The 57,671-nt window shown below is 50.2% G+C and carries 49 protein-coding genes and 1 pseudogene (1 of these 50 running past the window's edge); 17 read left to right on the forward strand and 33 right to left on the reverse strand.

Annotated elements, in window-relative coordinates; all coding sequences use genetic code 11:
• Nucleotides 1–57: 57 nt before the first annotated feature.
• The 7 genes and pseudogenes from IFO68_RS19505 to IFO68_RS19535 form a co-directional block, all read right to left on the reverse strand.
• Nucleotides 58–1,365 (reverse strand): P-loop ATPase, Sll1717 family, encoded by a 1,308-nt coding sequence (locus IFO68_RS19505; protein ID WP_192017466.1) that lies wholly within the window; start codon nt 1,363–1,365, stop codon nt 58–60.
• 141 nt (nt 1,366–1,506) lie between these two features.
• Nucleotides 1,507–3,333 carry an AAA family ATPase gene (locus IFO68_RS19510; protein WP_192017467.1) on the reverse strand — a complete coding sequence of 609 codons (1,827 nt, stop codon included), beginning with the start codon at nt 3,331–3,333 and terminating at the stop codon, nt 1,507–1,509.
• Between the two features lie 163 nt (nt 3,334–3,496).
• Nucleotides 3,497–3,912, reverse strand: a pseudogene (locus IFO68_RS19515) (lysozyme inhibitor LprI family protein).
• A gap of 696 nt (nt 3,913–4,608) precedes the next feature.
• Nucleotides 4,609–5,157, reverse strand: a complete 549-nt coding sequence (gene copI / locus IFO68_RS19520; protein WP_192017468.1) for a copper-resistant cuproprotein CopI — start codon at nt 5,155–5,157, stop codon at nt 4,609–4,611.
• A gap of 87 nt (nt 5,158–5,244) precedes the next feature.
• The gene (locus tag IFO68_RS19525; RefSeq protein WP_192017469.1) at nt 5,245–8,373 is read right to left on the reverse strand and encodes an efflux RND transporter permease subunit; all 3,129 of its coding nucleotides are present in this window, start codon (nt 8,371–8,373) and stop codon (nt 5,245–5,247) included.
• Nucleotides 8,370–10,079 (reverse strand): efflux RND transporter periplasmic adaptor subunit, encoded by a 1,710-nt coding sequence (locus IFO68_RS19530; protein WP_192017470.1) that lies wholly within the window; start codon nt 10,077–10,079, stop codon nt 8,370–8,372. Before IFO68_RS19530 ends, IFO68_RS19525 begins: the two co-directional genes overlap by 4 nt.
• Nucleotides 10,080–10,081: 2 nt before the next feature.
• The gene (locus IFO68_RS19535) at nt 10,082–11,458 is read right to left on the reverse strand and encodes a TolC family protein (RefSeq protein WP_303454281.1); all 1,377 of its coding nucleotides are present in this window, start codon (nt 11,456–11,458) and stop codon (nt 10,082–10,084) included.
• Between the two features lie 691 nt (nt 11,459–12,149).
• Between IFO68_RS19535 and IFO68_RS19540 the strand changes: the two genes are divergently transcribed.
• Nucleotides 12,150–12,692: a hypothetical protein gene (locus IFO68_RS19540; RefSeq protein WP_192017472.1), complete on the forward strand. Its 543-nt coding sequence runs from the start codon at nt 12,150–12,152 to the stop codon at nt 12,690–12,692.
• Nucleotides 12,693–12,759: 67 nt separating this feature from the next.
• Here the strand turns inward: IFO68_RS19540 and IFO68_RS19545 are convergent, their stop codons facing one another.
• Genes IFO68_RS19545 through IFO68_RS19565 form a run of 5 tightly spaced genes read right to left on the reverse strand, consistent with a single transcriptional unit; the run spans nt 12,760 to nt 16,349 of the window.
• On the reverse strand, nt 12,760–13,278 hold the full coding sequence (locus IFO68_RS19545) for a protein disulfide oxidoreductase (RefSeq protein WP_192017473.1): 519 nt from the start codon (nt 13,276–13,278) through the stop codon (nt 12,760–12,762).
• Between the two features lie 4 nt (nt 13,279–13,282).
• Nucleotides 13,283–15,382 (reverse strand): protein-disulfide reductase DsbD family protein, encoded by a 2,100-nt coding sequence (locus IFO68_RS19550; protein ID WP_192017474.1) that lies wholly within the window; start codon nt 15,380–15,382, stop codon nt 13,283–13,285.
• 59 nt (nt 15,383–15,441) lie between these two features.
• A complete protein-coding gene (locus tag IFO68_RS19555) occupies nt 15,442–15,753 on the reverse strand; it encodes a hypothetical protein (RefSeq protein WP_192017475.1) in 312 nt (103 codons plus the stop codon).
• On the reverse strand, nt 15,698–15,946 hold the full coding sequence (locus tag IFO68_RS19560; protein ID WP_192017476.1) for a hypothetical protein: 249 nt from the start codon (nt 15,944–15,946) through the stop codon (nt 15,698–15,700). Before IFO68_RS19560 ends, IFO68_RS19555 begins: the two co-directional genes overlap by 56 nt.
• Nucleotides 15,947–15,959: 13 nt before the next feature.
• Nucleotides 15,960–16,349: a DUF805 domain-containing protein gene (locus IFO68_RS19565; protein ID WP_192017477.1), complete on the reverse strand. Its 390-nt coding sequence runs from the start codon at nt 16,347–16,349 to the stop codon at nt 15,960–15,962.
• Between the two features lie 282 nt (nt 16,350–16,631).
• Between IFO68_RS19565 and IFO68_RS19570 the strand changes: the two genes are divergently transcribed.
• Entirely contained in the window at nt 16,632–19,451 is a 2,820-nt protein-coding gene (locus IFO68_RS19570; RefSeq protein ID WP_192017478.1) for an FAD-binding and (Fe-S)-binding domain-containing protein, read from the forward strand.
• A gap of 257 nt (nt 19,452–19,708) precedes the next feature.
• On the opposite strand, the gene IFO68_RS19575 is transcribed toward IFO68_RS19570, so the two are convergent.
• Both IFO68_RS19575 and IFO68_RS19580 read right to left on the reverse strand, forming a co-directional pair.
• On the reverse strand, nt 19,709–21,373 hold the full coding sequence (locus IFO68_RS19575) for a methyl-accepting chemotaxis protein (protein ID WP_192017479.1): 1,665 nt from the start codon (nt 21,371–21,373) through the stop codon (nt 19,709–19,711).
• A 257-nt stretch (nt 21,374–21,630) separates the two neighbouring features.
• Nucleotides 21,631–22,431: a THxN family PEP-CTERM protein gene (locus IFO68_RS19580; RefSeq protein ID WP_192017480.1), complete on the reverse strand. Its 801-nt coding sequence runs from the start codon at nt 22,429–22,431 to the stop codon at nt 21,631–21,633.
• 542 nt (nt 22,432–22,973) lie between these two features.
• Here IFO68_RS19580 and IFO68_RS19585 point away from each other — a divergent pair.
• The 7 genes from IFO68_RS19585 to IFO68_RS19615 all read left to right on the forward strand — a co-directional run bounded on the left by IFO68_RS19585 (nt 22,974) and on the right by IFO68_RS19615 (nt 29,361).
• The gene (locus tag IFO68_RS19585; RefSeq protein WP_192017481.1) at nt 22,974–23,792 is read left to right on the forward strand and encodes a phosphate ABC transporter substrate-binding protein; all 819 of its coding nucleotides are present in this window, start codon (nt 22,974–22,976) and stop codon (nt 23,790–23,792) included.
• Between the two features lie 93 nt (nt 23,793–23,885).
• Nucleotides 23,886–24,800 (forward strand): phosphate ABC transporter permease subunit PstC, encoded by a 915-nt coding sequence (gene pstC / locus IFO68_RS19590; protein WP_192017482.1) that lies wholly within the window; start codon nt 23,886–23,888, stop codon nt 24,798–24,800.
• Nucleotides 24,801–24,805: 5 nt separating this feature from the next.
• Nucleotides 24,806–25,690 (forward strand): phosphate ABC transporter permease PstA, encoded by an 885-nt coding sequence (gene pstA / locus IFO68_RS19595; RefSeq protein ID WP_192017483.1) that lies wholly within the window; start codon nt 24,806–24,808, stop codon nt 25,688–25,690.
• A gap of 17 nt (nt 25,691–25,707) precedes the next feature.
• Nucleotides 25,708–26,457: a phosphate ABC transporter ATP-binding protein PstB gene (pstB, locus tag IFO68_RS19600; protein WP_161446686.1), complete on the forward strand. Its 750-nt coding sequence runs from the start codon at nt 25,708–25,710 to the stop codon at nt 26,455–26,457.
• A 240-nt stretch (nt 26,458–26,697) separates the two neighbouring features.
• On the forward strand, nt 26,698–27,075 hold the full coding sequence (locus IFO68_RS19605; RefSeq protein ID WP_192017484.1) for a hypothetical protein: 378 nt from the start codon (nt 26,698–26,700) through the stop codon (nt 27,073–27,075).
• A 112-nt stretch (nt 27,076–27,187) separates the two neighbouring features.
• Complete coding sequence (locus IFO68_RS19610; protein ID WP_192017485.1) at nt 27,188–28,825, forward strand: mechanosensitive ion channel family protein; 1,638 nt, start codon at nt 27,188–27,190, stop codon at nt 28,823–28,825.
• 101 nt (nt 28,826–28,926) lie between these two features.
• Nucleotides 28,927–29,361: an META domain-containing protein gene (locus IFO68_RS19615; RefSeq protein ID WP_192017486.1), complete on the forward strand. Its 435-nt coding sequence runs from the start codon at nt 28,927–28,929 to the stop codon at nt 29,359–29,361.
• 25 nt (nt 29,362–29,386) lie between these two features.
• Here IFO68_RS19615 and IFO68_RS19620 read toward each other — a convergent pair whose 3' ends face one another.
• On the reverse strand, nt 29,387–31,066 hold the full coding sequence (locus IFO68_RS19620) for a CHASE domain-containing protein (protein ID WP_192017487.1): 1,680 nt from the start codon (nt 31,064–31,066) through the stop codon (nt 29,387–29,389).
• A gap of 213 nt (nt 31,067–31,279) precedes the next feature.
• On the opposite strand from IFO68_RS19620, the gene metR reads away from it, so the two are divergent.
• Nucleotides 31,280–32,191, forward strand: coding sequence for an HTH-type transcriptional regulator MetR (gene metR, locus IFO68_RS19625; RefSeq protein ID WP_192017488.1), 912 nt, complete (start codon nt 31,280–31,282; stop codon nt 32,189–32,191).
• A gap of 56 nt (nt 32,192–32,247) precedes the next feature.
• On the opposite strand, the gene IFO68_RS19630 is transcribed toward metR, so the two are convergent.
• Together IFO68_RS19630 and IFO68_RS19635 are read right to left on the reverse strand one after the other, a co-directional pair.
• The gene (locus IFO68_RS19630; RefSeq protein ID WP_027253265.1) at nt 32,248–32,436 is read right to left on the reverse strand and encodes a DUF4250 domain-containing protein; all 189 of its coding nucleotides are present in this window, start codon (nt 32,434–32,436) and stop codon (nt 32,248–32,250) included.
• Nucleotides 32,437–32,551: 115 nt separating this feature from the next.
• On the reverse strand, nt 32,552–33,175 hold the full coding sequence (locus IFO68_RS19635) for a hypothetical protein (protein WP_225445351.1): 624 nt from the start codon (nt 33,173–33,175) through the stop codon (nt 32,552–32,554).
• A 280-nt stretch (nt 33,176–33,455) separates the two neighbouring features.
• On the opposite strand from IFO68_RS19635, the gene IFO68_RS19640 reads away from it, so the two are divergent.
• The gene (locus tag IFO68_RS19640; protein ID WP_192017490.1) at nt 33,456–34,664 is read left to right on the forward strand and encodes a GGDEF domain-containing protein; all 1,209 of its coding nucleotides are present in this window, start codon (nt 33,456–33,458) and stop codon (nt 34,662–34,664) included.
• A 22-nt stretch (nt 34,665–34,686) separates the two neighbouring features.
• Here the strand turns inward: IFO68_RS19640 and IFO68_RS19645 are convergent, their stop codons facing one another.
• Nucleotides 34,687–35,889, reverse strand: a complete 1,203-nt coding sequence (locus tag IFO68_RS19645) for an MFS transporter (RefSeq protein ID WP_192017491.1) — start codon at nt 35,887–35,889, stop codon at nt 34,687–34,689.
• 112 nt (nt 35,890–36,001) lie between these two features.
• On the opposite strand from IFO68_RS19645, the gene IFO68_RS19650 reads away from it, so the two are divergent.
• Together IFO68_RS19650 and IFO68_RS19655 are read left to right on the forward strand one after the other, a co-directional pair.
• The gene (locus IFO68_RS19650; RefSeq protein ID WP_192017492.1) at nt 36,002–36,895 is read left to right on the forward strand and encodes a LysR family transcriptional regulator; all 894 of its coding nucleotides are present in this window, start codon (nt 36,002–36,004) and stop codon (nt 36,893–36,895) included.
• A gap of 280 nt (nt 36,896–37,175) precedes the next feature.
• On the forward strand, nt 37,176–38,366 hold the full coding sequence (locus IFO68_RS19655; RefSeq protein ID WP_192017493.1) for an amino acid aminotransferase: 1,191 nt from the start codon (nt 37,176–37,178) through the stop codon (nt 38,364–38,366).
• A gap of 149 nt (nt 38,367–38,515) precedes the next feature.
• Here the strand turns inward: IFO68_RS19655 and IFO68_RS19660 are convergent, their stop codons facing one another.
• Nucleotides 38,516–38,821: a hypothetical protein gene (locus IFO68_RS19660; protein ID WP_027253270.1), complete on the reverse strand. Its 306-nt coding sequence runs from the start codon at nt 38,819–38,821 to the stop codon at nt 38,516–38,518.
• Between the two features lie 224 nt (nt 38,822–39,045).
• Nucleotides 39,046–39,438, reverse strand: a complete 393-nt coding sequence (locus tag IFO68_RS19665) for a MarR family transcriptional regulator (RefSeq protein WP_192017494.1) — start codon at nt 39,436–39,438, stop codon at nt 39,046–39,048.
• A gap of 355 nt (nt 39,439–39,793) precedes the next feature.
• Between IFO68_RS19665 and IFO68_RS19670 the strand changes: the two genes are divergently transcribed.
• Complete coding sequence (locus IFO68_RS19670; RefSeq protein ID WP_225445352.1) at nt 39,794–40,459, forward strand: DUF2982 domain-containing protein; 666 nt, start codon at nt 39,794–39,796, stop codon at nt 40,457–40,459.
• Between the two features lie 7 nt (nt 40,460–40,466).
• Here the strand turns inward: IFO68_RS19670 and IFO68_RS19675 are convergent, their stop codons facing one another.
• The 7 genes from IFO68_RS19675 to IFO68_RS19705 form a co-directional block, all read right to left on the reverse strand.
• A complete protein-coding gene (locus tag IFO68_RS19675; RefSeq protein WP_192017495.1) occupies nt 40,467–41,120 on the reverse strand; it encodes an MBL fold metallo-hydrolase in 654 nt (217 codons plus the stop codon).
• Nucleotides 41,121–41,186: 66 nt separating this feature from the next.
• Nucleotides 41,187–41,738, reverse strand: a complete 552-nt coding sequence (gene mepK / locus IFO68_RS19680) for a peptidoglycan L,D-endopeptidase MepK (RefSeq protein ID WP_027253274.1) — start codon at nt 41,736–41,738, stop codon at nt 41,187–41,189.
• A 155-nt stretch (nt 41,739–41,893) separates the two neighbouring features.
• On the reverse strand, nt 41,894–43,681 hold the full coding sequence (locus IFO68_RS19685; protein WP_192017496.1) for a L,D-transpeptidase family protein: 1,788 nt from the start codon (nt 43,679–43,681) through the stop codon (nt 41,894–41,896).
• Nucleotides 43,682–43,818: 137 nt separating this feature from the next.
• Nucleotides 43,819–44,961, reverse strand: a complete 1,143-nt coding sequence (locus IFO68_RS19690; RefSeq protein ID WP_192017497.1) for a DUF1513 domain-containing protein — start codon at nt 44,959–44,961, stop codon at nt 43,819–43,821.
• Nucleotides 44,942–45,952, reverse strand: a complete 1,011-nt coding sequence (locus tag IFO68_RS19695; RefSeq protein ID WP_192017498.1) for an imelysin family protein — start codon at nt 45,950–45,952, stop codon at nt 44,942–44,944. Before IFO68_RS19695 ends, IFO68_RS19690 begins: the two co-directional genes overlap by 20 nt.
• A 9-nt stretch (nt 45,953–45,961) precedes the next feature.
• Complete coding sequence (locus tag IFO68_RS19700; RefSeq protein WP_192017499.1) at nt 45,962–47,398, reverse strand: di-heme oxidoreductase family protein; 1,437 nt, start codon at nt 47,396–47,398, stop codon at nt 45,962–45,964.
• Between the two features lie 105 nt (nt 47,399–47,503).
• Nucleotides 47,504–48,757, reverse strand: a complete 1,254-nt coding sequence (locus IFO68_RS19705; RefSeq protein ID WP_192017500.1) for an imelysin family protein — start codon at nt 48,755–48,757, stop codon at nt 47,504–47,506.
• A 558-nt stretch (nt 48,758–49,315) separates the two neighbouring features.
• On the opposite strand from IFO68_RS19705, the gene IFO68_RS19710 reads away from it, so the two are divergent.
• Both IFO68_RS19710 and IFO68_RS19715 read left to right on the forward strand, forming a co-directional pair.
• The gene (locus IFO68_RS19710; RefSeq protein WP_192017501.1) at nt 49,316–49,816 is read left to right on the forward strand and encodes a MarR family winged helix-turn-helix transcriptional regulator; all 501 of its coding nucleotides are present in this window, start codon (nt 49,316–49,318) and stop codon (nt 49,814–49,816) included.
• A gap of 134 nt (nt 49,817–49,950) precedes the next feature.
• Complete coding sequence (locus IFO68_RS19715; RefSeq protein ID WP_192017502.1) at nt 49,951–50,811, forward strand: LysR family transcriptional regulator; 861 nt, start codon at nt 49,951–49,953, stop codon at nt 50,809–50,811.
• Here IFO68_RS19715 and IFO68_RS19720 read toward each other — a convergent pair.
• On the reverse strand, nt 50,756–51,526 hold the full coding sequence (locus IFO68_RS19720) for a TSUP family transporter (protein ID WP_192017503.1): 771 nt from the start codon (nt 51,524–51,526) through the stop codon (nt 50,756–50,758). The genes IFO68_RS19715 and IFO68_RS19720 overlap by 56 nt on opposite strands.
• Nucleotides 51,527–51,770: 244 nt before the next feature.
• Between IFO68_RS19720 and IFO68_RS19725 the strand changes: the two genes are divergently transcribed.
• Nucleotides 51,771–51,914, forward strand: coding sequence for a hypothetical protein (locus tag IFO68_RS19725; protein ID WP_192017504.1), 144 nt, complete (start codon nt 51,771–51,773; stop codon nt 51,912–51,914).
• A 49-nt stretch (nt 51,915–51,963) separates the two neighbouring features.
• On the opposite strand, the gene IFO68_RS19730 is transcribed toward IFO68_RS19725, so the two are convergent.
• The 5 genes from IFO68_RS19730 to mukB form a co-directional block, all read right to left on the reverse strand.
• The gene (locus IFO68_RS19730) at nt 51,964–52,809 is read right to left on the reverse strand and encodes a PEP-CTERM sorting domain-containing protein (RefSeq protein ID WP_218383192.1); all 846 of its coding nucleotides are present in this window, start codon (nt 52,807–52,809) and stop codon (nt 51,964–51,966) included.
• A gap of 134 nt (nt 52,810–52,943) precedes the next feature.
• Nucleotides 52,944–53,390 carry a globin domain-containing protein gene (locus IFO68_RS19735; protein WP_192017505.1) on the reverse strand — a complete coding sequence of 149 codons (447 nt, stop codon included), beginning with the start codon at nt 53,388–53,390 and terminating at the stop codon, nt 52,944–52,946.
• Nucleotides 53,391–53,566: 176 nt separating this feature from the next.
• Nucleotides 53,567–54,391, reverse strand: coding sequence for a tetratricopeptide repeat protein (locus IFO68_RS19740; protein WP_192017506.1), 825 nt, complete (start codon nt 54,389–54,391; stop codon nt 53,567–53,569).
• 315 nt (nt 54,392–54,706) lie between these two features.
• Nucleotides 54,707–55,747: a hypothetical protein gene (locus IFO68_RS19745; protein ID WP_192017507.1), complete on the reverse strand. Its 1,041-nt coding sequence runs from the start codon at nt 55,745–55,747 to the stop codon at nt 54,707–54,709.
• A gap of 360 nt (nt 55,748–56,107) precedes the next feature.
• Nucleotides 56,108–57,671 carry the final stretch of a chromosome partition protein MukB gene (gene mukB / locus IFO68_RS19750; RefSeq protein WP_192017508.1) on the reverse strand. The gene runs 2,897 nt beyond the window's last position, so the window shows 1,564 of its 4,461 coding nt (coding positions 2,898–4,461); the start codon falls outside the window, past its right edge; it ends in the stop codon at nt 56,108–56,110.

A 57,671-nucleotide genomic window follows, 5' to 3' on the forward strand; every position in this document is an offset into this window, starting at 1 on the left:
GAATTGAGAAAAAGCATCGATATTCATCAGGAACTCCCGTAAAAAAGGAGTATATGATCACAACCAGCCCAGATCGTCAAACTGATCTATTTTGTTCAAAAAACGTTCGTGATCTTGCCCTGGGATATCTGATACTTCACGCCCTTTTATAAACTTACTATCGAGTACCATTTCTAATTCAGAAAATGTGTATTCCTTTTGGCCTGCTCTGAATGTGTCAATCAAATTTTCCAATTCCGGAAATTGATGTTGATGCTCTTTAATCAAGTCATCACGGCGATTTTGTCCAAATTTAGTCAAAATTTCATTGAACTGCCTTAAAGAAACTTTACAACGACTTCTATGAGCTTGGTTTGCCGCCATCCTACACAACTGTCCCATTGAGCGAGGTCTATGATTTGAGAAAGCATTGATGGCGTCGAAAACAGGAGCCTCTTTCCCCGCCCAGTTTATTGGAGATATGAAAATGAGCTTGAATAATTTATTATAGTCACGATCAAATTTATACTTTGCTTCTGGAGAGTCAGAATGTTTTCTCTGGACATAAGACAGAATTTTTTTAGCAAGCATCTCCCTCATTTGTCGCTTAGTCCAAACGATATTAACAATGTACTGATCCCATTTATCCAAATCTTCAACATGTCTTAAGTTCGTCCATACATCGGAACGTACTGTTGCTCGTATATTTAAATTTTTCACATCAAAGCAAAGGCTACGAATAGCACTAAAAAATGAACTGATACGATGTTGGAAGTCTTCGCTATCTATATATTTCGCATCAATATCATCTACTAACAGCCATACTTTTTTATCATGGTTATCGTCTAAGTAATTATTAAGAAGCCTTTCTAAGTTTTCTGGCTTAAACCCTTGAGTTTCAGAACCAAGAACAGGGAGCTTTCCTTTTATTCTGGATATTAGCCCTCCGATCAAATTTTTGCTTTTCATTCCCTCTAGTTCAGAAATCTCTACCATTGACATATCATCACTAGTAAAAGCAAAGTTAATTGTTTTACCTATGTGGATGTTGATTTCTTTACAGATGATTTGTTTCCAGTAATTCTCCAGATATGCGGGATCTTTACCATTAAAGTCCCCTAACCCTAATAATGAATTTCCTGTAACACGAACAACGATTGGACGACCATATTCTTCTTTTGATGCTAAGTCATAATCTAGTTTAGATAGTAGCGTTGACTTACCCATACCTTTTCGTGCGTTTACAACGCATAATCGGTGCTCATCGTCATAAAAATCATCGAAGTCATCATTATCGATAAAATAGGAATTTAGGATTTCCTGAGCTTCGTCTTCACCTGCATCATTACCAAACAAAGACCTATCATTTAACTTGAGCTTTAACATCTATGTAGTACTTCCTAAGTTTTTAGATTGTCATATTCTATAATCAAATACTTCAGTTGCATATTGACCTATGATAGCTAACGCTTTGCTCACCGGTAAATTAGGAGCGCAGCGAGTAATTTATCCGCGTGCAGCAACTTGTTAGCCATTTGCCAGCTGTGAGACAGTTTGAATAATTTCTTCGATCTCATATCTATCTGCACCGTCGTCTCCACAATATTTTGATCTTTGTTTAATTTGTGCAGCTGTCATCCTTGGCCAGAATCTTTCCAATACATCATCTTTTCTAACGGTTAATGCTGTTGCGATTTTCTTTTTCGCATCACAGGTATCTGTGTACTCAATGTTGATATCATGAGAAGCCTGAAAAAGGGCAGGATCTAGATAGTTCTCAGGCTCTCTTTTCCTGGTAAGGAGAGCAATTTTTCCTTGCGCCTTCAGTTCAGAGATCTTCTCCACATTCCTTGGATTTTGAATTGGATCCCCTAGATCAGAATCCATCAATATTCCCCACTCCAAACCCAGTTGATCAATAAGCTTCTTGGACACCCAATGTTTTAGATTTCCACAGCCACCTATAGGAATGCAAGCTATCCCGAGTTCAGACAAGGTGTTTTCAATATCACCATTAATCTTTAATTGCTCAGCGGAATGGTTAACAAATGTCACATCGCTATGACCTTCTACTAGGAGAACGCCCCGTGATGATGCAATTTCACTTTCAGGGAGTACACCTAGACTGATTGCTACCTTTTCAAGGACTTCATCTGACCCGCTGGTTATATTAGGAGTGTTATTTTCGTCTTTCTCGATAAAGCGAATAGATTCTATAGGCAGAAGTCCAGCCAACGCTGGGACATGCGTTGTTAATAATATTTGGCAGTCAGGTCTGCATGACAAAGCGATTAGCGCCTCAATAAGCATGATTTGATAGCTTGGGTGTTGTGATGTTTCAGGCTCTTCAATAGCGTATATAACCTTAGGAGAGCTTTTTTCCACCCGAACCTTTTCCGCTTCAGCTCTAAAAAAGTTAAGCAAAATAAGTCTTCTAACACCGCTACCACGCTTATTTATCGGAACTCCTCCCTCACCATCTAACGTGAAATTGAAAGTCCACTTTGGCTTATCCTTGAACCTTGGGTGTAATTCCGAAGCCAGCGCCGGATCCATTTCCCGTAATTTTTCTTTCGTACGCTCTGCGACTTCCAAAACAGACTGTTCGATTTTTTCTTGCAGCTCATCTATTTCTTTCTGAAGTGATTTTTTAGCTTGATCTACCGCAACCTGAATTGGGTTTTTTGCCTCAGGATCAGAATCGTTACTCTCTCTATCAGCCTTGAACAAGGCAAAAGTAGGCATTTCCGCCTCAATTTTCTTATATATATTCTTTGATTCTTTTTCCAGCGCACTGACATCCAAATAGAAGTCCGTCAGTAGTAAGTTATCAAATTTCTTCCAGATAGCAGAGCGCCATAAACTTGAAACTCTCTTATCCTCTACCTCTCCGTCGACACCTAACTCTTTACCTCGAGCCTTTAATTCCGATAGTTTTAAGCTGTGTAGATCATTAGCGCTTTCGATAGAAGGGTGCATGCAGCGAATTAAAATGGAAGGTGCTGAGACTGTTTTTTGCACCTTGAATACCTTCGATATTTCGATATCACCATTGCTATTTAGTAGGTACTCATTTTTAAAGCTTGTAGGATAATTCTCATCGACAACAACTTCTTCAGATAATTCATCAAAAATACATGATATTTTTATTTCAGAATCATCAGACTCTACATTTTTATCATCACTATCTATTTTCACAGACTTGTTATTAAAGAAAATCTCGAGAGCCTCAAGAATCGTGGATTTTCCTGCGTCATTTCTTCCGGTGATACCCGTTAATCCATCCTCAAATGATACGGAGGTCTCCTCTTTATAGCCTCTAAAGTTTTTTATCTTTATTTCCTTGAGTCGCATGAAACCTCCTTAATATGATGGTGTGGCTAACGCCCTGTTAAGGGGTGAGCAACGCAATACCGAAGCCACCGCATACCACCTTAATCACTTAAACCAACGCACAGTAAAAATGCCACGCGTTGCGAATCCCTCTTGAACAGTTTGTTATGTGTGTGGTTGAAACCTATTCTACACTTGGCTCCGGTAAAACTGGAGGTGTGCTGTCCATATAAGTTAAAAAGTTTTCCCATAACTCGTGCGTTCTTTGCTTAGTTAACTTAGTTTTGCACGATATCGCCATAATTCCACGAATAGTTCCATCACGCCATTGCGTATAAACCGAATCACAGTGTGAGGACATATATGCTTGCCAATCCTGTTGAGCAAGCTTAATTGCTGCGATCAGTTCTGGGTCATGAGCGTTGTGCTCAAAGCTAGTGTTAGATATTTGTCTAATTTAATTTGTGCTGACTCTAATTGAATAGCGGCACATTGGTTTATCTCGATTGTGGTCATCGCATTATTACAGTCAATGGGCTCTTCTTCAGCAAGAGCACCAAATGAAAGACTAGCTAATATGATGATTAGACACTTATTCATCGTTTTCTCCGAAAGCACATAACATTTTATTCAACGACATCATGTCGTATAACTCTGTCGTATATTTCTTCACTTAAATTAACACGTAACCATTTGGTATAAAACAAAAAATCTAACTTTATCATATAGCCTCATCACTAAGATATACGACATGATGTCGTATATCTCGCTTTTGTATCAATTTCTATGTAACTGATTCACATATAATTTCATCATTCATGTTCGTTGCATCGTAAATCAGTGACAAGTGATTCGAAAAAATAAAGCGATTTTCTATAGTCTCAGGTCTGTTCTTCATCAAACACGCAGGGTGAGAGCATGAGTTAACAAGTTGTAAAATCACCATATAAAAAGCATGTTGGGATATACAAAAATAGTGATTTTTAACCGCCTGCCACAGGTGTGAAATGCATGAGGTGTCTAATAATTACTCAACCAGCCCGAGAGAACTTACGTGTGTTCAAAAAGTGAACATACGTGCTCTCACCCTGATCAAACACGCTACCGCCCTTCACATTGAAGTGAATCGCATGATGGAAATTTGACACTTTTACATAATATTCAGATATGGCCGCTGTTTCACGCTTTGGTGTGTTTTGAGTTGCATATCTGTGCATTAGGGCAAGTTCTGCGGCGAGAAAAAAGGAGGCAGTGCCTCCTTGAGTAGGTGAAGTGTAAGCTGTTGATGGGGCTGGATTACTGCACCATGATGCTCTTCACCATACCGGCTTCGGCGTGGCCGGGGATGTTGCAGGCGAGCTCGACCTCTGGTTCACCGTGGAAGTGCCAGAGCAGGGTTTTGGCTTTACCCGGTTTCACCGTCACAGTTGAGCCGCTGTCGTGGGCATGACCGGTTGTCATGTTGCGCATCATTTCCCTGTGTTTGAGTTGTTCTTCCATTGAGCCGATGGAGAACTCATGGTCGATCTTGCCTGTGTTCATTACGACAAACTGCACGACATCGTTGGCTTCGATCTGCACGTCTTTCTTGAAGCGGATCTTCATGTCATCGGAGAGAATAACGTGAACCACTTTGTCGGGTTTGGCGCCTTTGGCGGGCATACCGACAGCAGACATGCCTTCCATGTTCATGCCATCCATTTTCATCCCTGAATGATCCATTTTACTGTGGTCCATTTTCGAATGATCCATCGAGCCGTGGTCCATTGAACCGTGACCCATTTCATCCGCAAGGACAGGCGTCGAGGCCAGTGTGATGATCAGGGCGAGTACTGTTTTTTTCATCTGTATTTCCTTTGTGTTCAGCAAAATTATTCTGATGTGTTTACCTTTGTGCCCTTCTCCCGCCGGGCAGGAGAAAGGCAAAGATAGTTAACGGTTTGATGTCACTTCGCGCTGCTTCCACAGCTTGAAAATGGCGGGCAGCACCAGCAAGGTGAGAAGCAAGGCTGACGCCATGCCGCCAATCATAGGTGCGGCAATACGCTGCATGACTTCCGATCCTGTGCCTGAGCCGTACATAATGGGAATCAAGCCAATGATGACTGTTAGAACTGTCATCATCACAGGACGGACACGCAGCCCGGCCCCTTCCCGGATAGCGTCGGTCAGATCCTGTGGCTGCAGGTGATTCTGCTGCTCTTCTGCCTGTAATTTGCGCCAGTGCCAGGCCTGATTGAGGTACACCAGCATGATCACGCCAATCTCGACCGCCACGCCTGCCAATGCGATAAACCCGACGCCTACCGCAATAGAGAAGTTGTATTGCAGGTGATACATCAGCCAGACACCGCCTACCATCGCCAGCGGCAGGGTGGCCATAATGACCAGCACTTCACCGATGCGACGAAAGCTGAAATACAGCAGCAGCATAATGATCATCAGCGTAACAGGCGTAACCACACTGAGTTTTGCCTTAGCCCGTTCCATATATTCATACTGCCCGGACCAGGTCAGTGAATAACCGGCTGGCAGCGACAGTTCGCGGGCCACAATCTCTCTGGCTTCGGCAACGTAAGAGCCCAGATCACGATCTTCAATATCCACAAACACCCAGCCGTTGGGACGGGCATTTTCTGTTTTGATCATCGGCGGCCCGTCTTCGTAGCGAATATCGGCCACATCGGCGAGGGCAATCCGGGCGCCGTTAGGCGTGACCAGTGGCAGGTTCTGCAGTTTCACCACGGAATCCCGATAGTCCTGCGGGTAGCGGACATTGATCGGATAACGCTCCAGCCCTTCAATGGTTTCGCCGACGTTCACACCGCCAATTGCAGAGGCAATCACCTGCTGAACGTCCTGGATGTTCAATCCGTAACGCGCAGCCTGGCGGCGCTTGATATCAATGGTGACATAGCGCCCACCGGCAACCCGCTCGGCATAGACAGAAGCCGTGCCCGCTATCGCGTTGAGGATAGGCTCAATCTGCGCGCCGATGGTTTCTATTGTTTTCAGATCCGGCCCCGCAATTTTGATCCCTATCGGGGTTTTGATACCCGTTGCCAGCATATCGATGCGGGTTTTTATCGGCATCACCCAGGCATTGGTCAGGCCGGGAAACTGCACCAGATCGTCGAAAGTTTTACGCAGCGATTCTGTCGTCACGCCCTCGCGCCACTGATCGCGCGGTTTGAACTGAATCACGGTTTCTATCATGGTCAGCGGCGCGGGATCGGTTGCGGTTTCTGCCCGACCAATCTTGCCCCACACGGTTTCCACTTCCGGCACGGTTTTGATCAGCTTGTTGGTTTGCTGCAGCAGCTCACGCGCCTTGCCAACTGAAATACCAGGATAGGTGGTTGGCATGTACATCAGATCGCCCTCGTCCAGCGGCGGAATGAACTCACTGCCCATTCTGGCGGCCGGGTAGTAAGCCGAAGCCAGCAGCGCCAGTGCCACTACAATCACGGCTTTAGGATAAGCCAGACTGAGATTCAGCAACGGCCGGTACAGGGCCACCAGCCCGCGGTTGGCCGGGTTTTTGTGCTCAGGCAACACCTTACCGCGAATAAAGTAGCCCATAAGCACCGGAACCAGCGTGATCGCCAGTCCGGCGGCTGCGGCCATGGCATAGGTTTTGGTGTAAGCCAGCGGCGAGAACATCTTGCCTTCCTGACCTTCCAGCGCAAACACAGGCACGAAGCTCAGGGTGATGATCAGCAACGAGAAAAACAAAGGCGCACCGACTTCTTCTGCCGCTTTGCCGATCACCTGCCAGCGGTTCTGATCTGTTAGCGGTGTGCGTTCGATGTGCTTGTGCACATTTTCAATCATCACAATCGCGCCATCGACCATCGCCCCGATGGCAATCGCAATCCCGCCGAGCGACATGATATTGGCATTGATCCCCTGCCAGTGCATGACGACAAAGGCCGCTAAAATACCGACCGGCAAACTGATAGCTATCACCAGTGAGGAGCGGATGTGGAACAGGAAGATGGCGCAAACAATCGCCACCACGATGAACTCTTCCGCCAGTTTCTGCCACAGATTCTCAACCGCAGCGTTAATCAGGGTTGAACGGTCATAAGTGGGCACTATCTCGACACCGTCCGGCAAGCTGCGCTGCAGTGCTGCCAGTTTGGCTTTCACCGCCTCAATTACCTGACTGGCGTTCTCGCCATAGCGCATCACAATCACACCGCCTACCGCTTCACCTTCGCCGTTCAGCTCGGAAATGCCGCGTCGCATCTGCGGGCCAATGTTGATATCGGCGATATCTCCCAGCAGCAAGGGGGTGCCTTTGGCTGTGGTTTTCAGTGGCAACGCTTTCAGATCGTCAACGCCGGTCAGGTAGCCGGTTGTTCTGACCATGTGCTCGGCTTCGGCCACTTCGATAACCGACGCGCCAACTTCCTGATTACCACTCTGAATGGCGTTGTTAACCTGCTGAAGCGTCAACCCGTAAGCGCGCAGCTTGGCTGGATCTATCTGCACCTGATACTGCTTCACCATGCCACCGACTGTGGCCACTTCCGACACCCCATTAACGGTTTGCAGTTCATACTTCAGAAACCAGTCCTGCAGACTGCGCAGCTCAGCCAGATCGTGCTGGCCGGTTTTATCCTGCAGCACATAACTGTATACCCAGCCAACGCCGGTCGCATCCGGGCCCAGGGTCGGTTTCGCGTTCGCCGGCAGCTTGGGCGCAACCTGGCTGAGGTATTCCAGTACCCGGGAACGCGCCCAGTACATGTCGGTATCATCGTTGAAAATGATATACACGTACGAGTCGCCAAAGAAGGAATAGCCACGGACCGTATCGGCACCCGGCACTGCCAGCATGGCGGTGGTCAGCGGATACGTCACCTGATCTTCCACCACTTGTGGTGCCTGTCCCGGGTAGCTGGTTTTGATGATCACCTGTACATCGGATAAATCCGGCAGTGCATCGACTGGGGTATTTTTAACGCTGTACAGGCCCGCCAATGTCAGGAACAGGGCCGCTATCAGCACCAGAAAACGGTTGTGGAGTGACCAGCGAATAATGGCAGCTATCATTGCTCACCCCCGGCCGCAATCAGTTGTTTCAGGCTGTACTCACTGCCGTTGCGGACAATCAGAAAGCGGACGGTTTGCCCTTCTGTAAACGCAGACAGATCGATACTGTCATCGACGGTGAAATTCATTTCGCCCGGCTGCCATTGCCATTCAGGCACCGCTGAATGTGACAGAGTGATCATCCCGAAATCCGCCATCAGCATTGTAATATCACCTTTTACCCAGATTTCCCGGGCAGCAGGCTGCTCCTGCACCTTATAATCCACCACCTGATACTGGCCGGATTCTAGTTTGGTAATTTCGAAATCCAGTGTCTGTCCCGTTTTCAGTGGTACCATTTCCAGGCTTTCAGCCAGAGTGAAATTCATCACCATGCCCGGCCAGTCCCATTCCGGTACAGGCTGATGGTTTATCGTCAGCATCTTGTGATCGGCCATCACCTCGGTAATTTCACCGGTTGCCCAGACTGTGGCTTGTTCAGGTTCAACACCGTTGATGCGTGCCAGATCTGCCGACTGACTGGATTCTGAGTCCAGCAAGAAATGTGCAGAGGTCACAACACTGTCCTGCAGGCTTAATCCCTGCAGGACTTCAATCTGTTCTGCCGCCTGGCGGCCCACTTCTATCCGGGCAGAGCGATATTTCCCCTCACCTTCTGACAACACCACGCGCGTCATACCGCCGGAGCGAATCACCGCAGAGGCCGGAATCGTCATCACCGCTTTGTCTGTCTCGGGCTCCAGCACGATGTTGGCAAACATATTGGGTTTGAGTTCGCCCGCTGCATTGTTGAAATTCAGCCGCATCCGCAGAGTACGGGTGGCTGGGTCAAGAATGGGATAGACATAATCCACACGCCCCTGCCACGCTTTGCCCGGCAGGGCATCCAGCGTCATGGTGGCTTTACTGCCTGTTGTTATCCAATGCGCCTGGCGTTCAAACACCTCGGCATCGACCCAGACTGTATTCAAGGGCCCTGCGCTGATCACCGACTGCGCCGGTGACAGATACGCCCCTTCACGGACATTCAGGCTGGCGATCACCCCGTCTGCCGGGGCCTTCACTTTCACTGTCTGTACCGCTTTTCCGCTTCTGGCGATGGCCTGAATTTGTGCCTTATCAACTCCCAGCGACACCAAGCGCTCATAGGCGCCTTTAATCAGGCCATCACGTTTAGTGCGGTATGCATTCAATAGCTCTTCCTGGGCTTTGACCAGTTCCGGTGAATACAGGGTGAAGAGTACATCTCCTTGCTTCACCTGCTCACCAACCGCATTGATGTAAAGGTTCTCCACCCAGCCGCTGACACGCACGTTGGTTTGCCACAAGTGCCTTTCATCAAAAGCGACATACCCGACGGTTTCAATTCTGGGCGACAGTGGCTGGACAGACACCGCGGCCGTTTTCACGCCAAGGTTGTTTTCCACCGCCGGATCAATACGTACCGTGCCCGGTTTAGTCTTCGAACCGCCTTGGTCTTCTTCATAAACCGGGATCAAATCCATCCCCATCGGCGACTTTCCCGGCTGATCTCGCCGGTAGTTGGGGTCCATAGGTGCCACCCAGTACAGCGGGGCTTTGGGTGTATCCGCTGATGAGTCGCTGTTATTGGCTGACAGAGCCTGGCTGCTGAGGTATTGACTGCCCACATAGCCGATTGCGCTTCCAATGAGCAGCGCCAGCACAGTAATTGTTATTGTTTTCATTCTTATTTTCCTTGGTCTGTCAGTGATGGGGCGAGAGTTTGCAAGGCTTGACCACCCAGCAAAAATGCCAGCGTACTGCTGGTCTGGCTGAAATCGGCCGTCAAACGTGCCAACTCCAGTTCAAGTGCCAGTTCATCGCTGGCCGCATTGATCACATCACTGAACTGCGCGGTGTTATTCTGATAGCCGCGTTCCACGGCTTTGGTTCTTTCTTTCGCCTGCGGCAGCAAGCTGTTCTGATAACGTTCCAGCCGCTCTGCCTGGCTCTGTCTGTCAGCCAGCAAGGCATTCACCCTGGCGTTCAGCTGAGCCAGGAGCAGGTCTTTTTGTGATTTGGCTGCGCCAACCTGATAATGCGCAGCAGCGCGGTTTCTGTCCTGCCGGTTGTCCGTAAACAGCGGAAGATCCACCGTCAGATAAGCACTGAGCAGATCTGAAGCCGGTTCGCCTCGCATATTATTGGCCTGCCGGTAGCCGTACATGACTTCCACGGCAAACTGAGGCTTGTAAGCTTCGCCAGCGATATCTGCCTGAGTCTGACTGGCTGAAATCGCCGCTTCAGTCATTGCCACCATGGGGTGCTGAGCCAGCAAAGTGTAAAACTGACTCGTGCCATTGTGCGACTTCAGCACAGCGTCCAGCGCTGCCCTGTCAAGTTGATAACCGGCAGCCAGTGAAGCATTCGCCGACAACCAGTCTGCCCCCAGCCATTCAGACATCTGCGACATCAATTTACGCTGGCTCTGCCGGTTGGCCTGAAGTTTATCGTCCAGCCGACTCACCTGAAGCTGGGCCTGAAGCAGGTCCTGGCTTTCACTTTTGCCAATTGCGTAATTGGTCTGGATAAAACCGGCCATTTCCGACATCAGGCGCTGATTTTCCCTTAACACGCGTTCAGCATATTGCTGATAGCCCAATTCAAGCCACAGCTGGGTAATACTGTTGGCGACCTCCCTTTGCCGGGCCTGAATTTGCCAGTCCACGCCTTCCGCTTGCTGACGCACTTTTCTGGCCTGCAGCTCAAGCGTGTCTCCGCGCTCGAACTGCTGCATCAGCCCGACTGAAATATTGGTCATGGGATCGTCATCAAACTGAAAGCTGTCCACAGGCAAGCCGCCGACACCGACTTTCAGTTTGGGATCCATTTGAGTGGCACTGGCGACGGCCGTTTCACGTAACGCACTGGACTGCGCAGCGAGCTGCGCCTGACTGGCGTCATTGCGTACAGCCAGCGCGATCAAGGTTTGTAACGATGCTGGCTGAGCTTCCTTGTGGGCGGAGACGGCCAGCGTCTCTGCTGCCCAGACAGGAAACTGCCATGCCGGGTACAGCCAGGCGGCACTGAGACTCAGCGCCAAAGCATGCATATGTTTTTTCACCATAACATCCATTCTGTTTGCTGCCGGAAAGCGGCAGAAAAACGATACTCACCGTCAGTTACGGTGAGACAACTTACGAAGAATGGATTCAGGCGATGGGAGGACGGTAAAGGGACTGGGAAGTGTAAACCACAGAAACAACGCTCTCCGCTGGTCTCAAAGCTAACTGGCTCTTAAGAGGAAAAGGCTGATGCTGGACGGGCAGCACAAAAGCTGTACTACAAGTTGCGGTACAACAGGTGTGAGCCATGGTCATATCATGATCGCAACCGGGTGGCATCTGCGCGCTGTGTTCTGAGTGCTCATTGTCAGATGTGTGAGACATACCGGCACAGTGATGTTCAGCCATTACCATGCTGTCACTTATCATACTGAAGGTCATTAAAGGCGTGCTATTGACCACACTCGATACAATCAGTACCAGTGAAGTCAATAAGGTTAACCAGATTGTCCGACGTGATTTCCGACGCATAACCAGCCTATGAATATCTGAACGCCTACACCCTAAAGCTTTCCCTTAGGGGAAGGTCAATACTGATGGACTCCTCTATTAAAAAAATGATACCTGTGACAAGAAAAGTCAATCATGCAACACGGCTACTACGCCCTTTTCTCGTGCATTCTTACCCTTGCAACAAATACCGCGCCAGCCTGGTCATACTAAAGATAGTGTTGTTACGGAATTCAACTGATGCGCAGATGGTCGGTTCCTACCTGGATACTTGTCGCTACAGGGCTGCTGCTCAATATCGTCTCGGCATTGATGACCAACTTTTATATCGACGGTGCCACGGTTGATGCCAACCAGCTCATTCAGCAGCAAAACAATAATGAAAAGCTCATCAGCCTGACCTGGCAACAGATTGAAGGGATAGAACGAAAGCGGGAGTTAGTGCTGAACCTAGTGTCGCTCAGTGAGCTAAGCGGCGCGCCACTTCCCGCCCCGGTTCAGCAGGAAATACAAGATCAACTGGCACCATTACACAATGCGACATTCGCCGGTCTGGCAACAGACAAGCTGACAGGACTCATGGCTGCCTTCAATACCGAACAGGAACTGCTCAGAGAAAAGATCAATCAGCTCTTTATCGATAATCTCTCACTGGCCGATAAGCACACCCGCCTGATGGCGCACATCTCCGGTTTGAGAAACCTCGCGCTATTTCTGCAGATCATCGGGCTGGCGCTGATTTTAGCCAGAGATCTCAGCCGTCGGCAGGATCTGTCCCGATAGCATAAAGCCTGCCCGCCGATGAGGCAGACAGGCTTTACGATCAATCAGCTTCAGCTTAACCAGAGCCTCAGCTCAGCCAGAGCCTTGCCAGCAAGCCCGGCGGGGTGGTGATGCCACTGGTGATAAAGGTAACCTTACCATCACGGACGATAAACACAGTTGGCGTAAACGCCACACCCCATTCACGACCCAGCACATTTTTTTCGTCATTCACATTCTGAAAATCCAGCCCTTTACTGGCAAAATACTGCTGCAGTTTTTGATCAGAACCGGACGACAGAGAAATCCCGATCGTTGGATAATACTGACTCAGCCAGTTAACACTCGGGGTGACAAAACGGCACACGCCGCACCAGGTTGCCCAGAAATACACTATCACAGGCTGCTCTTTACTGAGCGCGGCAATATCAACCGGCTCACCCTGTATGTCGAGCGCTTTCAGGGTAAAAGGTGCGTCATCCGGTACGGACTGACTTCGCCAGAGATCGACCCCCACTGAAACCACAGTCAGCAGCACAGTAAAAAAGAGGATTTCTCTCAGCCACTTTTTCCACTTCCCCGCGTGCCTTTTATGCTCTTCACTCATTGGCTTATCCTCCCTGAGCCTGTTGAATAGCAAGCATTACATCCTCGCTGGTGTAAATTACAGGTAACGCAATACCCTGAGGGGCACCCGGGCCGTAGACGATATTAAATGGTACGCCGAACCGGCCATTGGCCTGTAAATAGGCGGTCACTGCATCATTAGGAATTGTCCAGTCTCCCTGCATACGCACCAGACCGGGTTGCTGAATCGCGTCGTAAACCGGTTGCTGCAGCAGTACGCGAACCTTGTTGGCTTTACAGGTGATACACCAGTCTGCGGTCACATCCACGAACACGGTTTTTCCCTGCGTAACCTGCTTACTGATATCAGCAGCAATCAGCGGCTGCCAGCTTGGCTCCGGCGGCAAAGGTGTCGCCCACTCTTCAGCCGTCAGACTGGCTGCGAGCAGGGCAACAGCGCTGAACAGCAGAAACACGCTGCCCAGCACACCCACAGGCTTGCCGCCAAACACTTTAACGGATCGCCACACAATCAGGCTCACACCCGCAATACCTGCCAGCCACAGAGACCAGATCGGCCAGTGTGGGGCCAGCAGAGTCAGCAGCCATAGCGTTGTCGCCAGCATCATGATCCCGAACAGGACTTTCATTTTGCCCATCCAGACACCCGGCTTAGGTAACCATCGCACCATAAACGGGAACAATGCGATAGCTATCCAGGGCAGTGCCATCCCCAGCCCCAGGCCGGTAAAGATCACAGCCAGATTGCCGATACTGCCCGCCAGAGCGAAGGCGACCGCCGTACCGAGAAACGGCGCAGAACAGGGCGTGGCAAGAAAGGTGGCAAACATACCTTGCGCATAATGACCGGCATAGCCTTTGCCACCTTTGGTGCCCAGCCAGGTACTGATGCCCGATGGCAGGCTGATGGTGAACAGCCCCAGCATATTGGCACCAAACATGAAGGTCACCAGTACCATCACGGCAAGAAAGGCCCCGCTCTGGAACTGTATCCCCCAACCGATAGCCTGTCCGGACAGCTTCAGCGCCACCAGCGCCAGTGCAATCAGCCAGAATGCGCTGATGATCCCGCCGGCTGAGGCCAGAAACTGCAGTCGGATCTGTTGCTTTTCCTGCTTCTCGGCCGTCAGCACGGTAGAGAGTTTCATGCCCAGCACCGGCAGCACGCACGGCATGATATTGAGGATCAGTCCGCCCAGCAGCGCCAGGCCGAACATGACCAGTAGGCTATGACCTGCCTGACCGGTAACGATACCGCTTTGCACCTGTAGGCTGTGTTCAGACAACACCGCATCGTCTGTCACTGTGACCGTGAGCGCTTGCTGGGCGAGATCCGGCTGACCGAACCAGCTCGACACGCTTATCTGCGCCGTCAGGGTTTCCCCCTCGATACTGATGTCCGGACGTGAGAAATGGCTGTCTTTAACGGCGTCGGAATCACCATCAATAAACAGATCAGGTTTGACCCAGCCCTGTTCGTTGCTCAAAACTACCTGCAGTTTGCTTTGCTCTGCATCCCAGATCGCTGACTTGATCTCAGCCAGCGAAGAGGCTTGCGGCACAGTGCTTAACGCTTGTGCATAGCGGCGCATGTCAGTCTCTGAAGGCGTCAGCTCTGAGGGAATAAAGGACAAATCGATCGGATAATCGGTGATCACACAAACCGTCGAGCACGAAGACAGGCTGAGAGTGGCCAGCAGAATCACAGGCTGAGAAAAATCCTCCACCTTGATGGTCATCGGAAAAATAACATCCTCAGCATAGCCTATGGTTTCCACACCGAGTACGTCATACCTTTGCGGTACAGGCCACTGCCAGTCCAGTTCGGCAATATTCGCCGAATCCTGCCAGTTCATACTGGGTGCCACACCCCCTTCGCCGGGTGATCGCCAGTAGGTTTTCCAGCCCTGTTGCAAGCGCACTTCCAGGTAACCGGCCACTGTGCCATTGACAGCATCTGTCTGTCCGGTTAACACAAAGCGTGTTTCAACCGGCGGATGATTGGGGTCACTCAGCCAGCCCGTGCTGACGACTGATGCCTGGGCCACAGACATAAATAACAGGCACAGCCATAACCCGCTGCTTGTCAGCCATTTGATGGTCAATCGTAAATTTTTTTGCATTGTCTTTCCTAAGTAATAAACACACAGATTTTTTGGCATCACGCCAGATGCTATGTGTGTTATTCCCGGAAAATACAAAGTGTCAGATGAATGCGCCTTTTAGGGACTTTAGGCTCACGAGACGGAGGCGGAGAGAGACAGCCAGCGCCTAACAAGCCAGCAAGCAACAGTGTCAGTAGCAGAATGGGGATCAGGAAGAGAGTATCAAGCTGCTGATATTTCACCTGTAGCAGTTGTTCCGACAAATCACACTCAGAGGAATCTGCCGAGGCTTCAGGCTCAGCCAGTTCACTGACAGAGAAGATTTGCACGACCTCAACAGGTTGACTCGGACAGAGCGCCAGCAGAGCCGTGTTTTTCGACAGACACACGAACACCACCCAGACCGTTAACAGTAACGCCCAGTGTGCTAAGAATTGTCGTCGGAAAAAATACTGCATGATTGCCCGTCTGTCTCGTACCCTGACCCGTGATAATCTGATGCACTGACTTAGGTTTCAGCATCAGCCACAGGAAAATACCACGAAACTGCGTCAGGGTAACCCACAGAGTGTTACCAGGCATGTCCGGCTGCTGCTTACATCGCCATATGGCCCATTCCGTTCTCTTCTTTTGGGTTATTGCCGTATTCATTCGAGCCGGGCTGGCCCGCTCTGGCAAAGAAAAAGAGCAGAATGACGAAGCCCAATACCGGGATCAGGCTCAGTAACATCCACCAGCCTGATTTGCCGATGTCATGCAAGCGCCGAACCCCTACCGCGACAGAAGGAATCAGTACTGCCAGCGAATACACACCGCCCAGTAAGCCTGTCCCCTCGCCCGCACCCGGAGTATTGAGAAGATTATCTGCTATGCCCAGCGCCAGAGTAACGACCAGGTTGATCAAAAAGAAATACCAGTACTCCTGTCGCTGCGCGCGACCTGAGAAAACCGCGTACTTTCTGAGTGCGTACAAATACCAGTTCATGCTCAATCCCTTGGGTTGGAGGCTGTCAGGTAAATTTCTGCAGGTGACCAGAGTCAGTTACACTCAAGTATAGATTCAGATCACAAATTTATGGTTTTTCTCTTCTGATAATAAGGAAAGCGATAGGGTTCACACCCTGTTAACAGAAATGCCGCTGAGCACCGAAAGCTGAGATCAAGAGCAAAGTCTGTTTGCTGTTACACGCTACACTCAAAGTATCTTCATGATTCATAAATAAAAGCATCAGACTTTTTCACTTTTCGTCTACGAGCAAGGGCAACTATGACGGACAACTACCAGCAGCTGATCCAGCAGCTTGGCACCCTACTTAATGCCGAGCAGATCATCACAGATGAAGCCAAGCGCCTCGCCTACGGCACCGATGCCAGCTTCTATCGCCTGATCCCTAAGATAGTGCTTCGCCTGCACAACCAGAATCAGGTCATTGAGGTTATTCGCGCCTGCGCCGAGCTGGACATTCCCTACACCTACCGCGCCGCAGGCACCAGCCTGTCGGGACAGGCAGTCTCCGATTCGGTACTGATCACCCTGAGCGATCAGTGGCGAGGCCATCTCATTGAAGACCACGGGCTGAAAATTACCCTGCAACCCGGTGTTATCGGCGCGGATGCTAACCGCTATCTGGCCCCTTACGGACGCAAGATCGGGCCGGATCCCGCTTCGATCAACACCTGCAAAATTGGCGGGATCGCGGCCAACAATGCCAGTGGTATGTGCTGCGGTACGGCACAAAACTCCTATCGCACTGTAGATGGGATGACAGTTGTTCTGACCGATGGCACGGTACTGAACACCCGCGATGAAGAGAGTAAAGCCGCATTCCGCCGCAGCCATGCCTCATTACTCGGCGATTTGTCTGAACTGAAGAAAGACGTCGACACTCACCCGGCACTGAAAGATAAAATTCAGCATAAGTACCGGCTGAAAAACACCACAGGTTACGCGCTGAATGCACTGACCGATTTCAGTGATCCTATTGATATTCTTGAACATCTGATGATCGGCTCGGAAGGCACGCTGGGCTTTATCTCCGACATCACTTACAAGACGGTTATCGAGCACCCTCACAAAGCCTCTGCTTTGCTGGTTTTCAGTAATATTGAGCACGCAAGTGAAGCGACCACAGTACTGGCCACCACCCCTGTCTCCGCCGTCGAAATGATGGACGGTCGCGCGATGCGCTCCGTTGCCGATAAAGCCGGAATGCCCGATTTTATCGCCCATCTGGATCTGGAAGCCGCCGCCTTGCTGGTTGAAAGCCGGGCAGGTACGCACGACGAACTGCTCAGTCAGTGCGACGCCATCATGGCCAGTTTGTCGGCGTTTACCATTATCGAATCTGTGCCCTTCACCTCTGAGCCGGCCACTGTCAATACACTGTGGGCGATCCGCAAAGGCATGTTCCCCGCCGTGGGAGCGGTACGGGAAACCGGCACCACTGTCATCATTGAAGATGTCGCCTTCCCTGTCGCAGATCTGGCTAAAGGCGTTCGTGATCTACAGGCCTTGTTTGCGCAGTTCCGGTATCACGAAGCCATCATTTTTGGCCATGCGCTGGAAGGTAATCTGCACTTTGTGTTCACCCAGGGGTTTGATGCTCAGAGTGAAATCGACCGTTACGGTGCCTTTATGGATGCCGTCGCCGAGTTGGTGGCCGTCAAGTATCATGGCTCGCTGAAAGCCGAACATGGCACCGGCCGCAACATGGCGCCTTATGTCGAGCTGGAATGGGGCAAAGAAGGCTACCAGCTGATGCAGCGCATCAAGCGGCTGTTCGATCCGCAAGGGCTGCTGAATCCTGGGGTGATCATCAATGACGATCCGCACGCCCATCTTCGTCACCTGAAACCCATGCCTGCGGCCGACGAACTGGTGGATCGCTGCATTGAGTGCGGCTTTTGTGAACCTGTCTGTCCGTCGCGGACGCTGTCTTTATCCCCGCGTCAGCGCATTGTGTTATACCGCGAGCTGCAGCATCGCCATCGCAGCGGAGACTCAGTCGGCGCAAAAGCACTGGAATCTGTCTTTCAGTATCAGGGCGTTGACACCTGTGCGGCCACAGGGTTGTGTGCCGATCGCTGCCCGGTGGGCATTAACACAGGGGATCTGATCAAAAAACTGCGTACCGACAAGTATCAGCGCTTTGCGCCGATTGCGCGCTGGACCGCCGATCACTTCGCCACCACTACCCGCTTAGTGAAAACCGGTCTTGGCGTGGCGCAGTCTGCCCAGTCTCTGCTTGGTGAGCACAGAATGACAGCGATCAGCAACGCAGCCAGACGCTGGAGCCACAACAGTACACCACAGTGGCTGCCAGAATTACCGGCAGTCAATCGCCATCAGTTAATTGAAACTGCCGGCAGCAGCCCGGCACACGGCGAGAAAAAAGTGGTATACCTGCCTTCCTGTGCCAGCCGCACTATGGGTCAGCAACCAGATAACCCGGATCAGCGCCCGCTCACAGAAGTGACGCTGTCACTGATTTCAAAGGCAGGGTTTGATGTTGTTATCCCTCAGGCGGTCAACGATCTCTGCTGCGGTATGCCCTACGACAGCAAAGGGATGACAGAGCCTGCGGCGCAAAAAAGCCAGCAACTCGAAGACGCGCTCTGGCAAGCCAGTGAACAGGGCAAATACCCGATTCTGATTGATGCCAGCCCCTGCGCCAAACGCAGTGTGGAAAGTTTCAGCCGGCTGATGAATATTGTCGAGCCTGTTGGGCTGGTACTGCATTATCTGTTGCCACATCTGGAACTGAAACGTCTGCATGAGACTGTGATGCTGCATATCACGTGCAGCAGCCGCAAAATGGGGCTAGAAGATGACATGCTGGAACTGGCCAAAGCCTGTGTCAGCACTGTGATAGTGCCGGAGCACATTCAGTGCTGTGGCTGGGCGGGCGATAAAGGATTTAGTATCCCTGAGCTTAACGCCGCCTCGCTGGAACCATTGAAGGCTCAGGTTCCGCCAGACTGCCGGCGTGGTTTCAGCAACAGCCGTACCTGCGAAATCGGCCTCTCGCATCACAGTGGTGTGCCTTATCAGTCGATCTTGTATCTGGTGGATGAAGTCGCCCGTTAGTACACAGCTGTTAGTACACAAAGGGTGAATACGCAATGAGTCACGGGCCAGTGAGTACACTGGCCTGCAATATTGTTATCTCGTGCTCAGATCTCAGCATTAAGACAGAAAAAGCAAACCGCTGACACTACTATAAATAGGCCTTTAGGTCTTACACAGTACGAAAAAACCCGCCAGTAATTTTATTGGCGGGTTTCTTATTTTTTATTAACTTTCAATACATTAACTTTCAATACGTTGTTCTATTGCTGCTTCTTTTAGCTGGCCTTGATGCTGTGACCTTCACTCGCATTGGCTACCTGAAAAAAGCTGACCTGCTCAACCACTTCCTGGCTGACACGGTGCATGTCATCGCTGCATTGTACCGTTTCAGAGGCGATAGACGAGGTCTTATCCGACAACGCCTGCACCGTATGAATATTCTGGCTGATATCGGCGGCAACCGCGCTCTGCTCTTCCGCTGCCGTCGCAATCTGCTGAGTCTGCTCATTAACCTGATTGATCATGTTCATGATGTCTGCCAGTAACTGATTGGTTTCTGACATCCTCGCTTCGGCCTGATCGGCTTCTGTGGTGCTGTCTGCCATCATGTCAACCGCGCTGCTGCAGGCTTGTTGCAGCTGAGCCAGCATCTGCTCAATTTCGTTGACAGAAGTTTGTGAGCGCTGCGCCAGGCCGCGCACTTCATCGGCCACAACAGCAAAGCCCCGTCCCTGTTCACCGGCCCGGGCTGCTTCAATCGCCGCGTTCAGGGCCAGCAGGTTGGTCTGTTCAGCAATACCGCGTATCACTTCCAGAATACTTTCAATCTTGCGGGATTCGCCATGCAGCTCATTAACGACGCCCGAGGTATCTTGCAAGGTGGCAACCAGCCGCTGAACCACAGACTGGGTGTGCTCAGAAGATTCAATGCCCCTTTCCGCCAGTCCCATCATCTGATCAGATGCTCTGGCTGAATCTGAGGTATTGACCGCAATACTCTTACTGGTTGTCGAGAGCTCTTCAATCGCCGTCACGGCCTGAATGGTATGCTCTGATACCTCACCCGCCGCAACCTGAATATTGTTATTGGCATCTTGTAAAATACGGCTGTTCTCGGTCACCAGTGTGCTGGAGCGCACTATGCCTGCAACTGTACTGTTCAGACGGTTGACTGTGCTGTCAATCGCGCTGCTCAGCTGGGCCACTTCGTCTGTCCCTTTAACATTGGACAGCACATCCAGATGGCCGCTGGCCAGGGCTTCGGCTGTTGCCTTAACCCGGCTGATCCCGCCAACCAGACCTCGCGCAATCCAGTGGCTCAATACAAACGCAATCAGCACCGACAGGATAATGGAGATATAAAAGACAGTATTAGCGGTTTTAATTGACTGCAAGGTATCCTGATTGGCCTGAATCGCCATCTGAGCACTGGCCTGCTGGATTTTATCGAACTGCAGATTCAGGGCTTCATAGCTGTCAACAAAGGCTCTGAATACTGGATAAGGTGCCTGATGGTTAGGTGCTGATTCCATATCCGACACAAACTGAAGCGTATTGGCCTGGTAGGTCGATAACTTTTGCTCAAAGTCCGCCAACATCTGAGGGTCACCGTTGTAGTCTTGCTTCAGCTCTTTCACCAGTTCCGGGGTGATCGCACTGTTTTTATCGACAATCGCATTAAATTCAGGCACTTGTTCATACAACCCCAGAAGGTACACCACCTGCAGCCCCCTGACATTACCGATAATATCGGCCTGCGCCTGGCGAATCTGGCTGATTAATTGCGACACTTTATAGTTATGCTGGTAAAACTCACTGAAATTACTGCCAATACGGTCATTAGCTGATTTAATGAATAACATTGCAATCACGAACATCAGTGAGACTGCACCACCTAAAACCAAAATTTTATTGCGGATTGAGAAATGACTAAGCTGCATTGACGCGCCCCAAACAACGATTTGATGTAATTTTGTCCTCACTATTCACAAAAAGAAAAATAAAGGCAAATAAATGCCACGAGGGAATGACAGAATGCTACTCAAGCTCAAATTTTTGCATAAATAGTACAAATATATTTAATTCTGACTTGCAAGTCAGTAAAACTCCTGCCTGAAAAATTTCATGCCCCGAAGAATAAATATTCGCTGTTCAGGCAAAGAAAAAGCCGCAGGTTCTGCGGCTGGATGAGATTGGGTTATGAGCTGAGATTCTGCCGTTGATTCTGCCGTTTACGGCGGCGTATCATGGCAATGCCAGCCAGCACTGTACCCAGAATGGCAACACTGGCGGGTTCTGGTACCGGCACCTCAGTCAGTGCAGAGATATTAGCCTGAATGAAAGCCTGATTGGTGCTTTGCTCAACGGTTTCAAACCGATCAGCAAATAGACCGTTGACCAGAAAACCCTGAATGTTCACCGTATACTGGATGCCGTTTACGGTAGTGACATCCGTGAACTGCGAGGTGGATACCGTAATGATGTCCGCACAGCCGTTCACGTTTACCCCAACGCCATTCGCTTCCCCGTTCGCGCAGGGATCCGCGCTGTTGCTGGTCTCGTTATGGGTAAAGTTAAACACAAACTGCACATCCACCGGCGTTCCGCCGTCAATAGACACTGTCGTGCTCAGTTGCAAATCGACACTTTGCAGGCTGGCACCTGAGCTCAGAATGACATTATTTAAATGGGTAAAAGTCCCCAGCTGAAAATCATCGCTGGTGCCGGTATCTGTATCAAACGTGGTGTCGAAGCTGGCTGCAGAGGCAAAATCATAGCCGCTCTGCGGACCCGAAGACGGCGATGGCAGCCCCCAGCGTAACATAGGGTTATCCGTCGCATTGCCGATCGTCATTGGCTGACCACTGCCGGAATCTGCCACCGCGTTAACCCAGGAACCCGTAAATGCGCCAAACTCAACAGTGACTAATGCGGCATTGACATGAGCACTTGCCAGCATCGCCAGACTGAACATCGTTATTTTTGTCACAGGTTTCATTACACACCCCCAACCCAACTTTATTGTCGTTTTTGTGTTCGTGCAGGAGTGCTTCAAGTTCTGTGCCATCGCAGCCTGAACGAAAAACAGCGCAGTAACGGAAGCGGAACTTTTCAGGAAATGACCTCAGTAAATCAAGGCTATAGCGCTCACCAAGCTGTGTGGGGATTTTCCGGGTAATTTTGCGTTTTTTTCATACCTGCTTGCCCAGAACCCTTTACGTCTTGCTGTGTAAAAAAAGGTGACACCGGGATACCTGACCCTCATCTGCCATGGCAGACCCGCGGCTCAAGTGAGAAATGCCTTCCATAATTCATCATGCAGTCAGGTATCATTTATACCTCATGAGTATTATTGATAGCCTTTCATCAGTCTACGATTTCACATTAACTGCAATTATTGATGTATATCAGCCACTTAGTTTCATCTTCATAGAGTGTTCAACAAACTGCAACAAACCTGTCATAAAACTCTCCTAACCTGTGCCTCGTTCGTTAAACAACTGATTGGCAATTCCGCCAAATTCGAAAGGATATGGAAAAATGAAAGCAAAGGTTATCGGTGCTATCACACTGGCTGGCTCAATGATGTTTAACCCGGCTATGGCGGCTGAAACAGTTTCTGTCGTTGGTTCGAACTCGGTGACACCACTCATGGAAGTGCTGGGCGAAACTTACACTAAAACTCACGACGTTGTGGTAGAAGTTCAGGGGCCGGGTTCTTCTGCCGGTATCCGTACTGCTCACGACGGTTCTGCTGACCTGGGCATGAGCTCTCGTGATCTGAAATCATCTGAAAAAGCGTCTGACATTACCGAAGTAGTGATTGCCCGTGACGGTATCGCTGTTGTTGTGAACAACTCCAACCCGGTAAAAGACCTGAGCAAAGAGCAGGTTTCTCAAATTTATAAAGGCGAAATCACCAACTGGAAACAAGTAGGCGGTGAAGACAAGCCTATCGTTGTAGCTACCCGTGATACCGCTTCAGGCACCCGTGGTGCATTCGAAGACATCATGTCTCTGAAGCGTAAAATCAACGGTAAAACCGTTACTGCTATCTCTCAGCGTGCTCAGGTGGCCAGCGGTAACGGCCAGCTGAAAACCATGGTAGCCAGCAACCCGTTCGCTATTGGTTACATCTCGCTAGGTTCAGTCGATGACTCTGTTAAACCTTTGTCCATCGAAGGCCACACACCATCAGTTGAAGCAATCAAATCCGGTGATTACGGCGTACAACGCCCATTCCTGGTGCTTTACAAAGACGGTCGCCCATCTAAAGAAGCTCTGGAATTCCTGAACTGGATTAAAACTGCAGATGCTCAGGCATTGGTTGCCAAAGAAGGCTACGTTTCTATCCTGTAATTTTTCTTAGTGACTTACCTGCCCATATTTTTGGGCAGGTTTATTTATTCGCAGCAACTGAACCTGCTGTTCAGTGTCTGGAGTAACGTTCAAATGACCATCGCCAATAATTACGATAACGCCGACAAGAAAAATGCCGCGCTCGCCGCTGCAGATAAAATTGACTGGCGTGAACTCTTTTTTAAATACCTGTTTCTTTCCAGTGCCGCTATCGGCATTTTGTCTCTGATTACTATCGGCTATTTCATTTTCCGTGAAGGCTATGCGGCTTTCGCTGAAGCCGGTTTCTCCGGCATTGTGCTGGGTGACGAATGGTTACCACCTGCCTTGTTCGGCATCTTCCCTATGATCGTCGCTTCTGTGGTTTCTACCGCAGGTGCTGTGATTGTCGGTGTGCCGATTGGTGTGATGACCGCGATTTTTATCGCTGAAGTAGCTCCCAAGCGCCTGGCCGACATCATTCGCCCTATGGTTGAACTGCTGGCGGGTATCCCCTCTGTGGTTTACGGTTTCTTCGGTCTGGTGATTATCGTTCCTCTGATCCAGAACGTATTTAATGTACCGGCGGGTAACACGGTGCTGGCGGGTATCATAGTACTGGCAGTCATGATTCTGCCCACAGTGATCACTGTGTCTGAAACCTCCATTCGAGCTGTGCCGCGCAGCTATAAAGAAGGCTCGCTGGCGCTGGGTGCATCGCATATTTTCACCATTTTCAAACTGCTGGTACCGGCTGCGCGTTCCGGCATTATGACGGGCGTTATTCTGGGTATCGCACGTGCATTAGGTGAAACCATGGCCATCATCATGGTGATGGGTAACTCCCCGGCTATGCCTGAGGGCATTCTGGATTCAGCACGTACCCTCACCGCCAATATCGCGATTGAAATGTCGTACGCCACCGGTATTCACGCCAGCGCCCTGTATGCCACAGGTATTGTTCTGCTGGTGTTCATCATGATGCTGAATGCTGCCCTGCTCTACCTGAACCGTGAGCGCGCGAGGTAATCACAATGACCCTATCAACAAACACACATTTGCAGGCAAGTAACCCTGCCAGACAGCAACTTAAAGACAAAATCTACCTCAGTGTGATCTGGACCTCGGCCACGGTAACGGTCGGCTTCCTGCTGTGGGTCGTCTGGTACATTCTGAGCAACGGCCTTGCCTACGTCGACTGGACATTTATCTCCAGCAACTATACAACGCTGGACGAGGAGTCGGGCATCTGGCCGATGATCGTTGCCACGCTGTACATGGTGCTGGCGTCAATTCTGGTTGCCGCGCCCATGGGGATCATGACCGCAATATACCTGACAGAATATGCAAAAGTCGGCAGTCGGCTGGTGAAAGTGATCCGCTTCTGTACCGAGTCACTGGCGGGTATTCCTTCTATTATTTACGGCCTGTTCGGTATGACTTTCTTTGTGGTCGTGCTTGGCTTTGGCTTCTCGATTTTGTCTGGTGCCCTGACACTGAGCATTCTGATTCTGCCCGTGATCATCCGCACCACAGAAGAAGCCTTGATGGCGGTGCCGCAAACTTACCGTGAAGGGTCTTACGGACTGGGCGCATCCAAAATTTACACCATCTGGCGCCTGATATTGCCAAGCGCAATGCCAGGCATAGTCACTTCTATCATCCTCAGTGTAGGTCGTGTTATCGGTGAATCGGCACCGGTATTCATGACAGCAGGCATGGTGGCACGTCTTCCGGAGAGTCTGCTTGATTCCGGCCGGACACTCACCGTGCACCTGTACAAGCTGACTCAGGAACTCTACACCATTCACGAATGGCATCAGGCTTACGCCACTGCCACGATTCTGATTGTGATTGTTCTGATCATCAACCTGTGCACCAAACTGCTTGCCAAACGTTTTAACACTGCGACTTACTGATTTCGGGGAAACACATTATGAACAAATTTAATATTGAAAATCTGGATCTGTTTTACGGCGACAACCAGGCACTGAAAAAAATCAATCTGCCGATTCCTAATCGCCAGGTGACAGCATTAATCGGCCCGTCCGGTTGCGGTAAATCTACGCTTTTGCGCTGCCTTAACCGCATGAATGACCTGATTGAAGGTGTGAAGATCAAAGGCAAACTGTCGATGGACGGAGAAGACGTTTACGGCAACATAGACGTTTCCAGACTGCGCATTAAGGTGGGTATGGTGTTCCAGAAGCCTAACCCCTTCCCGATGAGCATATACGAGAACGTGGCTTACGGCCTGCGTGCTCAGGGTGTGACCGACAAAAAACGTCTGGATGAAGTGGTAGAGCAATCGCTGCGCGGTGCCGCATTGTGGGATGAAGTGAAAGATCGCCTGAAATCACACGCCTTCGGTCTGTCTGGTGGTCAGCAGCAGCGTCTGTGTATCGCCCGTACCATCGCTATGGAGCCTGAGGTCATTTTAATGGATGAACCAACCTCAGCGCTGGATCCGATTGCGACCAAGAAAATTGAAGATCTGATGGAGTCTCTGAAAAAGAACTTCACTATCGTTATCGTCACTCACTCTATGCAGCAGGCACGCCGAATTTCAGATCGTACCGCCTTCTTCCTGATGGGTGAGCTGGTCGAACACGATGATACTTATGCGCTGTTCAACAGTCCGCGTGATGACCGTACCCGCGGCTATGTGAACGGCGACTTCGGCTAAGCCTGGATTCCAGACGGCATAGGCATGCCGTGAAATCCGGCCGGCCCCGACACAACAGATACCCGAAACGACAGATAATAAAAGCGATGGTAAGTACTTGCCCCCAACCTTGGGGGCTTTTTTTTGCTCTTTTTTTACCCATTCCTGACATTTCACACAACAGCCGGATTTACACTCAAATGAACACTGATTAATTCTATTGGCGCCGGACATTCAGGCCAAGGTCAGACAGGTGAGATGATGCAAAAGAATCATGAAATTTCACATGCTAAATCCTGGATTCACAAACTCGCAGCAATGGATGCTCACCCCAAACTCACTGGTATTCTGCAATCTTCGCGGATCATGACGCAACAGTATGCCGCCTTTTGCCGTTTACATAACCTGATGGCCTTTACCTATTCACAAAATGGCCACCAGCAGCTGCTTGCAGACACCCTTGCGGCTTCAGGATGCGACACCCTCATCTGTGATCAGCGCCACTACCCTGCACTCTGGTATATGCTGCATCAGATTAACCGGCCTATGCTGATCATTCTGAATCAGGAAATGTGGACGCCGGACTGGTGCTGGCAATTTGATCATCATCAGTTCCTTTGCCAGCAGGATTTGCTCTGACCTCACCCACAACGGTTAGCATGTTATAATCACGGCACTCATTCTCATCGCGGCACACCCGTTGCCGCGATGTACTTGTATTTATCTCCCTGAACCGGAATACCGCTCTACTATGCGCAAGCTTTTACTCATTATTACGTTGCTTACATACAGCCTCAATGTCTTTGCCCAGGCTGAAACACCGCCCTCTCAGCTGGATGAACTGTCGCAGTTGAATCAGGAAGTCATGGAGCTGTATCAGGCCGGCCAGAGCCGTACCGGTACCACACGTGATGTACTGCGCATGCAGGTACTGAATAAGAACAATGAACTGCGCGACAAGATCGGGGAATTAATCAGTGAGCCGCCGGAAGGGGCAACCGCCACCCTGCTGGATTACGTCAAACGACAGGAACGCTATACCGACAATACGGCAAACTATCTGAGTAACAAGATTCTGGCTGATGAAAAAGCACTGGACAAAGCCTCGCAGGAAGAACAGCTGCTCAAGCTCAAGCAATTGAATGAAGAGCGCATGCTGTCTGTTCAGATGCTGGGCGAGCAGTGGGAAAACTACCGCTGGATGGAGCAGCTTGGTCATAATGCCGATCAGAAAAAAAGCAAACTGGCTAAAGCCATCAGCAACCGCTTAGAGTTTGTCTCTGCTTCACTGGATTACAACAACCAGCAGGAAAAAGTGCTGGCTAAGCAGCTCAAAGAGGCGTCAGAGGGTGAGAAAGCCTCACTGCAACTGATGCACATTCTGGCACAACGCAAACTGTCGAGCGATATTGACCGCTTAAACTACTTAATCAACCTCGGTGATCAGGCACAGATAGATACGTCGAACTACAAAAAGCAGCAATTTGAAGTGACCGGTGATCTCACCAATGACATCCTGAATCCGCGGGTAATCTATTCGATTGTCTCAGCCTGGGCCGACAACCTGAAAAAGTGGCTGATTGATAATACCCCGCAGGTGCTGTTCAAGGTGTTGATCTTCGCCCTGGTCCTTTTGCTGTTCCGGCTGTTAAAAAACCTGACACGTAAAGTGGTTAAGCGCGCCGTGGCGTCACCCAATCTCAAGATGTCGCAGTTGATGCAGGACTTCTTTATTTCCATGTCGGGCAAAGCGGTCTTTTTTCTCGGGCTGTTAATTGCCCTGTCACAGGTCGGGCTTAACCTTGCGCCGATACTGACAGGTTTCGGTGTGGCCGGTGTGATCATCGGTTTTGCTTTGCAGGACACCTTGTCTAATTTTGCTTCAGGCATGATGCTGCTGATTTACCGCCCTTTTGATGTCGGCGATTTTGTTGAGGCTGGTGGGGTGTCTGGTAAGGTCAGCCACATGAGCCTGGTCAATACCACTATCCGTACCTTTGATAACCAGATCATCATAGTGCCGAACAGTAAAATCTGGGGGGACACAATCAAGAATGTTACGCACGAGCGCGTCCGCCGTGTCGATATGGTATTTGGGATCGGCTATAAAGACAGCATTGAGCAAGCCGAAGCCATTTTACATGACATTATTGATAACCATCCGGCTGTGCTGCGTGCCCCGGAGAAAACCATCAAAGTACACACACTAAACACCTCTTCGGTGGACTTTATTGTTCGGCCCTGGGTGAAAACGGATGACTACTGGGATGTGTACTGGGATGTCACGCGCGAAGTCAAACTGCGGTTCGACAAAGAAGGCGTTTCTATCCCCTTCCCGCAGCAGGATGTGCATTTACACATGGTCAGCCCGGAAAAGAACGATGCGTAAAAACATCCAAGTTGAATTGCTTCTACACTAAAAAACACGGTTTACGGAATTTTTTGTCTTACCGTCAGTCAAAAATCTTCGAATCCATTTGGGGAAATACAATGAAAAAACACCTGCTGACCGCCATGGGCACTGCCCTGCTGTTATCTGCCTGCGCCGGAACCGGTGGCAACACAACAGCCGGCTCTTCTGCTGATCTGACGCAATATGAATGGGAACTGTCAAAGATCGACAATCAGGCCGTCACCATCCCGAGTATGGGAGCCGTGCCGACCCTGGGGTTTGAAAATAACACAATGGCACATGGGCATTCCGGCTGTAACCGCTACTTCGGTTCTGCCGAAGTTAAAGACGGCCAGTTCCGGATTGAAAAAATGGGCATGACCATGATGGCCTGCCCGGATGATGCGATGAAACTGGAACGTGTGATGAGTGATACCTTAAGCCAGTGGAGCAAAGCCGAAGTCAAAGGAAATACGCTGACGCTCAGTAATAGTCAGCATACTCTGACTTTCACCGCCACTCAGCCAATGTAATTCGCCACCCTTCTGTCTGACAGCATCAACTGAGCGCGTTCTCAGTTGATGCTTGTGGCTGACGAACCTTTGCACTCACTTTGTTAAATCCTTCCTGCTGTGCCTGATACAGCAAAGCTTCTGTTTGATGGAACAGGGTTTCTGCTGTTAACCCCTGAATGTCGAAGACTGTCATCGCGCCCACAGACACCGTCAGATAGGGATTGGCACTCATTTCTGTATTGGCCAGATTCAAACGTTCAGCCGCAGTGCGCAGATGGCGGGCAACCACTTCACCATTGTTAGTATTCGGCAATACGGCGGCAAACCTGTCATCATCGAGCCGTGCCACCATATCAGCGGGGCGTTTTAATGTTCTGCCCAGCTCGTTGGCCAGCCTCCTGAGGCCGGACTCATACATGTCCTGCGGACACTGGCTGACAAAGTGCGCGTAATCATCAATTTGGATCAACACCACCACCAGCGGGGATTGTTCCCGCCGTGCGACTCTGACCGCTTTATCCAGACTTTCTTCAAACGCTCGCTGATTAGCGATACCCGTCAGCGGGTCAATCAGGCTCATGCGTTCCAGCTTTTCGTTAACGGCCAGCAGTCTGTCATGTTGCTGATTCAGAGTATCCAGATATTGCTGGCCCCGTTGAAACACGAAGAAACTCACCAAGGCTGCGACAGCAAAAAATGCATTGACTCCCCAGAAGACCCACCAGGGTGTTAATGACTGATGCTGGCGAATATAGTCCTGCATAGGTGTGGCTTCAATCACCCAGCGGCGTCCGCCTTTGCTCAACACCTGATGAACATAGCGGTAATCAGGCGCATACTCGCGGGTGAGAACCTCCTGGGTCAGCCTTTTCTGGCTATAGTGGTAATGCTTTTGCTGGCTAACCGGGCCGGTATCCAACGTCGGCACCAGGCTGAATACCAATTTATTTGACTGGGGTGCCAGGGTATCAATCAGTGTCAGTGCAAAAGGCTTGACCTGAGTTAAGCCGGGTGATGAGAGAAAAATCTGCGCGGGATTAAACACCCCTGCCACAAAGCCCAGCAAGCTGTCCTGCCGCTCTGCCTCTGACATAGGTTCAGGGAATTCGTACACAGGCAACAGGCTGAGGATGCCCTGTGCGGTGACATCATTGCGCTGAATCTGGAGCGGGACAGTCAGTTGCAATTGCCCGGTATCTCTGGCGCGCTGAACCGCTTCAAAACGCAGAGAGTGCGAGCCCATGTCGTAACCTATTACCGCCTCGTTTCCGGTGACAGGCTCGACGTAATAAACCGGATAGTAAACAGCTCGCTCGCTGGCCGCTACACGCTCTCCGGACGCGACCTGTTCGGTAATCACATATCCGGGCAGCCATTCATTGGCCCGTTGTTCTAAGCTGGCACGGTCTGCCTGTTCCACTTCGGGAATCCATTCCAGGGCAGTGATTGCCGGAAAACGGGTAAGAATTTTATCTGTCAGTGCCGCGAAACCCTTGGCATCCGGAATGCCGTTGGTGTCCAGATTAAGCTGCAGGGTATAAAGTGCTTCAAAGTGGCTGTTCATCGCCTGAATAAAGGCGTGTGAGGCTTCCGTGACATCCGATTCAAATTCCTGCTGAATACGGCGGGTTTCCAGATGAGAGAAGAAAAGCAGCATCACAATCGACAAGATCAACCCGGCAAACAAGAGTAAGCCAATAAATGTAAGACGTTGTCGCTTCATCAAGTTCCCTTAAACAATTTAGTTACACCGGGTTTCAATCCTATTTTCAGCCAGGCGTCATCTATTTGCCAGTTTGGTTTCAGATAACAGATACAAGATCACTATGCGACACTCATTACGCCCTAATGTAATCGATTATAGACGTCTGGATGTTTACACTTCTCTCGATAACCAGTACTCTGAACAGCAGTAATCTTCAGGGACTGAGTGAACATGATTGAAATTAAACACCTTCGCACATTAGCGGTACTGAGAGACACCGGTTCCCTGACAGCAACAGCCAACACCCTTTGCCTGACCCAGTCGGCGCTGTCTCACCAAATTAAGGATCTTGAGCAGCGGATTGGCGCACCACTGTTTTTACGCAAGACACGCCCGGTCAGATTCACCGCAGAAGGCGATATCCTGCTGAAACTGGCGGATGATTTAATGCCCCGTATCGCACGCGCCGAACATGAACTTGCCAATTTAAAAGAAGACGCAAAAGGTCGGCTGCATATGGCAATTGAGTGCCATTCCTGCTTCCAGTGGCTGATGCCTGCGCTGAAGGAATACCAGATTAACTGGCCAACGGTGAGCCTGGATTTTTCATCCGGCTTCAGTTTCGAGCCTATCCCGGCTCTGGCTGCCGGGGAACTCGATCTGGTGATAACATCTGACATTAACCCGCGCTCGGAAGTGCACTATGAACCCCTGTTCGACTTTGAGATGCGCCTGGTAGTTTCGCCGCAGTCTCCCCTGGCCGAGTTGAGCACAATTAAACCGGCCGATCTTGCCAGCCAAACCATGCTGACCTACCCGGTACAAAAAAACCGCTTAGATGTGGTGAAACATTTTCTGCAGCCTGCGGGCATTGAACCTAAGATATGGAAGCAAGCCGATAATACCCTGATGCTGGTGCAAATGGTCTCGGCAGGCTTGGGAGTTGCTGCCCTGCCCAATTGGGCAATCCATGATTTTGCCCGCCAGGGATTAATCGCCAGCAAGCCACTGGGTAAAGGCTTGTGGCGAAGACTGTATGCGGCGATTCGCGCATCAGAAAAAGAGCGCCATTATCTTCAGGCCTTCTTTGCGACGGCCCGGCAGCAGTGCCAGACACACCTTGAGGGCATTAAAGCAGCCTGAGGCAAGTCTACAAGAGACCTGAAAAAACAAAGGGCACCGAAACGGGTGCCCTTTATTCATTTAAATTGATTAGAAATGGGATCATAGCGGTAGCCGAGGGCCGCCATTTTTTGTCGCAATTGTTCCTGATCCAGCTCGTAACGACTGGAAAGATCGTCAATCGTATCGCATTCCAGACGCAGCCTTTCATTCACTATGCCCAGCACTATGTTAGCGTCCATGTTCAGCAAGTTACTGATTTCCACCTCTCCCTCCTCCGGCTACTGCCGTTAGAACATCAGACCCGGAGTCAAACAACTCCTCTTGTTGTTAGCATAGACGCTCTACCTATCATTCGACCAGTCAGAACACTTCATTCAATCAGAACACTGAAAGCTGGCATCCTGCTGAGGCAGACAGCAATAAAAGCACACCGGACAATTGCCAGACTTTGACCGGTTTCGCCAACACAATATGGCCGACCCAAATCACCTGAGCAGCAATCAGCAATAACAGTGCCGCACAAATCGCCAGTAACTGGCTTTCCACCTGTGCCTGAGGCACAGAGTAATAGAGCTGGCCTGAAAACAGCAACACACTCAGCATGGCACTCACCAGGCCTGCTGCGGGTAATACCCGGTGAAAAGCCTGCAACCGCGTTCGTGATTGAGTCAGCAACAGGTGCGCCAGGGCGGCGCCAAACATCACCACGGCAATCAGGCTCTGCGCTTTTTCTGACCATGACAGCGAAGAGAGTGTCATCAGCCAGCTCAGCACTGCCATCGCGCACGAGGCATACAACAGCTTCAACGGCCCCTGATCCCGCGTCTTACCGGTTTTTACCTGGAAAGTGAACAAGCCTACACCCAGAAGCGGCAACAGTGCCACTGGCTGGTTGATGCATGCGATTAACCAACCCAGCAACAGTACAGGAAGCATCTTATGGACCCGGCCTCGCTGGCCCGGACAGATCTCCCCTTTCGTTAAAACGAGAGTGAGAATCATCTGTGCTCCCAACAGGGCAGAGACGAGTAAAGTGGTATAAGTCATATTCATGAAAGGCTACAGAAGAAAGAGAAAAACGCCCGAAATTATATCAGAACAGTACTAAAAACATCCATTGCTCAAATTTCCCGACAATTAACCTGGTTTCACATGTATTATATGAATCAAGATCACGGTTTTGGCGACCGTCTTGTAGAATAATTGTTCGATTATAAAAATAAAGGGCGTTTACCGTCTGTTTTTTCTCACAAAACAGATGTCAGATGAGCTGGAAGCAAAGATGATATCGACTTATAACCACTACCATAGGCTGTTGTGCCATGCGCTCAAGCTCTATATTCCGGATCTATGGAGTGCTAAAGCACACACCCAGAGCTTCCAGAATACGCGAAGCGGATACCTGCGCAGCCGAATTTCTCTGCTCTGCATTGTATGGGCAGTACTGATCATAGCATGGATACCTTTTGACTTTTTTTACCTCAATACAGGAGAAGATACCCGAATTGCCAGTGCCCGTTTACTTCTCGCGTTATTTTTAATGGGTATTGCCAAAGTCAACGAGACTCACACCACCTTGCGTCAGTCGCAATGGTGCATGGCACTCATGGTTCTGGGACTGAACCTCTTCTACACCTATTGCATCTGGGTATTGGGTTTTCCCGAAGTGTACAGCGGTTTTGAATACGGCTATACGCTGTTGCCTATTTTGCATGTCGCCATTTTAACTATCCTGCCGATTACACTGAAGGAAAGCCTGTGCCTGCTGGCATTCACCGCTGTCACAGAAATCGCAGTCGATTTACAGACAGGCACGGTGCTGATGCCGGAAACACTGGCCAATTACTGGCTGCAGAACGTGCTGGCTATTGTCGTCATCTGGTCACAGTTATCCAAGCTTTACATGTTGATGCGTTTGTACCGCCAGGCAACCCTGGATCCGTTAACCGGGATATACAATCGCAGAATGTTACTGCAGCAAGCCCAGAAAGCCATGGAAAACTGTCAGGCCAAACGCCAGCCTTTTTCTCTGCTGCTGTTTGATATCGATCGTTTCAAACGCATCAATGATACCTGGGGCCATGGCGTTGGTGACAAAGTACTGCGCGGTTTTGCCGATCATCTGCAACTGGCATCGCGGAAAACCGATCTGTTCGGACGCTATGGCGGCGAAGAGTTTATTCTTTGCCTGCCCTGCTGCGATACCTTAACAGCGCAAAAAATTGCAGACCGGATGTTAGCCGATATCCGCTCACTGCAACTGCCGACTGATATAGAAGAAACACATGTGTCAATCACAGCCTGCATCGGCATTGCGACTTTTACCTCAGGCGACAGCCTGATGACCATGATAGACCGTGCCGACCGCGCATTGTACGAGTGCAAAGATGCCGGTCGCGACTGCTACCGGTTCCACCCGTATGGCTATCAGTACCGCGACAGACGCAAGCCGTTAGAACCCCTGGTCAGTGAAGCCAGCAGCGAGGTTTAACCCAGTCTGACCAGGGTATATGTTAAACAGCCACCGATGCCACTGGCTCGGTGGCCTGCTTTCTTCCCAGGCGCCAGCACAAGGCATACAGAGCCAAATACAGCACACTGCCGCCCACCAGCACGCCGTGCCAGTTCCAGTGTTGCCAGCAGGTGATCAGGTAAAACCCGCCCAGGCTGCCGCCGACATAATAGTGCACCAGGTAAAGGGCGGTGGCCGTGGCTTTTCCTGTCTTTGCTTTCTGGCTCACCCAGGCATACGCCAGAGAATGGGTAAAAAACGCACCGGAACTGATTAATAACAAACCGCTCAGCATGGCCGACACAGAGTCCAGCGCGGCTACCCACATCCCCAGCGCACTGATTGTCGTACCCAGTATCATGCCACTCACCGGCTTGTACCTGATGCTCCAGCTGCCACTGAGTTTTGCGGTAAGCGTCCCGCTCAGATAACACAGAAATATCAAAGACGCCCAGCTGACCGGCAAGGAATAAGGCGGTGAGACCAGCCTGAAGCCCATCACAGAATACAGGTTCACAAACAAGGCAAAATTGATACCGCCAATCAGCATAGGGATCCACAATACCGGTTGCTGTAAATGCCGGATCACATGTTTTGTGTGATGCCTGAGCTGCCCACGCTGAGGGGTAAAATGTTGCTGCTGCGGCAATAATCTGGCGACCACCAAAGCGCCAACCAAACTAAAAAGTGCCATACCCAGCACAGCCCCCTGCCAGCCCCAGGCGTCTGACGCAAAGCCGCCGAATAATCGCCCGGCAATGCCGCCCAGTGAGTTAGCGCTGATGTATCCGCCTACCGCCAGCGACAGGGCTTTAGGTGAAAACTCTTCAGCCATATAGGCCACTGCAACCGCTGCAAACCCTGCCAGCGAGGCGCCCATCAGTGCCCGGGCAAGACTCAGCATCAGCAAGCTCTCAGCCAATAGCATCAGTACGCCCACCACAGGCAGCAAGAACAGACTCAGCAACATCACCTTACGCCGTCCAATCATTTCGGAGCTGACAGCCCATGGCACCAGAGTTAGCGCCAGAGCCAGTGTACCTGCTGCCAACAACCAGTTAACTTTGGTGGCACTCACGGAAAAAGCCTCCGTCATTACAGGCAACAATGGCTGGAAGAGATACAAATTACAAAACACCAGAAATGAACCAAGAGCCAGAGCAAAACTGGCCCGACGATAGGCAGAACTATGGATTTCTATCACAGACAGGCACCAGACGATGAAGAGTTGCTGAAACAGTAGCAATTTCCCTCTGATAGTGAAAATATATTAAAAATATCGGATCCATATCTTTTATTAATAGCCAGAGTAACCAATGGACATTCGCCAGCTCACTTATTTCATTGCCATTGCAGAGGCCGGCAGTTTCACGAAAGCCGCGGAAAAACTGCACATAGCCCAGCCGGCTTTAAGCATCGCAATAAAGAAATTCGAGCAACAGCTAGAGATGCCGTTGTTTCACCGCAGCGATCGCCAGATAGTGCTGACTCACGAAGGTGAAGTACTGATTCAGCATGCCCGCCTGATTTTGCAGCAGGTGGGTGATGCAAAGATCGCCATGGCGGAATTGAAGGGATTGCAAAAAGGCGAAGTCCGGCTGGGTGTACCCAGTATGCTGGGGTCGTATTTTTTTCCCGATATCCTGATGGGGTTTAAATCTCGCTACCCCAATCTCAAACTGACGCTGGTCGAAGCCGGTACCCAGTCGATCCGCTTGATGCTGCTTAACGGAGAGCTGGATTTAGGTGTGATCCGAAGTGCTGATCTCCCCGACAGCCTTGAAGCCGAGCCGTTACTCACGTCAGAAATGGTGGCTGTCGTCAGCCCGAACCACGAATTTGCCCGGCAGTCCTCGGTGTCGTTCGAACAGTTTTTCAGCCAGGAGCTGGTGATGTTCAAGCAAGGGTACTTTCATCGCGACTACATCGACCATGTATGTCAGGCACATCAGCTCAAACAGCACATCGCGTTTGAAACAAACCTGTTGCCCATGATCCTGAGTATTATCAGACAGGAGTTTGCCATATCAGCCTTACTGGAAATGGTCACCCGCCACGAGCCCGGTTTAGCAGCCGTGCCTTTCGAACAACCGGTACAGCTCAATCTGGCTATCGCCTGGCGAAAAAATGGCTACTTATCGATGGCTGATCGGGCATTCATGGAATTTATCAAAGAGCATCAACGCCATCGCCGATTGCATTCAGCGTGATCCGGCATTTCAGGATGGGTATATGAAAAATTGCAAATTCGCAATGTGATCAAGCTCACGTGAAAATTTCCAATAGATGATGTTTGTGTTTCATTTTCTTTTACAATGGATGTTTGCTTGGGAGCCTGATCGCACCGGAATGTCAAAAGCCAGACCGGATTTCTGTCTGCCAGATCCTTGAAGGACTGCAGAATTTCGATCAGAGTCACATGGCCATTGAAAAATTATGGTCTTTCCAGGCACGTCGACCGTATCACTGACTAGCATGGATGATTCACGAATGTTTGAAAAAATCGTTGCCGCACCAGCTGACCCTATCCTGGGACTGACTGAAGAATTCAAAAATGACACTCGCGCTGAGAAAATTAATCTTGGCGTTGGCATCTACAAAGATGAATCGGGTAATACCCCGGTTCTGGCGACAGTGAAAAAAGCTGAAGCTATCCTGCTGGAAAAAGAAACCACCAAATCTTATCTGAGTATTCCCGGTACAGCAGAATACGGTCTGGCTGTTCAGGAACTGCTGTTTGGCAAAGGTGCCGCCATTATTACTGACAAACGTGCTCAAACGGCTCAAGCGCCGGGTGGTACGGGTGCACTGCGCGTAGCGGCAGAATTCATTAAACGCCAGCTGGGCGATGTGACCGTTTGGATCAGCAACCCAACCTGGGCAAACCACTTTGGTGTCTTTGGCGCTGCTGGCCTGCAGACAGAACAATATGCTTACTACAATGCCGAAACCAAGAGCATGGATTTCGATGCTTTGCTGAGTTCTCTGGCAAATGCTAAAGCAGGTGATGTGGTATTGCTGCACGGTTGCTGCCATAACCCTACCGGTATCGACCCGGATGCCGATCAATGGCTGGCTTTAGCAAAATTCTGTGCAGAGAAAAACCTGCTGCCAATGTTCGACTTTGCTTATCAGGGCTTTGCCAAAGGCGTTGAAGAAGATGCAACCGGTTTGCGTATTTTTACTGAACACAACAGTGAACTGCTGATCGCCAGCTCTTTCTCCAAGAACTTTGGCCTGTACAACGAGCGTGTGGGCGCCTTCACTCTGGTGGCTAAAACCGCTGAAGTGGCCAGCACGTCATTCAGCCAGGTTAAAAGCATTGCCCGTGTGATCTACTCTAACCCACCGGCTCACGGCGCAGCGATTGTGACTGAAATTCTGAACAATGCCGAATTGCGTGCAGAGTGGGAACAGGAAGTCGCAGACATGCGTGACCGCATTCAGGAAATGCGTACCCTGTTTGTTCAGACACTGAAAGATTTGGGTGTAGACGCCGACTTCAGCTTTATTGAGCGCCAGAACGGCATGTTCTCATTCTCTGGCTTGAATAAAGATCAGGTGACACGCCTGAAAGAAGAATTTGCTATTTATATCGTAGGCTCTGGCCGTATCAGCGTGGCGGGTATGACCAAAGATAACATGCAGCCTCTGTGCAATGGCATTGCCGCTGTCCTGTAACTTTCAGGCTCAGTAACCTGCACAGAAGGGGGCGCTCACAGGGCGCCCCCTTCTTTTGACTGTCTTTTGGCTTTCTGTTTAATGCTCTGGTGCATTTTGCTGTATTTGTTATTCACTGTGCTTTCGGTGCACTGTCTGCCTGCTTCACATCAACCGGATTTATCCAGCGGTAACACATTACAAAACAGCTCACGCTCATATTGTCGTTCCAGCTGGTCTCGCCACGACTTCTTGGAAATATGGACCAGATAAAAATTTTCCCGTGATGTATCTGTTACGAATGCCATATCAAACTGCATTAACTCGTAATGAATATCATGCACAAATCCCAGCGAGAAACTTTGCCGGCCAGTCAGCTGATTAATGTCCTCCCGGGTTAAACACACACCCTGTTCATCCTCAGCAAAACGGTTACGTAACCATTCGGAAAACTCTCGAGCACTGATCATTGTCATATTACCTCATCTGTGAGTGCCTACATCCGTGAATAATCCGATCCTCTTAAATAGGTATAGCAGAATAAGACTAGTTCGTCAGACCGAAACGAAATTGCGCAATAAAATCAGCCATGAATGGTCGGCTGTAAGAAATGCTGATTACGAGGAAAAAAGGAGATAAATGATTGAAAAAGGCAAGAAAGGTAACCCGCTCCTGATAATTCAGGAACGGGGAAGGACAATTATAGCGCTTTATATACGACTTTATTGCCAGCAAGCTGAATTCGCTCAACAAGCCCTTCTTCAACCAGTTTTTTCAGTGCCCCCGTTGCCCAGGAAGCGGCTTTGCTGTCTTCCTGGCCGGCTTCAAGGCCGATACTTTTCGGGTTAATACCTTCTGCATTGTTTGCCACTATGCCCAGCACCTGCTGCTGCTTAGGTGTCAGCGATACAGTAACCGCGACTTTACCCGCTGGTGCTTCTGTTTTTTTCACATCAACCTGAGGCTTTGCTGCCGCTACCGGGGCTGCCTGCTTCACCGCTGCTTTGGTGACAGGTTTTTGAGTCACTGCCGTGGCCGCTTTGATGCGTTTTTGCAGTTTAAGCTGTACTTTACGTTTGTGAGAGATTCTCATTAACTTCCTACTCCGTTGTACTACTTTCAGTCGCCAGTTTGGATGCCCAGCGGGAAAAAAAGTAGCGCGAGTTATATCAAGGATGTCAGAGGAATGCCAGCAAACGGCTATTTTAAGCACAATAAAAGCCATATTTTGCGTATTTTAAGCGACAAGATCTCATTTTTATCTTTTTCAAGTTCATGCAATTAATGGAATAAATACCGACTTTCATGCAAACTAGCCCTTACGCATTGCATAAACAGTCGTCAGTGATTTGACACCCATATCGCTAGCCACAACCTGTGAGTAATATCTCTGGACAATTTGCCATACTTTATAAAGATGACATCTTCATGCTCTCTCTGGAGTTAATTTGAATAGCGTATATATTCAGTCGCCGCATCCCAAACCCGGTGCTTATCTGATCTGGCTGAGCCTGCTGGCTATACTCGTGCTCGGGCTGACCGTCTTTACCTTTCCCGACATTAACGGCGTGGCCGTCGCGCTGTTATTGCTCGCCTTGATGACCTTGTTACTCATAGGGGTGAAACTCAACCGACAGTCACCGATTACTTTCACCCTCACTTTCATGCACCTTCAGTACCACAGTCCGCACGGCGGCTGGCTGACCCGATGGCAAAATGTCGCGGATATAGGACGCGCGTCTGTCAGCACTCAGGGCTGGCACAAGCCCCTGCCCTGGATTGGCATCAGACTCAAACATTACGATGAGTTCCTGGACAGCATCTGCCCCCGTATTGCCAGCCAGATATTAATGGAACAGCGCGGTTTGATGATCATGGCGTACAAGCGTGCAGACAATCCGCCTCATGAAATAGAAGATATGTTATTTGATGACAAACACTATGTGGGGGAAAACGGTAAAATAAACAAGGGGTTGCTGGCTATGCTGGCAAATCGCATGCGCTACAACAGAGAACTGATGGGGTATGATTTTTTTATTTCAGAAGATCTGCTCGACAGGCCAGCCGATGACTTTATCGGTCTGGCTCGTCGTTTTCTGGCTCAGTCCAGGTAACAATCAATTACCAGAGCGGCATAGCATCAGCCACGTGCGGGTTACTGGCACGCTCTTCACCAAAAGTCGACATTGGACCGTGGCCGGGAATAAAGCGCGTGTCATTACCCAGTGGCCATAGCTTGGTTTTGATCGACGCAATCAATGTGCCATGGTCACCACGCGGAAAATCGGTTCGGCCGATACTGCCGTTAAACAGCACATCGCCCACAGCCGCCAGTCCGGCTTCTTCACTGTGCAGAACAACATGTCCCGGCGTATGGCCCGGTGTATGATACACAGCCAGACTCTGCTCACCAAAGTGGATACAGTCTCCCTCATCGAGCCAGCGGTCAGGCTGAAACGAAGTCACGGGAGGAAAGCCAAACATCTGGCACTGCTGTTGCAGCGAATCCAGCCAGAACGCATCGTCTTGATGCGGTCCCCATACAGGCACCTCAAGCTGGGACGATAAAGGTGCTGTGCCGCCGACATGATCCAGGTGACCATGCGTCAGAACGATTTTCACCACCCTGATGCCTAATGACGTAATACGGGCCGTGATACGTTCAATATCCCCGCCGGGATCGACAACCACACCTTCCAGTGTTTTATCACACCACAGAATTGAGCAATTCTGCTGAAACGGGGTCACTGGCACGATTTCAAACTGCAGACTCATACACTTGTCCTAACTGTTGCAAAACCGCGCCAGCATACCACACCCCTGCTCTTCTGCGTACTGTGCTTACCAGCGACGCACAGGACCTGTATCAATATGCACAAACCCGCTGCGAGGATAATAACCAACACCACCCAATTTCAGATCCAGTGCTGCACTGCGGACACGAGACAAAGAAATACCTTCCAGATTAAAATCAATGGCTTGACCTGTCATATGGTAGCTTTTCTTTGCCACTCCTTTGGTGGAGCCGCGCAGCATTTGATTGGTTTTGGGCGAACGGTAGCCAGATATGATACGAACCTGACCTTTATGGCTCAATTCTTCACGGATCTGGGAAATCGCATCGAACAGGCGTCGGTCCATTGGCGCAACTTCATTCTGACGGAAGTCACGGCAAATATGGTTCATGCGCTTTAACTCTTTGTCCAGATAGAACTTCCCATCAAAGTAACGTGTTTCCAATTCTTCTTTGGTATGAATGTTACATAGGTACAGCTCTCGGGCACTTTTCGCGGTATATGGACTCGCAATCGCCATTTTTGGCAACATAAAGGCGCCTAATGTCAGCCCGCTCGCGATCAGGAGCTGACGACGCTTATTATCTACTTCTGACATCCTGAAAAACTCAACTGTAAAACACAAAAAACAAGCGCAAAAGCCTGTAAACGACTGCACGATAGCCGTGTGTTTTCGATGAGTCAACGCACGAATGTCAAAAAACAGACATCAAAAAAGCCATTAAATTGACTAACTATTGACGTATAAGGAATTTAATTTTTGTAAATTGATGCAAATTTTTCAGAGTCTGGTGAATTTTTATCCTGCTCATCGTATTGGTACACATCATTGCGATAGTTCACCAGCCCCTGTTCGTCAATCCACGCAGTCTGATAAATCAGGAACACTTGAATTTTCTGTTTCACGCCGACGGTTCTGGTCGAGCTTCGCCCGGCCAACTGATCAAAGCGCTGCTCTGATACACCTGCATAGCTTAACAAGACTTTCGCCATCTCATCCGCGCCCTGAACACGGATACAGCCGGAGCTGAACGCTCTGAAATCTTTATTGAACAGACTTTTTGACGGCGTATCGTGAAGATAAATAGCCTGATTATTCGGGATAGTGAACTTAAAACGTCCCAGTGCATTATGCGCACCTGGTTTTTGCCGTAACCGGTACGGGAAGTTCTTCGCTGTCACATAGCGCCAGTTGATAGAGCTGATGGGAATTTTTTCATTACTGTTCCAACCGCGGAGTACGTCGTAATGATGGCGGTACAAGTAGCCGCTGTCGTACCGGGCTTTAGGCAGAATGTCTTTTCTCATGATGGAGTTAGGGACATTCCAGTACGGATTAAACACCACAGCGGACAGGTTCGAGATCATGACAGGCGTTGGCCGTTTGGGTTGCCCGACTATGACTCTGGCATCAAACACCATGCGGTTATCCAGCCACAGATTCAGCGCAAAATCGGGAATATTCACAACCAGCCTGGACGGAAAATCTGACGTCCACACCCGGCTGCGCTGGGCATTTAATGCCAGCAGGCGAATACGCTCCTGAGGCGTCACCGCTAGCCAGGCACGGGTTTGCGGGCCAATTGCACCGTCCACTTTTAATCCATGCCGTTGCTGGAAGTGCTTCACCGCTTCTGCCAGATCGATATTGTAGTGTTTCTTGCCCGCGGTTCTGAGCTGCTCTGCCTGGTAGTCAGTTAAGTCACCCAAACGTTCCAGCATGGTGATTAAGATATCAGGATTTCTCAGCCAGGCGCCCAGGCGGATAATGCCGGGCTGACTGAACACTGGCCAGGGCTTCTCCGCAATGGTTTCCATTCGGTTGATGGCCTGCAGAAACTGGTTGTAGTGGCGTCCGGTAGGTTTGAGCGACGCCACGAAAACATTGAGCTGATCCCGTTCCAGCACTGCCATCAGCTCAGCCAGACTTTCATCCGAAGGCGCAGGCATGCGCGTGGGCACTTCCTCGCTAAACAGCCACTGCGTGCGGTTATCAATGACATTTTCAATGAAACTGAGGTATGCCAGTAAGGTGTCTGTCGCGAGCAGATCATACTGACGCCAATCCTGACTTTGCTTCAGCCGTTTGAGCTGCTTCAGGCGATAGTTAAAATCCGGGCTGGTTTCCGCGAGTGTCAGCACCCATAACTGCTGCTCAAAATCAGTCACAGTGAAGCTGTCTTGCCAGAGAGGCACATAACCTAACCCGTGATACAGCTGAGCAAGTTGCTGTTTATATCGCAATCCCGGTAACTGAGCAGACACTTCATCGACCCAGGCCAGTGACTTTTGCCGGATAAGCGCTAATTCGTCCGCGTGTTTCTGAGCCTGAATCTGCTCCGGGGTTGGCGCAATGGCCGCCGCCTCGGCCGCAGGAGCCGGTTCAGCCATGGCACTTGTTTCAGCTTCTGGTGCAACAGGCGCGTCAATGTTTACACTGATCTCTGACTCAGGATCTGTGTTTGACGCATCCTGTGCATGCAGAGTATATGAAACACTGCTGACTACCAGAAGAAGCCCGATACGACCTAGCCTAGTCATGTGCGCTCTCCGCTACCATCACTATCATTATGGCAAAGCGAAGCGATTATCGCTTGAAATCAAACGATAACTCGATGCTTTCCCTGTTTATAGTTATAAAGGTAGTGAGATATTCGAAAGCCCGTTGTTTCAAAGTTTCAACTGAACAGCAATTTCCAGTGGTTGTCCCACATCACTGCAGATTGAGCGATCCGGCCCGGACGTAGCGGCGTGCGGGTCAGAATTTTTCCCGCCCCTGAGCCAACCAGCCACTGCCCCTGGCTGACTGCCACCCCTGACGCATCCGTCAAAGGCTGTAGATCCACCAGCTCGCCAGTCTCTTCACGCCAGATGCCATAGCAGTTGCCTCGTGGTGAGGTTGCCAGCAGATAACCGTCCAGGCTGGCAATACTGGCAATATAATGGTTAAACCGCATCCAGTCCTCTTCATCCGCCTGCAGCGGGCGAAGCGCGCCGCCACGAGTGTGCAGATGAACAAGCGGCGCGGCCTGCTCTGGCAGTCCCCGATATTGCTGACCACAGGCGATGTCACCGGTATCTGTCACGGCAAGGTGCCGGATACTCAGCCGTTTATCTGACAGCACGGCTTTCTCGACAACTTTCCCGCTCTGAATATCGAGATACACTATTGCAGGTTGCATGGTCTCCAGGTTCAGCGGTTCCCGGCCGAGGGTATGTACGCCCCCGACACCAACCGCCAAAGTTTCCGGATCGGCCAGCACCACTTCATGAGGCCCAATACCAAACCCAGTGTATTCAGCCACTTTTTGCAGTCCGGCTGTCGTATCATAGACGCCAATCACGCCTTCACTGGTTGTGCTCATCCCTTCGGTTGCGTACAGGTAACGGCCGTCAGCGGAAAATGCGCCATGACCATAGTAGTGGCGGTTCTGATCCGCACGGCGAAGCGGCTGTTTCTCTCCCGTTGCCGGGTAAAAAGCCTGCATATAAGCACCCGGACGACGAGCAAACGCCACCGCCAGTACTCCGCCAGGCTGAATCGCCACACCGTGTCCGCGCTCAGGCAGAGCTATCTGGTGTATGGGCCGACCGTGCGAGTCTGCCACAACAACCGCATAACGGCCGTCAGCGGTTCTGCTGCAGCCGATGATGCGATCCCCGGTTGCTGTGCCGGTTGACTGTCCTTTGGTAAGTTGCTCCTTGGCGAGCTCCGCTGAAGCACAGGCAGACAGCATCCCGGCAGCCGGAAGCAAAATAGCGGTGCCCAGCGCCTTTTTCAGCAGTGCCCGCCTTGTTAAATCAGTCACCATCGGTTGCATTAAATCCTACGACAATGCCCAAAGCAGGCGATACCTCATCATGGAGTGCGAAACGAAGGTACTCCATGCCGTTAAAAATGCTGATGAGTTCGCGATACCCATCGCGTGTTTTCAGTAACTCGCCCATACTGGCACTTTGCGGCCAGCCAGCGATCAGGCTGTTAAACTGCCCGGCAATACGATCAGCCAGTGCAGCTTCTCCCTGCGCCCGCAATAAAGCATCCAGCCCTTTCCCATCCGCCAGGTACAGCGACTGCATTGCCTGTACATTGGCTTTCAGATTGTTCATGGATGTTTGAGAGCGCCAGGACTCCGCCTGATAAGGACGCGGTTGGCCCGGCTTGCCCATAGGTAATGTCAGCTTCTTCAGGGCAAAATCCAGCTGATTGGTCAGGGCGCCAACGTATTCGCCCAGTGCCAGCTGCGGTGTCATTGCCTGCCAGGGATTGGCTTTCCAGGCCTCAACCAGTGCTTCCCCACTGTCTATCAGGCGCTGGCTGACTGCCGATGCCAGCGCACAGCCGTTAGGCTGGCTTAACTTATCAGGGTTGGCATACAGTAACCACTCCATCGCCCCCAGCCCCTGTACGGCCACGCTTTGTTCAGCCAGCAATTCGGCTGTCCATTTTGTGTCCTGCGCCAACAGCTGCTCCATTTTTCGACCCGTAATGTCTTTCTTGTCCGGCCAGAACTGGATTTGCCAGGCTAAAGCCAGTGCTTGTTCACTGCCTTTCTCCCGGCCTTGAAATACCATCCAGTCTTGCATCAATACCTGCCAGGCTGATCGACTGGCCGCCAGCGTTTTTTCTGTTTGTGTCTGACACACTTCACCGACAGCGCTTCCCAACACGCGGGCAGCGTCGGAAAAGGCGTCTGCCGCTTTAATATGTTGCTGATGAATTACCGCACTGCTGATTTCTTGGTTTTCGTTGCAAGCGGTCAGTCCGGCCAGTGCAGAGATAAGGCTCAGTGCAACTATCGTTCTTCTCATTTCATGTCCTTACAGTGATTGCAGGAAAGCGATTAACGCTTCCCGATCCTGTTTACCCAGCTGGAGCACCTGATCGCGGCTGGCCTGCGCTTCACCGCCATGCCAGAGCACAGCTTCCATCAGGTTGCGGGCCCGGCCGTCATGCAGGAAATACGTATGACCATTCACTTCTTCGGTATAGCCAATCCCCCACAGCGGTGCGGTTCGCCATTCCCGGCCGTTGGCCAGAAACTCACCACGGCCATCCGCCAGGCCTTCTCCCATGTCATGCAACAGCAAATCGGTATAAGGGTGGATGGTCTGCTCCGACAAAGCCGGTAAACTGTCAACTTTGGCTGTCTGTAGCTTGCTCTGGTGGCAAGATCCGCACCCTGCTTCAGCAAATAAGCGCTCACCGCGTTTTACTTGCGGATCATCCAGATTGCGGCGCACAGGCACAGCCAGATGACGGGAATAGAATTCAACAAAATTCATGATCTTATCGCTGACTTCGGGGGAGCCGCCATTGGGCAGTGTTTGACATACGTCCTGACCGCTGGTGCAGTTTTCAACCGGAAACAAACGACTTGTCAGGCCAAGATCGCCGTTAAACGCGCCGGCGTTTTGCTGCATCAGTGTCGGCTGGCCCGCTTTCCAGCCAAATCGCCCGGCTACGGTTTGCTGTTTTTCCACATCCCATACCCGGTTCAGCCTGCCGGAAATCCCTTTATTTTCCAGTGGTTGTGCTGCCGCGAGGGATTCCAGGGTCTGCTCGGGGATCTGCTCCAGCAACCCCAGGCCAATCATGGGCGGTGCGATACGCGCCGACATCATGATGTCTGGATGCAGGTCGCCGTAGTTCAGATCAAGAATCGTCAGTGTGGGTTTACGCAATGTGACGATGTCGCCATCCGAAAAAGTAACCGGCACCTCACTGTACGTCACTGTGATCTGGCCTTCGGGCTTGGCGTCAGGCAGTGCAAAATCCTGCAGTTGACCGCCATAGACAGGATCTGGAATCACACCATCCAGAATCAGGGCTTTCTTTTGTTCCGGTGTCAGGGCCGGGATGCTTAACCGCACCAGCATAGACACAGCATTGGTATCCCCTTCTTCCGGCGGATGCCCCCGGCCATCTTTGATGTGGCAATTCTGGCAGCCATTGGTGTTGAACAAGGGCCCCAGCCCGTCGCGGGCATCTGTGGTCGCGGGGGCCTGTACCCAAGGGTTACGGAAAAAACTGTTGCCGACACTAAAATCCAGACGGTGAACCAAAGGCAGGTTCGCCGCAGGCATGGAGAAGGCATTGGCACCGGTTTTAGTGACACTGGTCGCCCCACCGGATTTCAGTAAAGAAAGATCAGCCGTAGTCGCGGTTTCACTGCTTTGCTGGGCCACGGCAGGAAAAGCGATCGCTAACGGCAGAAAACATACAGCTATTCTGGCTGCAAAAGGCTTGAACTTCATGCTTGTACACGCTCACATTCTAAAGGCTTCAAATAACCCGTTATGACGGCAAAAGGGCTCAGATGAGCCCTTGTTTTTGTTTTTATTGATTCATGCCATCACAGTTTAAAACTGATGGTCAGCGGTATCCGGATTCAGGTTTGTGACACCCAGAATACTGGCCGCGCGCTCGATTTCCGCCGTTTGTTTCACCAGCGACATGATGGCGTCATTAACCAGCTTGTTACCCGCTTTATTACCCGCCGCAATCAACTGATCAAAATGCTGACTATTCTTCTCTGCAGACTCAACCAGGCTATAAACCTGCGAGCGAGCATTGTCGAACTCAGTATGAATCGCTTTGGCTGCTTGCTGATCTTTCTCAGCCACCAGATCGTGGATACTCGGCCCTGTCACTGTGCTGCCATCAACACGCTTGTAAGTACCGGTATAAACGTTATAAATACCCTGCTCATTGTAGAAGTGTGAGTTATGGGTGTTGTCTGAAAAACAGTCATGCTCATCTTCGGTCGAGTTGGCTTCCAGCGCCACTTTCATACGCTCACCGGCCAGTTCACCCAGCGACAGTGATCCCATCCCGAACAGCATTTTCCGCAAGCCGTTATCCGCTGAATCCGCCAGCAACTCGCTGCGGTAATTGCCTTTCTCGGTGACAGACCATTGCTTAGCCATCCAGTCCAGATCTGTCAGCAGCAGCTCAGATGTCGCTTTCAGGTAAGCACGGCGGCGATCACAATGGCCGTTAGTACAAGCTTCACCATTTGCAAAATCGGTATAGGCTCGCTCACCGGCACCAGCAGAGGTACCATTCAAATCCTGGCCCCACAGCAAAAACTCAATAGCATGATAACCGGTTGCGACGTTAGCTTCTGAACCACCGACTTCATTCATATCCGCCAGTAACTCAGGAGTAATTTGCACCGCATTGATCGTCGCGTTACCCACCTGAATCGTTTCATTTGCAATGATATTAGCGGTGGCACCGTCATTACCAAGCTCATAGTGGTAACCCTGAGCAACATAATCGATCAGACCTTCATCCAGAGGCCAGGCATTCAACTGACCTTCCCAGTCGTCTACAACTGTGTTACCAAAACGAAACACTTCCGATTGCTGATAAGGGATACGAGCCAGCTTCCAGGCCTCTCTGGCTTCAGCCAGCGTCTTTTCAGAAGGAGCAGCAATCAAAGCATCAATGGCTTTGTCCAGATTTTGTGCCGTTGTCCGGGCATCACTGAAAACATTAAAAGCAATATCTGCGTAGTGGCTGACCACATCTTGCTTAGAAACAGCAGCATGCGCTGAAGCGGAGGCCACGACAGAAGCAGCCAGCAGAGAAAGGGTAAAAGTCTTCTTCATCTTGGGCGTATCGTCCTTGGTGAAATTAAAAATAATGAGGCTTATATTGAGAATTATTATTATTCACGAAAACAACAATAACAAGTAACAAGTAGAAACAATTTGAAAAACAGTGACCAAAATCCGTACAAACAAAAAAATACGATACGCAGTGGTTAAGGTTTAGCCATTTTCATTAGTGTGCCTCAGAATAGTCCACCGCTCCTTATCGAGATTTCGGTGTGGGTCCGATAACTATTCCATTAATCTACAATAGAAATTATCAGCAGGAATCGACAGCTAATCTGTTTATCAGGAATTACCTGAGTTGTTCGTCGCTGCTTCCTGATGTCAGAAGCCGATAAATCGAGCAAATCATGGTTTTTACAGCATTTTTGATAGCTGGCTTATTAATTGGCGTGCTAGAATTTTGGCTTTACTGAAGGTCTGGCTGAAAAAGATAAACCATCACGTCAGCTAACTACTCAGACAACCTGAATCAATAAGTGCTTTTGCCGTTTCTATCACGCAACAATCCATCGCCTGATGTTCCGTGCGGCAACAAGGTGGGAGAGCAACATGGACAAACATGAAGAAGTCCTCATCGCCCTGCGACAAATAATCCGAGCGATCGACCTGCATTCAAGACAACTGAACAAATCAACCGGTCTGACCGGACCGCAATTGGTACTCATGAAAGCCATACGCGATTCAGGTGAAGTGACTATTCGCCAGCTTTCCAGCAACACCAATATGAGTCAGGCAACAGCAACAACGATTCTTGACCGATTGGAAAAACGTGGCCTTGTCATCAGAGAAAGAAGCAAGCTGGATAAACGAAAAGTACATGCGCATCTCACCGCGGAAGGCTTGGCTAATCTGGATAAAGCCCCGCTGCCTTTGCAGGAAAGTTTTGTTTCCCGTTTTCAGCAGTTAGACGAGTGGGAACAGTCGCTGCTGCTATCGTCGGTACAGCGCATTTCTTCCATGATGAATGCCGAACATCTGGATGTGGCACCTATGCTTGAAGTGGGCAGTATTACGCAGACGCATCCCGACGATACCTCAGGCCACCACTAAGCTTCCTTTCTGATAAACCGCCGGACAGTTTACTGGCGGTTTATCTGTTATTTTCCCGCTCGACCATCGCCTCCCCCCGCTGGCTTTGCTATCATCGATTCCAACTATTCATCAATAATGCACCAGGAGCTATTGTGCTGCTTGAAGGTGTGGAAACATTACTGGTACTTGCAAAAGAAGGCACCATGAGCCGTGCCGGCAGCCGTTTATACATCAGCCAGAGTGCTGTCAGTAAACGTATCGCCAGGCTTGAACAACGGTTAGGCAAAAAGCTGATTGTGCCTGATGGCCGGAATATCAAGTTAACCCCGGATGCGCAGGCATTAGTGGCGCAGGTCGGCCCCGGTTTCAATGAATTAAAAGGCCAGATCTTCGATCAACAGGCCATCCGGGATCATAGCCCGGTTATTCTGGCCTGTTCTGAAACCCTGGTCGCGGGTTATCTTGCCGCCTTAATGGGAAGCTTTCTGAAAGACGACCCTCATATAGTGCTCAATACCCACCACACTCCCGTTATTGTAGAGAGAGTACAGGCCGGTGATGCAACCGTCGGGTTTTGTGCCGGTCACCTGCCCGCCCATCACGGACTTCAGGCCAGGCATCTATTCGATGAGCCTTTTACTGTGGTGTTCAATCAGCCGCTGGATGAGGCACCAGAGTGCCTGCTGACCAATGATCTCAGCAATCCTGCCAATGCCTATCAGGCGGGATTATTGCAGCAGGCGGGGATCCGCCCTTTGATGGAAATGGACTCTTACACCGCAGCCGCCAAACTGGCATTGGGCGGAGCAGCCCCTGCACTGGTGCCGCTTTCTGTGGTGAAAACACTGGCAATCAAAGAACAGCATTGCCAGCATTTTGCGTTTCTTGATGGCTTTGCCCGGCCCATTTATCTTTGCTACCGACAACACAGCTACCGCTCAGAACGTGTTAAGCACCTTATTGAAACCATTGCGGATTTTGTTCCCACAGCAGCTTTACTGCCATCAGCATAGACATGATCACCACCATAGGACGAATTAACTTTCGTCCGTTACTGACCACAATTTTGGCACCGATCCTGGCACCGATGAATCCACCTACCGCCATCACCAGGCCAATCTCCCATACCGGCAGCCCTGCCATGATAAAGAACATCAGTGCGGCAATGTTGGAAGTGAAATTCAGCACTTTGGTACGGGCTGTCGCTTCCACTATGCCCAGACCGGCTAAAGTGACAAAGCAAATGGTAAACAATGAGCCGGTTCCCGGCCCGAAAAAACCATCATAAAAACCAATGCTGGTGCCGACAGTAAAGGCAAAAAGACCGTCAGAAATCTTAGCTTTACCGCCATGTACACTGGCCTGGGGCGCAAACAGAAAATACAGAGAAATAACAATCAGCAAAGCAGGAATCATAGTCGTCAGCAACCCTGCATCAATCACTTGCACCAATTCCGCACCCACGGCTGAACCGACAAAAGTACAGATTATTGCCAGCACCATTTGCCGGAGATCGACCAGGCCGTTACGCACAAAATAATAGGTAGCCGAAAAACTGCCAAAGGAGCTTTGCAGTTTATTGGTTGCCAGAGCCTGTGTTGGCGGCACGCCGGCTGCCAATAACGCAGGCACGGTCAGCAACCCGCCGCCACCCGCAATAGCATCAATAAAAGCAGCCAGACCGGCCACAAAGAATAAAATAGCGAGAATGTCTAAAGAGATGTCCATACTTCTTCCTGAAAACGATGGGGACCTGTACCCATAGGCCGGAAAAATTAGCATCACTCAGAACCCGTTAACAGCGAAAGCTGAGATATCAATTCATTCCCTAATGGAATCAATCAAGCACTAAGACGACTTGAGTGCCTGTCCGTCTTTGGCGGCCGGTTTTGGGGCAGCCGGTTTTGGGCGACCGGTTTGGCCGTCCGGCGCTGGCGTAACAGATCTACACTTAACATGGAGGTAGAAGCGTATGTATATCGAGATTCAGCGCTCTGAGCTCAGTGCCGGTTTGTCACAAGCAGGAAACTTACAGGAGTGGGTAGATGCTGCTATTCAGGCGCTGGAGGACTTACTGAAGTCCCCGCAAGATTATCTGAAAGGATCAGAATCATGAAAAAAGGGAGTGAACACTCCCTTTCCGGCTTATGGTTTTATGACATCGTTCATGATTGCGTAATGCGTCGTCTGCGTTGGCTTCTTAATAGCCCTAATAAGCCAAGGCCAAGTAATGCCAAGCTACCCGGCTCTGATACGGGCGTTGGCGGATCACCACCATCCGGATCAAATGCCACCTGGTCATGTGCCCACTCTTCAAAGCCTGAATCAAACTCAGAGAAGCTGGAGTAGAGAACGAAATTGTTCTGACCGGCGGGAATATTGGCAAAGTAATTCTCATTGATTAAGAACACTAAATCCGTCGCACCGCTACCTGGGCCGTTGTTATTCTTGCTGGTATCCAAACGCACAGAGTTATCCTGAAAAGCACCATTGTCATCCCAGTCCAGACTCCAGAGCAAAGTACTATTCTGCAAGTTCGCAATATCATCCACATTCTGGCTGGCAACACTTGTTGAGAACAGCATCAGGTTAGTGAGCACGATTTCATTATTATTACCGGTTTCATTAGCATCGAGAATAAAGGCATAGAAACCATCCAGTGACTGCAATTCAGAGAAGGTGACATCACGGGTAAAATTACCCGACGGGTGCTGATCCATCATATAAGGATCAGTGGTGCTGGTATTAAAACCTTCCTGGATACCGTTTCCATCCCCATTGCTGTTCCCATTCCCGTTACCGTTTCCGCTTTCCTGAACACGAAGAAATGATCCCAGATTACCCGACCCGGCCCCGGTTTGCTGATAAACAGCCACATAGCTGTCACCTTGGTTGCCCATCGTCAATACTGCCTGATCCACACCCGGTGCCGCTAAATTGATTTCAGCAGCATTGACTGAAGTGCCAAAACAGCACAATGCCGTCAATGTTAACCCATTCAATAACTTCATGCCTTGCTCTCCAATCTACAACATGAGTAACTAGGCTATGCAAGCAGCAAGCCACCTTATAATGCTTTGTTTTTATTTACAAAAATAAGGTGAACAAAGAGAGGGTGTAAAAGAAATCGACAGCCAGCCCTTTGCTATTCAGAGGCCTTTCGCGTCATTTCAGCCGACAAGGTTAACTGCACCATAACATACCGCTTAAACACTTCACTCAGGGGCTGAGTATCCAGTGCCTGTTGCATACAGCGAAGCCATGCTGCTTTCTCGGCGCTGTTCAGGCGAACCCGCCGCTGATTGGTATTCAGGTAACGCCGACCATTCGATTTAGTGTACAGCGGCACTTCACCCCGTATCCAGGTCAGCAGAAAAGTCGCCAGCGTTTCACGAAAATCAGTGAGATCGTCCGGATACTTGGCGCGAATTACAGCCAGTTCGGGTTGCGTTTCCATACACTGACAAAATGCATCGGCCAGTTTACGAATACCCGCGTCGCCACCTGCAGCATTCAACCGGTTGTTTCCAGATGAGAAATCCAGAATGTCACCGCTTACAATATCGGATATATCACGTTCGGGAGGTATCACAACAGCGCCCATTACAAAAAACACAGCTATGTATTAATTATCGGCAAAATACTGCCAGTTGAGGTAAAAATCTGTATTCGAAATGGGACAAAAGAAAGCCTTCACAACACTGTGAAGGCTTTAATGCATAACAGGAGAAGAAATAACCGTTCAGGTGTTGTTATGCGAAATGGGTATTACAATGAAGCGCTGTAAATCGTCTGGTTTTGCTGATATAGCCTTAAGCGCTGAGTAAACTTCGCAATGCGTTGCGCTTCTGCGTCCTGCTCCAATTTATCAAGGGCGATTTCCTGCGCTCTGACAGCCTGATTAAATTGACCGCAGGCTGCATAAGCGGCAGCGAGATTGTCATAATCACCCGCATCTGCCTCTGACTTTTTGACTAACTGTTTAGCCAGCTTCAGCGCTAAATGGCCGTCGCGTGCTTTTTCATCTGAGCAGGTTGCGTATAACCAGACCAGATTACGCTTTGAATCCAGTGAGCCGCCATTCGACGCCTGAGTAAACCAGTGAATAGCTTTACCGCAGTTCACCTCGCCTGCAGCGCCGGAAGCATAATAATTGCCCAGCTCGACCATGGCAGGGATATCACCTTCATTGGCCGCCTTGCTGTACCAGTTGATTGCCAGCTCATTATTCTGCGGCAGCAACTGGCCTTTTTTGAACAGATCGCCGATCATCGTTTTCACTTCAGGCATATCTACCGCGGCTTTTTCCAGCCAGTAAAGCCCTTTCAGTGGATCGGCCTCAATGCCGCTATTCCCTTCCAGATATGCCCGGCCCAGAAAAAGCTGCATATTCTTATCACCCGCTTCCGCTTCTAGCTCCACGTATTTAAGTGTGGATTTCAGGTGATTAGTCGGTTTTGTGGTCACAGATGCCTGAACCGGATGTATACCATACGCCATCACAGCAACACCCAATACTGAACTGAGTGCAATTTGTTTTAGTAGTGTGAGTCCATTCAACGCCGGTGAAAGCAATTTGCCACTGAAAGTCATAGTTGTTTCTCTTTGGTTCCTGTACACGCAATGGAAAGAACTTTAATGAATGGAAGGTCAAAAAACAACCAGACCTATCTGGGCAATCGCGACTAAAAACATCGACATTGTTTATAAACAGGACGGGAATCAAAGAGTTGTTCTGAACGTACTAAGATTATTTTTGCGCAAAAATGAGATATTGATCTTGTGTAAAAAGCTAAAATTACGCATTTTCAGCATTATCGACTAGATGTTCAGCAGAAATTCAAGCTTGTGGCAAAAAGAAACCGGTCGAACAAAGTCGACCGGTTGTGTTTACATCAACCCGATAACTCAGTAGATGTCATAGTTACCGTCTGCGTTATCTGTCACTTCAACATCGTAGTTGCCGTAACCGGAGAATTCGGGAATAGCATCATCGACATCACACATGATTTCGAAGTCATAGTATCCTTTCGGAATACTTGCCATACCGTAAGAATAGCCCCCGTTATCATCCTCACTTGCAGTGGTCACATAATCAGGATCACCTGAGCTTGGGCCATCGGAGTGAGATTTAAACAGATAAATCAGTTTCAGGCTGTCCTGCACGCAAGCCGAGTCCAGAATATCACCCACGACATCGATAGCATCCAGTTTATTCACCAGCCACATCCCTTTACCTGACAGCCCGTAAGCACCGTTATCCTGTATGTTAAAGGCACTATAAGGGTCAATCATCATGGAATAGGTTTGTGGGTAACCATACTTATCTTTCAGGTTAAAGCCCGCAAATTCCAGCTTACCGCCCAGATCAATTTTCTTGTAGTCACCATCATATTCCTGAACATAGGAATAAGGGCTACCGGTATTGATATCAATATCGCCATCAAGATCAACATCATAACCACCACCGTAACTACCCTGGTCGTTGATATTCAGAGTCACACTGACATAATCATCAACCGGCAGACCCACGCCTTTGAGCAGATAAGCCAAATCATTGCTCATATGCAGTAAATCAATCAGCACCATGCCTTCTGGCAGCGCATCATTGATAATTTCTGATGGTGGCACACAATCTGGATCCGACTTCAGCGCCTGTTCAATCACTTCATTGGTGTATTCAATAATATTACCGGCACTGCCTTTGATTTCCAGGCCCGTAATGGCCAGACACACTTTACGTGGACCATCATAACCGTCTCCAGGACTACCAGGGCCACCGGGATCACCAGGATCCGTACCCGGGTTTTCAGGTACTTCAATTGTGACGGGTACTTCCTGCTGACCATCTGAATCTAATGGTGTATTCGCAGCATTATCCGCACTGTCTGAATCACTACAACCCGCCACTGCCATCATGGCGAGCATTAATAGAATTATACTTTTCATGTCATCACCCCTACGACAAAACTTATTCATTCGTTATTCACTATTCACTCAACCCGACCGCCACGCCTGAAACATGCATTGAGTGGTTAGTCAGATGGCCGACTCCAACACTAAAATTCTAGGCACTCTATCGAGCCCCAAAGCGCTATCGACTGTGACACTAACGATTGAGAAACAGGTCTTAGGAACAAGACAAAACTGACCGCATGATGATGCAAAACAGGATAAAAAGAGGCGAAGTGATCGCTCAGACAACGCTTGATACAAAAGCCCTCAAGTCAGAGGGCTGGAGAGAACAGGAAAAAGATAGGACAAAAAAAACCAGCATGATTCCACGCTGGTTTTCGTTTTTCGTCAGGTTTAGGCCGGGTCTAACTCGAGTTGCCTGCCCGGTTCCGGCTCACCTTTCGGTTCCTGACCAAAACCACGCAAGCCCACCACATGGACGTGTTCCCGATCTTTAAAGATCTTGCGCACAAGCTTGTAGGTGGTGCCCTTCTCCGGGCTGATATTCTCTGGCGCAGCAATCAACAGCTGCATGTCCAGACGATCACACAGCTCGAACAGAGTTGCGATAGACTTGGCATCCAGTCGCGCTGCCTCATCCAGGAACAGCAGACGACATGGAATAATATCTTTACCGCGCAGACGACGGGCTTCTTCTTCCCAGCTCTGCACAACCATCAGTAAGATAGCCTGGCCTGTACCAATAGCCTCACCGGTTGACAATGCGCCCGATTCCGCCTGCAGCCAGCCATCTGTACCACGGTTAACTTCAATGCTGAGTTCCAGATAGTTCCGGTAGTCCAGCAGTTCCTCACCCAGGGTTTGCGGCGAACGCTGACCCATATCAATATGCGGATTCAGTCGCTGGAACAACTTGGCAATGGCTTCAGAGAAAGTCAGACGATTATTGCCGAACAAATCCTGATGCTGATCCTGCTGATCAGCAAGACCCGTCAGCAGAGATTCATGGGTTTCGCGCACGTTAACATTCAGACGCACCCCTTTCACCTGACCGAAACTGATGTTCTGCAGACCCTGGTTCAGCATCTTAATGCGGTTTTGCTCGCGCATAATGGTCTTGCGGATGATATTCGCCACACTGTCTGAGCTGATAGCCAGACGCTTTTCACGTGCTGTCAGCTCTTCTGTCAGACGGGCCAGCTCAACTTCCATCTCTTCGATGGCCTCAACCGGATCGTCGGTACGGATAATATCGTGGCGGATACGCTCACGCAGATGCTGGTACACAGCAATGTAGAACAATACTTTTCGCTCCGGACGTGATACGTCTTCAGAAGCACGCAGTGCATCACGCAGCGTTTCATTATCGGCCACGGCCAGACGCAGTGCGCCCAGGGCTTTATCTGACAATGAGCGCAGTTCGTCGGCCGTCATGTAGGCCATTTCGCGGCGATGCAGACGGCGTTCAACATCACTTTCTCGAGCCAGTCGCAGCACGGCACACCAGCCCGCTTTGGTGTTCACCACCAGGGTGCGTAAGTCGATATAATCTTTTTCTACCTTGCGCAGACGCTTCACCAGATTACGCATTTCCATATCCAGTGACGTGGTGGCTTTTTCCAGCTCGCTGCGACGGTTACGGGAACTGTGCAGACGCTCATGCAACTCATCACGACGCAGGCGTGCACGTTCTTCCGCTTCTAGATCAGCGCGGACACCCAGTTCCTGCAGCTCGCGTTCAAATTCCTGTACGGTTTCCTGCTTGGCCTGGTGTGAACTTTTCAGCGACGCCAGCAACTGGTTGTACTGGTTGCTCTGAGTCTGCGCCTGTTTCAGGCTCTCACGGTGGCGGGCACGTTCGCGTTCCGCCGTTTCCAGTTTGGTTTTCAGCTGCTCGTTGAGCTCAGAGCTCTTGCTCAGCAGCTCAACCGCATCGGCATAGCCAAAGTGGTGGCGA

The organism is Photobacterium arenosum (genome assembly GCF_014841115.1).
Classification (GTDB): domain Bacteria; phylum Pseudomonadota; class Gammaproteobacteria; order Enterobacterales; family Vibrionaceae; genus Photobacterium; species Photobacterium arenosum.

Excerpts from the sequence above, each read along its gene's own strand:
- IFO68_RS19705 (WP_192017500.1), bottom strand. The coding sequence starts at position 48,757 with ATGAAGAAGACTTTTACCCTTTCTCTGCTGGCTGCTTCTGTCGTGGCC.
- IFO68_RS19635 (WP_225445351.1), bottom strand. The coding sequence starts at position 33,175 with ATGATTCTCACTCTCGTTTTAACGAAAGGGGAGATCTGTCCGGGCCAG.
- IFO68_RS19580 (WP_192017480.1), bottom strand. The coding sequence starts at position 22,431 with ATGAAACCTGTGACAAAAATAACGATGTTCAGTCTGGCGATGCTGGCA.
- mepK (WP_027253274.1), bottom strand. The coding sequence starts at position 41,738 with ATGTCAGAAGTAGATAATAAGCGTCGTCAGCTCCTGATCGCGAGCGGG.
- IFO68_RS19685 (WP_192017496.1), bottom strand. The coding sequence starts at position 43,681 with ATGACTAGGCTAGGTCGTATCGGGCTTCTTCTGGTAGTCAGCAGTGTT.
- IFO68_RS19700 (WP_192017499.1), bottom strand. The coding sequence starts at position 47,398 with ATGAAGTTCAAGCCTTTTGCAGCCAGAATAGCTGTATGTTTTCTGCCG.
- IFO68_RS19525 (WP_192017469.1), bottom strand. The coding sequence starts at position 8,373 with ATGATAGCTGCCATTATTCGCTGGTCACTCCACAACCGTTTTCTGGTG.
- pstC (WP_192017482.1), top strand. The coding sequence starts at position 23,886 with ATGACCATCGCCAATAATTACGATAACGCCGACAAGAAAAATGCCGCG.
- IFO68_RS19620 (WP_192017487.1), bottom strand. The coding sequence starts at position 31,066 with ATGAAGCGACAACGTCTTACATTTATTGGCTTACTCTTGTTTGCCGGG.
- copI (WP_192017468.1), bottom strand. The coding sequence starts at position 5,157 with ATGAAAAAAACAGTACTCGCCCTGATCATCACACTGGCCTCGACGCCT.
- pstB (WP_161446686.1), top strand. The coding sequence starts at position 25,708 with ATGAACAAATTTAATATTGAAAATCTGGATCTGTTTTACGGCGACAAC.
- IFO68_RS19605 (WP_192017484.1), top strand. The coding sequence starts at position 26,698 with ATGCAAAAGAATCATGAAATTTCACATGCTAAATCCTGGATTCACAAA.
- IFO68_RS19695 (WP_192017498.1), bottom strand. The coding sequence starts at position 45,952 with ATGAGAAGAACGATAGTTGCACTGAGCCTTATCTCTGCACTGGCCGGA.
- IFO68_RS19545 (WP_192017473.1), bottom strand. The coding sequence starts at position 13,278 with ATGAGTGAAGAGCATAAAAGGCACGCGGGGAAGTGGAAAAAGTGGCTG.
- IFO68_RS19615 (WP_192017486.1), top strand. The coding sequence starts at position 28,927 with ATGAAAAAACACCTGCTGACCGCCATGGGCACTGCCCTGCTGTTATCT.
- IFO68_RS19650 (WP_192017492.1), top strand. The coding sequence starts at position 36,002 with ATGGACATTCGCCAGCTCACTTATTTCATTGCCATTGCAGAGGCCGGC.
- IFO68_RS19510 (WP_192017467.1), bottom strand. The coding sequence starts at position 3,333 with ATGCGACTCAAGGAAATAAAGATAAAAAACTTTAGAGGCTATAAAGAG.
- IFO68_RS19720 (WP_192017503.1), bottom strand. The coding sequence starts at position 51,526 with ATGGACATCTCTTTAGACATTCTCGCTATTTTATTCTTTGTGGCCGGT.
- IFO68_RS19530 (WP_192017470.1), bottom strand. The coding sequence starts at position 10,079 with ATGAAAACAATAACAATTACTGTGCTGGCGCTGCTCATTGGAAGCGCA.
- pstA (WP_192017483.1), top strand. The coding sequence starts at position 24,806 with ATGACCCTATCAACAAACACACATTTGCAGGCAAGTAACCCTGCCAGA.
- IFO68_RS19560 (WP_192017476.1), bottom strand. The coding sequence starts at position 15,946 with ATGCCTGGTAACACTCTGTGGGTTACCCTGACGCAGTTTCGTGGTATT.
- IFO68_RS19575 (WP_192017479.1), bottom strand. The coding sequence starts at position 21,373 with ATGCAGCTTAGTCATTTCTCAATCCGCAATAAAATTTTGGTTTTAGGT.
- IFO68_RS19675 (WP_192017495.1), bottom strand. The coding sequence starts at position 41,120 with ATGAGTCTGCAGTTTGAAATCGTGCCAGTGACCCCGTTTCAGCAGAAT.
- IFO68_RS19610 (WP_192017485.1), top strand. The coding sequence starts at position 27,188 with ATGCGCAAGCTTTTACTCATTATTACGTTGCTTACATACAGCCTCAAT.
- IFO68_RS19745 (WP_192017507.1), bottom strand. The coding sequence starts at position 55,747 with ATGAAAAGTATAATTCTATTAATGCTCGCCATGATGGCAGTGGCGGGT.
- IFO68_RS19570 (WP_192017478.1), top strand. The coding sequence starts at position 16,632 with ATGACGGACAACTACCAGCAGCTGATCCAGCAGCTTGGCACCCTACTT.
- IFO68_RS19710 (WP_192017501.1), top strand. The coding sequence starts at position 49,316 with ATGGACAAACATGAAGAAGTCCTCATCGCCCTGCGACAAATAATCCGA.
- IFO68_RS19665 (WP_192017494.1), bottom strand. The coding sequence starts at position 39,438 with ATGAGAATCTCTCACAAACGTAAAGTACAGCTTAAACTGCAAAAACGC.
- IFO68_RS19655 (WP_192017493.1), top strand. The coding sequence starts at position 37,176 with ATGTTTGAAAAAATCGTTGCCGCACCAGCTGACCCTATCCTGGGACTG.
- IFO68_RS19660 (WP_027253270.1), bottom strand. The coding sequence starts at position 38,821 with ATGACAATGATCAGTGCTCGAGAGTTTTCCGAATGGTTACGTAACCGT.
- IFO68_RS19690 (WP_192017497.1), bottom strand. The coding sequence starts at position 44,961 with ATGCAACCGATGGTGACTGATTTAACAAGGCGGGCACTGCTGAAAAAG.
- IFO68_RS19540 (WP_192017472.1), top strand. The coding sequence starts at position 12,150 with ATGCGCAGATGGTCGGTTCCTACCTGGATACTTGTCGCTACAGGGCTG.
- IFO68_RS19565 (WP_192017477.1), bottom strand. The coding sequence starts at position 16,349 with ATGAACTGGTATTTGTACGCACTCAGAAAGTACGCGGTTTTCTCAGGT.
- IFO68_RS19505 (WP_192017466.1), bottom strand. The coding sequence starts at position 1,365 with ATGTTAAAGCTCAAGTTAAATGATAGGTCTTTGTTTGGTAATGATGCA.
- IFO68_RS19585 (WP_192017481.1), top strand. The coding sequence starts at position 22,974 with ATGAAAGCAAAGGTTATCGGTGCTATCACACTGGCTGGCTCAATGATG.
- IFO68_RS19725 (WP_192017504.1), top strand. The coding sequence starts at position 51,771 with ATGTATATCGAGATTCAGCGCTCTGAGCTCAGTGCCGGTTTGTCACAA.
- metR (WP_192017488.1), top strand. The coding sequence starts at position 31,280 with ATGATTGAAATTAAACACCTTCGCACATTAGCGGTACTGAGAGACACC.
- IFO68_RS19550 (WP_192017474.1), bottom strand. The coding sequence starts at position 15,382 with ATGCAAAAAAATTTACGATTGACCATCAAATGGCTGACAAGCAGCGGG.
- IFO68_RS19740 (WP_192017506.1), bottom strand. The coding sequence starts at position 54,391 with ATGACTTTCAGTGGCAAATTGCTTTCACCGGCGTTGAATGGACTCACA.
- IFO68_RS19730 (WP_218383192.1), bottom strand. The coding sequence starts at position 52,809 with ATGAAGTTATTGAATGGGTTAACATTGACGGCATTGTGCTGTTTTGGC.
- IFO68_RS19640 (WP_192017490.1), top strand. The coding sequence starts at position 33,456 with ATGATATCGACTTATAACCACTACCATAGGCTGTTGTGCCATGCGCTC.